The sequence below is a fragment of the Rothia sp. HMSC069C04 genome, from assembly GCF_001812895.1.
Classification (GTDB): Bacteria; Actinomycetota; Actinomycetes; order Actinomycetales; family Micrococcaceae; genus Rothia.
This window is the reverse complement of the sequence record NZ_KV810736.1, coordinates 382,644-440,314: the sequence shown is the minus strand read 5'-3', so window position 1 is coordinate 440,314 and position 57,671 is coordinate 382,644. Positions and strand designations below refer to the sequence as shown.

General features: G+C 59.0%; 46 protein-coding genes and 1 tRNA gene (1 of these 47 only partly in view). 26 read left to right on the top strand and 21 right to left on the bottom strand.

Annotation, left to right across the window (positions count from 1 at the left end; translation table 11 throughout):
- From topA to HMPREF2879_RS04465, 5 genes are all read left to right on the top strand, one after another.
- Nucleotides 1-1,613 carry the 3' portion of a type I DNA topoisomerase gene (topA, locus tag HMPREF2879_RS04485; RefSeq protein WP_049346902.1) on the top strand. The gene continues 1,204 nt to the left of window position 1, outside the view, so 1,613 of the gene's 2,817 nt are visible here — the last part of the coding sequence; the start codon falls outside the window, past its left edge; the stop codon is at nucleotides 1,611-1,613.
- Nucleotides 1,614-1,905: 292 nt separating this feature from the next.
- Nucleotides 1,906-2,877, top strand: coding sequence for a Ppx/GppA family phosphatase (locus tag HMPREF2879_RS04480; RefSeq protein ID WP_070634904.1), 972 nt, complete (start codon nucleotides 1,906-1,908; stop codon nucleotides 2,875-2,877).
- A 112-nt stretch (nucleotides 2,878-2,989) separates the two neighbouring features.
- Nucleotides 2,990-4,534, top strand: a complete 1,545-nt coding sequence (locus HMPREF2879_RS04475) for a hypothetical protein (protein WP_070634903.1) — start codon at nucleotides 2,990-2,992, stop codon at nucleotides 4,532-4,534.
- A gap of 179 nt (nucleotides 4,535-4,713) precedes the next feature.
- Nucleotides 4,714-5,781, top strand: coding sequence for a hypothetical protein (locus HMPREF2879_RS04470; protein ID WP_070634902.1), 1,068 nt, complete (start codon nucleotides 4,714-4,716; stop codon nucleotides 5,779-5,781).
- Nucleotides 5,782-6,310: 529 nt separating this feature from the next.
- Nucleotides 6,311-6,859 (top strand): DUF6609 family protein, encoded by a 549-nt coding sequence (locus tag HMPREF2879_RS04465; RefSeq protein WP_070634901.1) that lies wholly within the window; start codon nucleotides 6,311-6,313, stop codon nucleotides 6,857-6,859.
- Nucleotides 6,860-6,937: 78 nt separating this feature from the next.
- On the opposite strand, the gene HMPREF2879_RS04460 is transcribed toward HMPREF2879_RS04465, so the two are convergent.
- Entirely contained in the window at nucleotides 6,938-8,347 is a 1,410-nt protein-coding gene (locus HMPREF2879_RS04460) for a chloride channel protein (protein ID WP_070634900.1), read from the bottom strand.
- A 347-nt stretch (nucleotides 8,348-8,694) separates the two neighbouring features.
- Here HMPREF2879_RS04460 and proC point away from each other — a divergent pair, with 347 nt between their 5' ends.
- Nucleotides 8,695-9,540, top strand: coding sequence for a pyrroline-5-carboxylate reductase (proC, locus tag HMPREF2879_RS04455; protein WP_070634899.1), 846 nt, complete (start codon nucleotides 8,695-8,697; stop codon nucleotides 9,538-9,540).
- Between the two features lie 230 nt (nucleotides 9,541-9,770).
- Here the strand turns inward: proC and HMPREF2879_RS04450 are convergent, their stop codons facing one another.
- The gene (locus tag HMPREF2879_RS04450; protein WP_005504725.1) at nucleotides 9,771-10,433 is read right to left on the bottom strand and encodes a potassium channel family protein; all 663 of its coding nucleotides are present in this window, start codon (nucleotides 10,431-10,433) and stop codon (nucleotides 9,771-9,773) included.
- A complete protein-coding gene (locus HMPREF2879_RS04445; protein ID WP_070634898.1) occupies nucleotides 10,426-12,051 on the bottom strand; it encodes a TrkH family potassium uptake protein in 1,626 nt (541 codons plus the stop codon). The genes HMPREF2879_RS04450 and HMPREF2879_RS04445 overlap by 8 nt, the downstream gene beginning before the upstream one ends.
- Nucleotides 12,052-12,463: 412 nt before the next feature.
- On the opposite strand from HMPREF2879_RS04445, the gene HMPREF2879_RS04440 reads away from it, so the two are divergent.
- The 4 genes from HMPREF2879_RS04440 to HMPREF2879_RS04430 all read left to right on the top strand — a co-directional run bounded on the left by HMPREF2879_RS04440 (nucleotide 12,464) and on the right by HMPREF2879_RS04430 (nucleotide 17,186).
- Nucleotides 12,464-13,843 carry an ArsR/SmtB family transcription factor gene (locus tag HMPREF2879_RS04440; protein WP_070634897.1) on the top strand — a complete coding sequence of 460 codons (1,380 nt, stop codon included), beginning with the start codon at nucleotides 12,464-12,466 and terminating at the stop codon, nucleotides 13,841-13,843.
- A gap of 90 nt (nucleotides 13,844-13,933) precedes the next feature.
- Nucleotides 13,934-15,979: a GntR family transcriptional regulator gene (locus HMPREF2879_RS04435; protein WP_070634896.1), complete on the top strand. Its 2,046-nt coding sequence runs from the start codon at nucleotides 13,934-13,936 to the stop codon at nucleotides 15,977-15,979.
- Nucleotides 15,980-16,242: 263 nt separating this feature from the next.
- Nucleotides 16,243-16,341: a 30S ribosomal protein bS22 gene (locus HMPREF2879_RS09190; RefSeq protein ID WP_005504750.1), complete on the top strand. Its 99-nt coding sequence runs from the start codon at nucleotides 16,243-16,245 to the stop codon at nucleotides 16,339-16,341.
- A gap of 155 nt (nucleotides 16,342-16,496) precedes the next feature.
- The gene (locus HMPREF2879_RS04430) at nucleotides 16,497-17,186 is read left to right on the top strand and encodes a histidine phosphatase family protein (protein WP_012902953.1); all 690 of its coding nucleotides are present in this window, start codon (nucleotides 16,497-16,499) and stop codon (nucleotides 17,184-17,186) included.
- Between the two features lie 133 nt (nucleotides 17,187-17,319).
- Here the strand turns inward: HMPREF2879_RS04430 and HMPREF2879_RS04425 are convergent, their stop codons facing one another.
- The 6 genes from HMPREF2879_RS04425 to gluQRS all read right to left on the bottom strand — a co-directional run bounded on the left by HMPREF2879_RS04425 (nucleotide 17,320) and on the right by gluQRS (nucleotide 24,492).
- Nucleotides 17,320-17,745 carry a PLD nuclease N-terminal domain-containing protein gene (locus HMPREF2879_RS04425; protein ID WP_070634895.1) on the bottom strand — a complete coding sequence of 142 codons (426 nt, stop codon included), beginning with the start codon at nucleotides 17,743-17,745 and terminating at the stop codon, nucleotides 17,320-17,322.
- Nucleotides 17,746-17,847: 102 nt separating this feature from the next.
- Entirely contained in the window at nucleotides 17,848-18,762 is a 915-nt protein-coding gene (locus tag HMPREF2879_RS04420) for a 1,4-dihydroxy-2-naphthoate polyprenyltransferase (RefSeq protein WP_070634894.1), read from the bottom strand.
- Between the two features lie 125 nt (nucleotides 18,763-18,887).
- Nucleotides 18,888-20,246, bottom strand: coding sequence for an AMP-binding protein (locus tag HMPREF2879_RS04415; RefSeq protein WP_070634893.1), 1,359 nt, complete (start codon nucleotides 20,244-20,246; stop codon nucleotides 18,888-18,890).
- Nucleotides 20,247-20,434: 188 nt separating this feature from the next.
- Complete coding sequence (locus HMPREF2879_RS04410) at nucleotides 20,435-21,388, bottom strand: 1,4-dihydroxy-2-naphthoyl-CoA synthase (protein ID WP_049341035.1); 954 nt, start codon at nucleotides 21,386-21,388, stop codon at nucleotides 20,435-20,437.
- A 206-nt stretch (nucleotides 21,389-21,594) separates the two neighbouring features.
- Entirely contained in the window at nucleotides 21,595-23,082 is a 1,488-nt protein-coding gene (gene putP / locus HMPREF2879_RS04405; RefSeq protein ID WP_070634892.1) for a sodium/proline symporter PutP, read from the bottom strand.
- A gap of 381 nt (nucleotides 23,083-23,463) precedes the next feature.
- Nucleotides 23,464-24,492: a tRNA glutamyl-Q(34) synthetase GluQRS gene (gluQRS, locus tag HMPREF2879_RS04400; protein WP_070634891.1), complete on the bottom strand. Its 1,029-nt coding sequence runs from the start codon at nucleotides 24,490-24,492 to the stop codon at nucleotides 23,464-23,466.
- Nucleotides 24,493-24,747: 255 nt separating this feature from the next.
- Here gluQRS and HMPREF2879_RS04395 point away from each other — a divergent pair, with 255 nt between their 5' ends.
- On the top strand, nucleotides 24,748-25,656 hold the full coding sequence (locus HMPREF2879_RS04395; RefSeq protein ID WP_044150153.1) for an MBL fold metallo-hydrolase: 909 nt from the start codon (nucleotides 24,748-24,750) through the stop codon (nucleotides 25,654-25,656).
- A gap of 136 nt (nucleotides 25,657-25,792) precedes the next feature.
- Here HMPREF2879_RS04395 and HMPREF2879_RS04390 read toward each other — a convergent pair whose 3' ends face one another.
- From HMPREF2879_RS04390 to HMPREF2879_RS04380, 3 genes are all read right to left on the bottom strand, one after another.
- Entirely contained in the window at nucleotides 25,793-26,812 is a 1,020-nt protein-coding gene (locus tag HMPREF2879_RS04390; protein ID WP_070634890.1) for a glycosyltransferase, read from the bottom strand.
- A gap of 278 nt (nucleotides 26,813-27,090) precedes the next feature.
- Nucleotides 27,091-28,920 carry a 2-succinyl-5-enolpyruvyl-6-hydroxy-3-cyclohexene-1-carboxylic-acid synthase gene (menD, locus tag HMPREF2879_RS04385; protein WP_070634889.1) on the bottom strand — a complete coding sequence of 610 codons (1,830 nt, stop codon included), beginning with the start codon at nucleotides 28,918-28,920 and terminating at the stop codon, nucleotides 27,091-27,093.
- Between the two features lie 77 nt (nucleotides 28,921-28,997).
- The gene (locus tag HMPREF2879_RS04380; protein WP_049347103.1) at nucleotides 28,998-30,041 is read right to left on the bottom strand and encodes an o-succinylbenzoate synthase; all 1,044 of its coding nucleotides are present in this window, start codon (nucleotides 30,039-30,041) and stop codon (nucleotides 28,998-29,000) included.
- 293 nt (nucleotides 30,042-30,334) lie between these two features.
- On the opposite strand from HMPREF2879_RS04380, the gene HMPREF2879_RS04375 reads away from it, so the two are divergent.
- The 3 genes from HMPREF2879_RS04375 to HMPREF2879_RS04365 all read left to right on the top strand — a co-directional run bounded on the left by HMPREF2879_RS04375 (nucleotide 30,335) and on the right by HMPREF2879_RS04365 (nucleotide 33,631).
- Complete coding sequence (locus HMPREF2879_RS04375; protein WP_049347102.1) at nucleotides 30,335-31,987, top strand: phosphatase PAP2 family protein; 1,653 nt, start codon at nucleotides 30,335-30,337, stop codon at nucleotides 31,985-31,987.
- 167 nt (nucleotides 31,988-32,154) lie between these two features.
- Nucleotides 32,155-32,532: a cupin domain-containing protein gene (locus HMPREF2879_RS04370; protein ID WP_005504776.1), complete on the top strand. Its 378-nt coding sequence runs from the start codon at nucleotides 32,155-32,157 to the stop codon at nucleotides 32,530-32,532.
- Between the two features lie 265 nt (nucleotides 32,533-32,797).
- Nucleotides 32,798-33,631 carry an oxidoreductase gene (locus HMPREF2879_RS04365; RefSeq protein WP_070604049.1) on the top strand — a complete coding sequence of 278 codons (834 nt, stop codon included), beginning with the start codon at nucleotides 32,798-32,800 and terminating at the stop codon, nucleotides 33,629-33,631.
- A gap of 101 nt (nucleotides 33,632-33,732) precedes the next feature.
- On the opposite strand, the gene HMPREF2879_RS04360 is transcribed toward HMPREF2879_RS04365, so the two are convergent.
- The 3 genes from HMPREF2879_RS04360 to HMPREF2879_RS04350 all read right to left on the bottom strand — a co-directional run bounded on the left by HMPREF2879_RS04360 (nucleotide 33,733) and on the right by HMPREF2879_RS04350 (nucleotide 36,320).
- A complete protein-coding gene (locus tag HMPREF2879_RS04360) occupies nucleotides 33,733-34,512 on the bottom strand; it encodes an amino acid ABC transporter ATP-binding protein (protein ID WP_070634888.1) in 780 nt (259 codons plus the stop codon).
- A 33-nt stretch (nucleotides 34,513-34,545) separates the two neighbouring features.
- Complete coding sequence (locus tag HMPREF2879_RS04355) at nucleotides 34,546-35,349, bottom strand: amino acid ABC transporter permease (RefSeq protein ID WP_070634887.1); 804 nt, start codon at nucleotides 35,347-35,349, stop codon at nucleotides 34,546-34,548.
- 131 nt (nucleotides 35,350-35,480) lie between these two features.
- Nucleotides 35,481-36,320: an ABC transporter substrate-binding protein gene (locus HMPREF2879_RS04350; RefSeq protein WP_049349163.1), complete on the bottom strand. Its 840-nt coding sequence runs from the start codon at nucleotides 36,318-36,320 to the stop codon at nucleotides 35,481-35,483.
- A 255-nt stretch (nucleotides 36,321-36,575) separates the two neighbouring features.
- On the opposite strand from HMPREF2879_RS04350, the gene HMPREF2879_RS04345 reads away from it, so the two are divergent.
- The 4 genes from HMPREF2879_RS04345 to HMPREF2879_RS09185 all read left to right on the top strand — a co-directional run bounded on the left by HMPREF2879_RS04345 (nucleotide 36,576) and on the right by HMPREF2879_RS09185 (nucleotide 40,557).
- On the top strand, nucleotides 36,576-37,307 hold the full coding sequence (locus tag HMPREF2879_RS04345; protein WP_070634886.1) for a demethylmenaquinone methyltransferase: 732 nt from the start codon (nucleotides 36,576-36,578) through the stop codon (nucleotides 37,305-37,307).
- Nucleotides 37,308-37,379: 72 nt separating this feature from the next.
- Nucleotides 37,380-38,441: a polyprenyl synthetase family protein gene (locus HMPREF2879_RS04340; protein ID WP_070633751.1), complete on the top strand. Its 1,062-nt coding sequence runs from the start codon at nucleotides 37,380-37,382 to the stop codon at nucleotides 38,439-38,441.
- 380 nt (nucleotides 38,442-38,821) lie between these two features.
- Nucleotides 38,822-40,405: a sodium-dependent transporter gene (locus tag HMPREF2879_RS04335; RefSeq protein WP_070634885.1), complete on the top strand. Its 1,584-nt coding sequence runs from the start codon at nucleotides 38,822-38,824 to the stop codon at nucleotides 40,403-40,405.
- Between the two features lie 8 nt (nucleotides 40,406-40,413).
- Complete coding sequence (locus tag HMPREF2879_RS09185; protein ID WP_083309631.1) at nucleotides 40,414-40,557, top strand: methionine/alanine import family NSS transporter small subunit; 144 nt, start codon at nucleotides 40,414-40,416, stop codon at nucleotides 40,555-40,557.
- A gap of 104 nt (nucleotides 40,558-40,661) precedes the next feature.
- On the opposite strand, the gene rarD is transcribed toward HMPREF2879_RS09185, so the two are convergent.
- Both rarD and HMPREF2879_RS04325 read right to left on the bottom strand, forming a co-directional pair.
- Nucleotides 40,662-41,687 (bottom strand): EamA family transporter RarD, encoded by a 1,026-nt coding sequence (gene rarD, locus HMPREF2879_RS04330; protein WP_049360815.1) that lies wholly within the window; start codon nucleotides 41,685-41,687, stop codon nucleotides 40,662-40,664.
- A gap of 189 nt (nucleotides 41,688-41,876) precedes the next feature.
- Nucleotides 41,877-43,181, bottom strand: a complete 1,305-nt coding sequence (locus HMPREF2879_RS04325) for a DUF6882 domain-containing protein (protein ID WP_070634884.1) — start codon at nucleotides 43,179-43,181, stop codon at nucleotides 41,877-41,879.
- Nucleotides 43,182-43,461: 280 nt separating this feature from the next.
- Here HMPREF2879_RS04325 and HMPREF2879_RS04320 point away from each other — a divergent pair, with 280 nt between their 5' ends.
- Nucleotides 43,462-44,826, top strand: coding sequence for an SseB family protein (locus HMPREF2879_RS04320; RefSeq protein ID WP_070634883.1), 1,365 nt, complete (start codon nucleotides 43,462-43,464; stop codon nucleotides 44,824-44,826).
- A gap of 216 nt (nucleotides 44,827-45,042) precedes the next feature.
- On the opposite strand, the gene HMPREF2879_RS04315 is transcribed toward HMPREF2879_RS04320, so the two are convergent.
- Together HMPREF2879_RS04315 and HMPREF2879_RS04310 are read right to left on the bottom strand one after the other, a co-directional pair.
- On the bottom strand, nucleotides 45,043-46,533 hold the full coding sequence (locus HMPREF2879_RS04315; protein ID WP_049353375.1) for a catalase: 1,491 nt from the start codon (nucleotides 46,531-46,533) through the stop codon (nucleotides 45,043-45,045).
- 129 nt (nucleotides 46,534-46,662) lie between these two features.
- The gene (locus HMPREF2879_RS04310) at nucleotides 46,663-47,250 is read right to left on the bottom strand and encodes a Fur family transcriptional regulator (RefSeq protein WP_049353374.1); all 588 of its coding nucleotides are present in this window, start codon (nucleotides 47,248-47,250) and stop codon (nucleotides 46,663-46,665) included.
- A 194-nt stretch (nucleotides 47,251-47,444) separates the two neighbouring features.
- Here HMPREF2879_RS04310 and HMPREF2879_RS04305 point away from each other — a divergent pair, with 194 nt between their 5' ends.
- On the top strand, nucleotides 47,445-47,708 hold the full coding sequence (locus tag HMPREF2879_RS04305) for a hypothetical protein (RefSeq protein ID WP_005504804.1): 264 nt from the start codon (nucleotides 47,445-47,447) through the stop codon (nucleotides 47,706-47,708).
- 139 nt (nucleotides 47,709-47,847) lie between these two features.
- Nucleotides 47,848-48,732: a zinc metalloprotease HtpX gene (htpX, locus tag HMPREF2879_RS04300; protein ID WP_049341063.1), complete on the top strand. Its 885-nt coding sequence runs from the start codon at nucleotides 47,848-47,850 to the stop codon at nucleotides 48,730-48,732.
- Between the two features lie 201 nt (nucleotides 48,733-48,933).
- Here htpX and HMPREF2879_RS04295 read toward each other — a convergent pair whose 3' ends face one another.
- Complete coding sequence (locus tag HMPREF2879_RS04295; RefSeq protein WP_049341065.1) at nucleotides 48,934-49,425, bottom strand: YajQ family cyclic di-GMP-binding protein; 492 nt, start codon at nucleotides 49,423-49,425, stop codon at nucleotides 48,934-48,936.
- 141 nt (nucleotides 49,426-49,566) lie between these two features.
- Between HMPREF2879_RS04295 and HMPREF2879_RS04290 the strand changes: the two genes are divergently transcribed.
- The 3 genes from HMPREF2879_RS04290 to trxA all read left to right on the top strand — a co-directional run bounded on the left by HMPREF2879_RS04290 (nucleotide 49,567) and on the right by trxA (nucleotide 51,046).
- Nucleotides 49,567-49,953 carry a hypothetical protein gene (locus HMPREF2879_RS04290; protein ID WP_049341066.1) on the top strand — a complete coding sequence of 129 codons (387 nt, stop codon included), beginning with the start codon at nucleotides 49,567-49,569 and terminating at the stop codon, nucleotides 49,951-49,953.
- Between the two features lie 237 nt (nucleotides 49,954-50,190).
- Nucleotides 50,191-50,272, top strand: a tRNA-Tyr gene (locus HMPREF2879_RS04285).
- A gap of 396 nt (nucleotides 50,273-50,668) precedes the next feature.
- Nucleotides 50,669-51,046, top strand: a complete 378-nt coding sequence (gene trxA / locus HMPREF2879_RS04280; protein ID WP_012902990.1) for a thioredoxin — start codon at nucleotides 50,669-50,671, stop codon at nucleotides 51,044-51,046.
- A 96-nt stretch (nucleotides 51,047-51,142) separates the two neighbouring features.
- Here the strand turns inward: trxA and HMPREF2879_RS04275 are convergent, their stop codons facing one another.
- The gene (locus HMPREF2879_RS04275; RefSeq protein WP_246822902.1) at nucleotides 51,143-52,306 is read right to left on the bottom strand and encodes a DNA-3-methyladenine glycosylase family protein; all 1,164 of its coding nucleotides are present in this window, start codon (nucleotides 52,304-52,306) and stop codon (nucleotides 51,143-51,145) included.
- Nucleotides 52,307-52,643: 337 nt separating this feature from the next.
- Between HMPREF2879_RS04275 and HMPREF2879_RS04270 the strand changes: the two genes are divergently transcribed.
- The gene (locus tag HMPREF2879_RS04270; RefSeq protein ID WP_070634881.1) at nucleotides 52,644-54,488 is read left to right on the top strand and encodes a DUF2079 domain-containing protein; all 1,845 of its coding nucleotides are present in this window, start codon (nucleotides 52,644-52,646) and stop codon (nucleotides 54,486-54,488) included.
- Between the two features lie 647 nt (nucleotides 54,489-55,135).
- The gene (locus HMPREF2879_RS04265; protein ID WP_070634880.1) at nucleotides 55,136-57,352 is read left to right on the top strand and encodes a DEAD/DEAH box helicase; all 2,217 of its coding nucleotides are present in this window, start codon (nucleotides 55,136-55,138) and stop codon (nucleotides 57,350-57,352) included.
- Nucleotides 57,353-57,671: the final 319 nt, after the last annotated feature.

Below are 57,671 nucleotides of genomic sequence, written 5' to 3'. Positions count from 1 at the left end.
TGATCTGGAAGCGTACCGTCGCCTCCCAGATGGCCGACGCGACCGGTTCCACCGCCTCCGTGCGCCTGGGCGCCGTGGCCTCCAATGGTCAGGACGCCGAGTTCGCCGCATCCGGCACCGTCATCACCTTCCGCGGTTTCCTCGCCGCCTACGAGGAGGGCGTTGACGCGTCCCGCGTGGCCGAGCGTGAGGCGAAGGATGCCGAGAAACGCCTGCCGAACCTGACCGCCGGCGAGGCTCTGACCGCAGAGGCGATTGAGCCCGCCGGTCACGAGACCCTGCCGCCCCCGCGCTACACCGAAGCCTCCCTCGTGAAGACCCTGGACGAGCTGGGCATTGGCCGTCCGTCCACCTACGCGGCGGTTATTTCGACCATCATGGACCGCGGATACGTGAACGTTCGTTCTGGTTCGCTGATTCCCTCCTGGACCGCGTTCTCCGTGGTGCGCCTGCTCGAATCCAGCTTCGGCCCCTACGTGAACTACGAGTTCACCGCCCAGATGGAGGAAGACCTCGACCGCATCGCGCGCGGTGAGGAGTCCCGCGTCGAGTGGTTGGACGAGTTCTACTTCGGCGGCGACTCCAAGCGCGGCCTAAAGCCCATCGTTGACAACCTCGGCGAGATTGACGCCCGCAGCATCAACTCCATCCCGATTGCGGACGGCATTGTGCTGCGCGTGGGCAAGTTCGGCCCCTACCTGGAAGCCGAAGGCACCCTTGACACCGAGACTGGCGAGCTGACCGAACCGGTCCGCGCGAATGTACCTGCCGACCTGGCACCGGACGAACTGACCGAAGCGAAGGCACGCGAACTGCTCGAACAGGGCAAGTCCGACGGCCGTGTGCTCGGCGTTGACCCGGTTTCCGGCAACCAGATTGTGGCTCGCGACGGTCGCTACGGTCCCTACGTCACCGAGGTGATCGAGGAGATGACCGAGGAGCAGATTCAGGCGTACCTGGACGCGCAGCCGACCGAATACTACAAGAACGGCAAGCCCAAGCCGAAGAAGAAGCCGAAGCCCGCCAAGCCGCGCACCGCCTCCCTGTTCAAGTCCATGGACCTGGCGACCGTGACCCTGGAGCAGGCACTGCAGCTGATGAGCCTGCCGCGCGTGCTCGGTACCGACGCTGAGGGCGTGGAGATTACCGTGCAGAACGGCCGCTTTGGCCCGTACCTGAAGAAGGGCACGGACTCCCGCTCGATTGGCAGCGAGGACGAGATCTTCACGATTACGCTGGAGCAGGCGCTGGAGATTTACTCTCAGCCGAAGCAGCGCGGTCGTGCGGCGGCTAAGCCTCCGCTGGCTGAGCTGGGCGTGGACCCGGTCAGCGAGAAGAAGATCGTGGTGAAGGACGGCCGCTTTGGCCCGTACATCACCGACGGTATTACGAACATTACGGTTCCGCGTGCGGAGTCGGTCGAGTCGCTGACCCACGAGCGTGCGGTGCAGCTGCTTGCTGACAAGCGCGCGAAGGGCCCGGTCAAGCGTAAGACCGCTGCGAAGAAGACCACCACGGCTAAGAAGACTACTGCTAAGAAGACGACCGCAAAGTCTACTACCGCGAAGAAGACGACCACTCGTAAGACCGCGGCGAAGAAGACCGCCGAGTAGCTCTTCTACCTGAAGGCGCAGGATGCGTCCCGAACCCCTTAGCGGGGTGGGGCGCCTCCTGCGCCTTTTGCGTGCCCGGGCTTTTGGGTGTCCGGGGAACGTTTGTGCTCGGGATGTTCGGCGCGTTTTTGTGCCCGCGCTGTGTTTTTAGGCTTGCGCTGTGCTGATGCTGGGCATCCGCCCGGATTGTTTGCGGAGTGAGCCGCGCCTCTGACAGACTGGGAGAGGCGCCGCACCTGCGGTACCGCACACAGATACTATCCCGCCGCGGGGCGGGGGAGGGGAGCGCATTGTGCGCCTGGGAGTTCTGGATGTCGGGTCGAATACGGTCCACCTGCTACTGATTGACGGTAGCCCTGGAGCGCGCCCCGAACCGTACGCGTCCCATAAGATTCCGTTGCAGCTCGTGCAGTACCTCGACGCTGAGGGCAATATTTCGCAGAAGGGTGCGGACGCGCTGACCCGCTTCGTGACTAGCGCCCGGGACTTCGCGATCGAGAATGAGGCGGAGGACCTGCTGGCGTTCTCCACGAGCGCTATCCGTGAGGCGGGTAATGGTGCGGCGGTGCTGCATCAGGTACGTGAGCAGACCGGCGTGAGCCTGAACGGTATTTCGGGTGATCAGGAGGCGGCGATTACGTACTTTGCGGTGCGCCGCTGGCAGGGCTGGGGCGCGGGCCGCATCCTTGATTTTGATATTGGTGGCGGCTCGTTTGAGTTTTCGACGGGTACGAATGCGTTGCCGGATGCGGCGATGAGCGTGCCGTTGGGTGCGGGCCGTCTGACGCGTGAGTTCTTTGATGAGCAGCCGCCGAGCCCGAAGCAGGTGAAGCGTCTGCGTAAGTATGTGCGTGAGCAGATTGCCCCGGTGGCGGAGAATCTGTTGCGTTATGGTGCGCCGGATATGACGGTGGGTACGTCGAAGACGTTCCGTTCGTTGGCGCGTATTTGCGGTGCGGCGCCGTATTCGGCGGGCCCGCATGTGAAGCGTGAGATGCATCTGCAGGATTTGCGTCTGTGGACTCGTCGCATGGAGGCGATGACTGTGTCTGAGCGTAGCGATTTGCCGGGTGTTTCGAAGGCGCGTGCGGAGCAGATGCTGGCGGGCGCTATCGCGGCGGAGGCGGCGATGGAGGCGTTCGGGGTTGAGACAATGCGCGTGTGCCCGTGGGCGCTGCGTGAGGGCCTGATCTTGAAGCGTATTGAGCACCTGGCGGAGGGCACGGGTACTCCGGTCAACCCGAAGACCCTCCTGGGTGAGTAGAACATGATGATGAACCCCGCAGGCTGGTGCGTAACGGGCACCGGCCTGCGGGGGTCACCGCTTTTCTTGTATATAACCCACCGACAAAGACGTAGGAAAGGAACAATCACCGATGAAAATCCAAGAAGTTATTGACGAGGTCAACAACACCTGGGGCGAAGAACACGAAGAAAAACGGAAAAAGATGCTTACGAATAACGTATTTCTGATGCCGGGAGTACTAATTATTCTTGTCTCGATTGCTTATCTTTTCCCGTTAGTAATAATTGGGGCAACGTTTATTTTTTCATCTAATAGAACTTTTGATTTATCTTATGGGATAATTTCTGCGTATTTTAATATCCCATATTATGTATTTGATCTTCGTGTGGGTATTATTGTATCCATTGCAAGTATTCTTTTAAGCCTGTATGTAAGTGTTGGGAAATATGCAGACGGGGCTGAAGGTGTATACGCTGAAGCTCGGCGTGCCGCATATCGACAGTTTGTGAAAATTGTCGGATTTATTATTTTTGTGGCGTTTATAATCAGCTTTTGGCATGGTCTTCTTGCTGGGTATCTCAAAGGCGAATCATTTGCCCCAGAGTGGTTTTTTCTACCTAGAGAGTGCCCTGAATGGTGCAGGTTGATGGTGCCAGCAGATATGGATTTATCGAGATATGGAGAAATGCCTTTATGGATTCTTATATTCTTTGCATGGGTCACTATTTCTTCTGCTTTAATGTTGACATACAGCGAAACAGATATTTTGATTCATAATGTTTCTAAGATTCGTAAATATAACCAGGGTGTAGTTCGTGATAATCACTCCGCCTTAAAGGCTTACTGTTTAGCTGAAGAAGCTTTTAACTATCCGGAGAAAGGCTATTTCACAAAAAATCTTAAGGATAAGTTTATTGGTAACTCTCAGAGAAGAAATCCTCTCTTTCCATCGCGATATTCATACTCTGGGTTTAGATTTAAAACCAATCTCAGTGGATTTCTTTGGAATACATCCATTATTAAAATGGTTTATGGGTTGCTGTTCATCTTGTGTATTTCAGGGGCCGTTTCGTCAATTTTATCTTTCCAGTATATTGGGGCTGACTGGAATTTAGGTCTAATATTTATAATTTTTGCCTGGGAATCAATATTCTTATTCTTGGATGTTAATTACGTGTATAAAGGGGTATATAAGTCTAGGATGAAATACCTTCCGAGACAAGAGAAAGCTCGTGAGTGGGTCGATTTCTATGGATTTAGTGGTTTAAATGTGTGGGTACTAAGAATAATTCTGATCGTACCGGTGGCTTCTGTTTTTGGGTATCTTTTGTACATTGCTTTCACAGTGGACCCGCAGTACCATGTTTGGAGAAATGAAGTTATTACTATAGTTTTGATCGATTCTGTGCTTATATTTTTTCTATACATCTTTTTCTTTAAAATTAAGTGTATTCTGCAGATATCTATCGAGTGTGAAATTCGAGCTTGTATGATGCAAGAGTTTAAGGAATCTATCTGTAATTCGGGTGGTGAACCGAGTGAGGAGCCGAATTATTTGCTTATTCCATATTTTTATTATTTGATGTTAGACGTTGAAAAAATTTACTCTGATTATAAATCTGAACACGGGGATAAAGGATTGAATGAAGGAAGGAGTTTATCTTCATGTGATTAAATTTTATCTATTAATAGGTGTATATTGAGAATTTATATTTATTTGGGAAGTCTTAACATGGATAATCTATTGAAGTATATATAATTTTTCTTTGGGTAAAATTGTTGGAAGAATTCAGAGATAATAAATTTTCTCTGTGATAAGTGGGAAACAAAGGTGTAAGAAAGGAACAATCACTGATGACGAACCAACTACTGTTAGAGCAGGTGCTAGCTGAAGGATTCAGCTGGGATTATCTCTGGCATTGGACCCATGATCCGGATATTTGGAAGGCTATTATCCCCGCCTCCGCGACCGTTATTGCTTCGCTGATTGCTATTATCGGCGTTTGGCTGACAGCTCGTCGGACAACGCAACAGATTGAGCTTTCCAAACAAGGAACACCACCAGAGCTAACTCGTTATATAACATGGGTTGAAGCATCTGAGAAATATAAAAATCTCATGGAATTTGAGAGGGGCAATAGTTTCGAAGGTTCCGAAAAGGAATACAAAGAAATTAAAGCATCCCGAAAGGCTGCTCTTCAGCGAGCTATATGGGAACGGAAAGTAATTTCTGCCTGTCCTGATATTCATGTACAGAAGCGAATTCTGAACATCCCTTATGTAATTCTACTAGGTAAGAAAATCGATTTCTTCACATTGTGGCCCTGGCTTAAATCTAGGTCTGTGAAGACTCTTGAACATATTTTCTCTGTTCTTATTGCAATATGGCTAGCTGTGATACTTATTGAGTATTTTCAAGACGTAAAAAATAAGCAAGATTTTTTTGTTAATGTTTTTTCTTTTGTGGTTACTGCATATATCTTCGGTTATGTTTTGACCCTTCTTTCTGTAGAACATGGAGAAATGGATGCTGAATATCACTGTATTCAAATACGTATCGCAGAGACTAGCTCAAAGGGAGAAGAGCTAGCTGGTTCTTTTTCAAGATACGTCGCGAATAGGCGTCGAGTACGTTTCGCTTTCTCAAAGAGTGAGTATCGTGAATGGATATATTATCCAGGGTTTTCGCTTCGGGAAAGGCCGATTTGGCGATTTATTATTCCGGTAATTCTATTTGTTTATAACCTCTTTCCTGTTTATTGGGTTCTATGCCTCTTTAGTTGGAGTAAGTACGGGGAATGGAAAATGTATGGAACGTATCGCCTCAGTGCTTTTGGGCTTGATGAAGAGAAAAAACCGAAGCGAGAATTATGGACTAAGCTATCCAAATTATTAAAAGAAAAAATAAGGCGATTTAAGTAATATCCTTATTTTGGGATTGAGGCCTGAGAAGCCACATGTGTTTCGAGAAGCCACATCATATGTGGCTTCTCGCTATGGGGCTGTAACCCGTGCAGAATTTGTGCCATGGTTTAGTGTCTTCTGCCATAGTTTTTAACTACAACCAAAGACACTAACCTATGGCACAAATCCGTAACCCATGACCGAATCTCCGGCTGCGCCAGGTAGGTGAGAGCTGGTTATTGGGTTATGCCTTGCCTTTTCGTCGATAGGTTAGTGTCTTCACTGCGGGTTAAAGACTCGCGGCGAAGACACTAACCTATCGAAAACCTCGGTCTAAAAAGCAGGCAGCCCCGGACGCATACACGCATCCGGGCCCGCCTCTTTCGCTTTTTGACGAATTCCCTATTGCTATTTTGATATAATCATAGGAGATGTAATTAATAGTCAGAAGGACTGGGTAATATATGATATATTGCAGAATTTTTCATATTAAAATTTAGTGAAGTAACAAGAGAAGTGACTCTACGAAAGGCTATTGGAGGTATCGATGACTTTTCTAAACTATAACAAAGACGAAAAGTTAGAATTTAACTATAAGAGGGCATGCGGTCTGTGGCTAATCGTGGTAGCGGCAGTTATAGCAATAGCTACCTTGGTTGGAGGAAAACAAATAATAAATATGCAAGTATTCAGCATTGGGTACGTCGTCAGCTTTTTCTCAATCAACATGAACAAGAAGGTGCTGAATAGACTAGCCGATGGCCCTTCGAGCGAATTTCAAAAGAAAGTATCTTCACGTGCCGTTATTCTATTATTTGTCTTAATGGTTTTGCTGGGCGGCCCATTCTTCGCAACTGAAAATTGGAGACTGATTTGGCTAGGGGCACTGATGGCAACCGCGATGCATTTCTTCCCATACTATTATGTGCATGGAAAGTCAATGATATACCTGGGTCTCGCCTGTGCCATTAACGTGTTTGCGGGATATATTTTTACCAACATTCCGTTAGAGGTAATTGCGTATATCGACGCGGCAATTAAGCTCGTCTTCGGAATTTATCTGCTATTCCTTTCAAAGCCGTCAAAGCAAATTTAAGACAGTTCTTCGGCACCGCAAAACAGAACGGCCCCGGACGCACACACGCATCCGGGGCCGCCCGCCACCTGTCAGGACCTACTTCTTAGCGCCGAACGCCCGTGTCCACGCCCAGCGGGTCAGCACCGCCGTGCCCACCGCAACCGCCATCGGCAGCCACGCACTCGTACCCTGACCCGTCAAACCAATCAACAGAGTCAGCGCAGACAGCGGCGCATTCATCGAAATACCCAAAAACGCCGCCGTACCCGTCAACGCCGCCGCATACAACACCATCGACGCACCACCCGGCACCCCACCCAAACCCGGGAACGCCCACAGCACCAGCGCCGCAACGCTAAACGCGGCCGCCGCACCCAACGCCAAACCCGGTGTCAACGTACCGCCATAAGAACCGAAACGCAGACTCAACACCACCACCGCAGCCTTCGCAACAGCCAACGCCAACACATACACTGCAGCCGCCGCGGTCAGGCCGCCCGCCGCCGCATCCAACGACACATTAAACGTGTGCTGAGTCAGCAGACGACCATTACCCAGAATCTCCGGAAGCCACAGCGAAACCACCGCGACCAGCGCAAACGCCACAGGAATACGCCACAGAAGAGAACGATCCTTCGCCTTCAACTTCTCCGCACGCTGCGACAACGCCCTAAAACCCAACGCCAACGGAGCCAACACCACACCCGTCAGCGCCGCCACCGTCAGCGTCGTCGCATCCAACGGAAGCTGCGGCACCGGGTACGTCGGCTCATTGACAATCACCAGATTCGCCGTGGCCGTCGCCGTCCACACCGTCACCGCACCCACATACAGCGACCGCAGGCTCAGACCAACAGCCATCGCCTCCACAAGGTACACCACGCCACCAATCGGCACCTGATACACCGCCGCCAAACCAGACGCCGCACCCGCCGCCACCAGCAGACTACGCTCACGAACACCCAACAGCGCGGCACCATCAGCGCCCACAAAACCAAGACGCTCCAGCAGATTCGAGGTACGGCCAGCCGCCAAAGCACCCAGCTCACGAGGCGCGACCTCCTTACCCACAGGAGAGCCCGCACCCACCGCAACAATCTGAATCACCGAATGCGAAATCTGCCGCCACAGCGACGGGGTGCGGTCCTCCTCGGTAGCACCGGCAATCTGCGACTTCACGCCGACCACATGCCGCCCACCGGACTGCAGGTAGTACCAGACCAGCGCCACAAACGGGCCCAGCGCCGCCAAAACCAGGGCACGACGCGCCGGATCGGCGCCGTCAGTCACCATCGGGTGATGCCCCTCAGACTGACCGAAAGTTAGCTCCTGCATAAAATCCAGCACATAGTGCAGAGCAATCGCACCCAAACCGCTGAACACGCCCGTGACCAGCGCGGCAAGGGTCAGCCCCAGTAGGAGGCGAAACGAAAAAGAACGGAAACCCGCAGGGTTCTGCGGGCTATTCGAGGAAGAATTCGGGGAAGAACCAGTATGAGAAGACATAGAAAAATTTGCGTGTTGCGTGCTGTGTGGTGTTGGAGGCTTCATGCCCGGCACAAACTGCCGCGGGTGAAGCTGTTTTCATTCTACGCCCGCAGAATTACGCCCTCCCCGGCATGCCAGAACGTGAGAAGCGGAGCCCCGCCCATTGGGTCGCGGAGCATGAGGTGAAGCCGCCGCCCAGAAAACGCGGAAGAAACAGAGCCAGGTCACATGCCCGTAGCCACACCCGCTATGCTGGAAGGGTACGCCTCCACGCGCCCGCCGCGCACCGAACAGTAGCCCCCGGAACACACCGGCGGCACGCCTGCCGGCACCCGGCGCAGGCACCCCATTAGGAAGGATCAACGATGACCGCAACTATTGCTTTTCTCGGCACCGGCTCCATGAACGGCTCCATCGCCGCAGGTCTGCTCGCTGCAGGCCACGACCCCGCCCACATTCGCGCTACCGTACGTAGCGAAGAATCTCGTGCCGCCCTCGCCCAGCGCCTCGGCGACAAGGTAGAAATCATCACCACCGGCGGCGAAGCTGACGGCAACCACAAGGCAACCGCCCACGCGGACGTTGTGCTGCTCGGCGTGAAGCCCTACGGCATTGTCGAGCTCGCCCGTGATATCGCACCCGCCCTTGCCCCGAACGCTGTTGTGGTGTCCGTTGCTGCTGGCGTGACCCTCGAAACCCTCGCCGAGTGCCTTCCCGCAGGTCAGCCCATTGTTCGCTGTATGCCGAACACCCCCTCCTCCGTGGGCAAGGGCGTGCTTGCCATCTCCACCACCGACAGCGTGAAGGACGAACAGAAGAAGCTCGTCGAAGAGATCCTGGGCACCGTCGGCTTGGTTGTTGAGGTCCGCGAAGACCAGATGGATGCGGTCACCGCCGTCTCCGGTTCCGGCCCGGCATACGCGTTCCTGCTTGCGGAGGCGATGGCAACCGCCGGTGAGAAGCTCGGCCTGGACGCAGACACCGCCCTCAAACTTGCCAGCGCAACCGTTGCCGGTGCGGGCTTCCTGCTCGACACCAACCCGGATGCGCCCGCCCTGCGCCGCGCCGTGACCAGCCCGAACGGCACCACCGAGCGTGCACTGAACACCTTCGTGGACGGTGGCCTCTTCCAGCTGACCGAGGACGCGATGCGCGCCTGTGCGGCACGTTCGGCGGAAATGAGCCAGCTGTACACCGCTGACGAGGACTAATCAGCGGAAGCTAATCAGCGGGGACTAACCAGCGAGGACTAATACTGTCTGGTAGCATCTCCCTGACTAACTGAAACTACAGAAAAACAGCCTCCTCCCGGCAGAACGGGAAGAGGCTGTTTTTCTATGCCTATTTGCTTTTCTATGTCTAATCGCGGGCTCCTTAAACGCAGGTTCATCAAAACCAGCAGAGCTGGGGAAGATAACCGCCGCAACGAGGAAAAACGCGCTTAGGGTCGTGCCGCGAAGCGCTCGATCAAATCCACCTGACCGGACACAATCAGAATGTCGCGCGAATGAATACGGGTGGTTGCATCCGCGTAGGTGAAGTCCTCACCGGGGGACTTAATGCCGACCACGGACACGCCGTACTTGGAGCGGATATCTGACTCGGCGAGGGTAAAGCCGTGGGTTTCCTTCGGCGGGCGCATCTTCGCAATCGCGAAGTCGTCATCAAACTCAATGTAGTCCAGCAGTCGACCCGAGACGAGGTGCGCGGCGCGGCGGCCGGCGTCCGCCTCCGGGTAGACCACGTGGTGCGCGCCAATACGCTCCAGAATCTTGCCGTGCGCGGGGGTGATAGCCTTCGCCCAAATACGCTCCACACCAATGTCCACGAGGTTCGCGGTAATCAGCACGGACGCCTCCACGGAGGTACCCACACCCACCACGGCGGAACCGAAATCGTCCGCACCCAACTGGTGCAGGGTGTCGATATCGGTCGCGTCGGCGGAGACCACGTGCGTCAGCACGCCGGACCACTTCTGCACCAGCTCGGGGTCCTTCTCGATGGCGAGAACCTCTTTATTCTGCAGGCGCAGCTGGGCCGCCACCGCGGAGCCGAAGCGTCCCAGACCAATCACGAGGACGGGGGCGTTATGTGCACTAGCCAATGGTGGGCCTTTCTTCGGGGAACTTGTAGAGGCGGCGGCGTGAACGCAGCGCCAGGCCGGTCGCGGCGGTTGTGGTGCCCACACGGCCAATGAGCATCAGGCCGCTGAGCACGTAGATACCCGCCGGCGGCAGGCTGGAGGAGAGACCATTCGAGAGGCCGCAGGTCGCGAAGGCGGAGATGACCTCGAAAATGACTTCCTTGAGGTCCGCGCCGCTAATAATCAGAATCGACGCGGTGCCGACACCTACCACGGTAGCACCCATAACAATCACGGAGATAGCAATACGCAGGGAGGACTCGGGGATGGTGCGGTTGAACGCGACAACCTTCTGATCGCCTCGCGCCTCAGCAAGGATAGACAGGGCAATCACGGCGATGGTCGTGACCTTCACGCCACCCGCGGTCGAGCCGGAGCCACCGCCAATGAACATGAGCATGTCCGTCAGGAGCGTGGAGACGGGGGTAATGCTGCTCATGTCGACCAGATTGAAGCCGCCCGAACGCATCATTACAGAAGCAAAAATGGCGTTCAGAACCTTGTCGCCTGCGGAGTAGTCGCCGATGGTGGCGGGGTTGTTCCACTCGAAGAGACCCCAGAAGAAGGCACCAAAACCGAAGAAGAAGAGGGTGGTGACCATGGTCAGTTTTGCGGTGAGCTGCCAGTGTGAGGGGCGGAAGGGGTTGCGCTGAATCGCAATGAAAACAGGGAAACCAAGCGAGCCCAAGAACACGGCAATGCAGATGGGCACGAGCAGGAAAAGGTCATGACCGTAAGGCACGATGCCGTCGGAATGCGGGGTGAAGCCTGCATTGTTGAAGGCTGAGATGGAGTAGAAAATGCTGTGCCAGATCGCCTGGAACGGGTCTTCACCGAGGGTCAGGAAACGAGGAATCAGCACAAGCGCAATGATTGCCTCGATGGAGAATGAAGCATAGGAGACGCTCTTGATGATGCCACCGACCTCGCCAAGACGGCTGATGTTCAGGTCTTCCTGTGCGATGAGCTTGGTGCGCAGACCCATCTTACGGCCGATAGCCAGCGCCAGCAGGGAGGTAATGGTCAGAGTACCCAAACCACCGACCTGACAAGCCACAAGAATCATTGCCTGACCGAAGGTGGACCACTGCTCGGCGGTGGAGACGGTAGTCAGGCCAGTCACGGTCACCGCGCTGGTAGAGGTAAAAAATGCGTGGTGGAAAGGCGCGGGCTGCCCATCATTGGAGGAGATGGGCAGTAGCAAGGTGAGCGTAAAGAAGATGATGACCAGCAGAAACGCAGTGATTGCGGTGCGCGAAGGCGAGGCAAGAACGGTCACGTCAATAAAGTCACGGAACCGTTCGAGGGTCTGCAGATTGAACCCCATGGGGGCGCGCTTACGCTGAACCTCGGAGGTTTCGCTCACATGGTCGCGTAGGGCGAGCAGACGATCGAGGTCAATACCGGGCACGCTCGTGAGGATGCTAAGGTTTTCGGCCTCGAGGCGGTCGCGTCGGCTACGGTGAACCTGCTGCTTTTGAGGCACGGATGTGGTGCCGCTGAGGGTGTCCCAGCGGCGGTTGAGCTGACCCTGGGGATGGTGATGTCGGCGCCGGGTGCGGCGGAGTATGCGTCCCATGCGCCTCCTTCAGTGGGTGTCTGGGTGTTGGTGTGTTGGGCGGCGGATTTGTGCCTGTTTTGACGCCTTCTAGTGTATCGCGCCGGGTGCTTTGAAAGGGGGTAGTGTGTTGATAGCTGGACGCTCAATATGTGAGTTTGGCAAAGGCGTAGGGGCGGTTTTCTGTATGAGGCGCGGAAGAGTGTATATGCTCTTTACGGTATATATACTGTGGTGGGTTGAAATATCAGCATATGCCCAAGAAGAGATACAGATATGTACCCTTACAATGTGACGGACACTTCATGCTTTTATCCCCTTCAATCCTGCATTTTGAGCTAGTGCTCAGGCTTCTTTCAGAATTTTTGAAGGTAATTTCTGCATCACCCTCATTCTAAGCTTGAGGCGCCACTTTATATGTCATAATCGCTATATGCATTCTGATGTTTTTTCTGTCATCGCGGATCCGACTCGCCGCCGAATTGTGCGTATTCTCGCTGAGCAAACCCACACGGTGGGTGCAGTGGTTGAAAAGCTGGGCATGAGCCAGCCGACCATTTCGAAGCACCTGAAAGTCCTTCGCGATGCAGATGTGGTCTCCGTGACCGTGGAGGGGCAGCGTCGCCTCTACTCCCTGAACCCGGATGTATTCGCCACCGTGACCGAGTGGATCAACGAGACCGTTCAGATTGCACGCCAGTCCAATGAGGCGCACGCACCCGTGGCACTGCCCGGTGGCGTGACTGTATCTGCCTCCGATAAGGCGACGGCTGAGAAGCCGGTCGAGAAGACCTTCGAAAAGAGCGCTCCGAAGCCCGCAGTCGAAGAACCCGCTCAGAAGCTTGCACCCGCCGCAACTGCACCGGCTGCATCCGAGAAGAGCGCAACCGCGGAGAAGCCCGAGGCGACCGACTCTGAAACTCTCACCGTTGAGGCACCCACCCCCGAGGAAATCGAGCAGGCTCGCATTCAGCGCGCCCGCGCACAGCACCTGACCCCCAGCGCGCGCATCTACTCGCGCCCTGCGGAGCAGGCTGCTGATAGCACCGCTTCCGAACCTGTCGCTGAGAAGGCGGGAGCTGCTGAGCCCACCTCGCAGGAAGAGGCAGTGGATAGGACCCCGATGCGCCCCTTCACTCCCGCATCCTACGGTTACGATGCTGGGGTGACCCCCGCGGCGTCGGCAACCCCCGCTCAGCCCGCTACCCCTGCGGCACCTGCTGAGGCTAAGCCTGTCGTAGCGCAGAAGCCGGTGGTATTCCCTCAGCCTGCGGCTGTGGTGCCTTATGGCATCGACCCCGCTACGGTTGTGGGCGGCTCGATTCAGCCTATCGCTGTAATTCCCGAGGCTGTTGTGCTTGAAAAGGTCGCCGAGGAAAAGGCTACCGACGAAAAGGGCGCAGCTGAGAAGCCTGTTGCACCGGCTGAATCCGTCAAGGAAGAAGCAACTCGCAAGGAATCTGCAGCTGAGGATTCTGCAGCTGAAAAGTCTGTGATTGAGAAGAACGTAGTGGATGAAGCCGCGGCAGAAGAGCCCGTGAAGACTGAATCTATAAAGGCTGAATCTGCTGAGGAAGTAGCTTCGCCCGCAGAAGCTGCTGAGAAGGCTGAGCCCGGTGAGGGCGAACCTGCCAATGATGAGCCTGTCGAGGGTGAGCCTGCTAAGGCTGAAACCTCCGCTGAGGAGCCCGAGTATCAGACCATGCCCGCTTACGATTCGGTGTACCGCCCCAGCGCTGAGACGACCAGCGCCGAGGCGAAGGATAACCACCGCGGTGGTCTCTTCGGCTTCCTGCGTGGTCGCCGCCGCTAAAGCGCGCCCTGACGCCGTTCGACCTCCGGCATAACTCTGTATAAAGCACACACACTCTCACTCACCTTATTGACCGAAAGACGCATTCACGTGGCTATTCATCGTAAAATTCTGCGCTGGCTCGAGAACGAATTGTTCGAGGGCAACATTCAGCTGGGTCAGGACCTGCCCAACGATAGCGAAATTGCGCGCGCTATTGGTGTGAGTCGTTCCCGTACCCGCGAGGCTCTGCGCACCCTGGAAGATATGGACCTGGTGCAACTGTACAACGGTCGCGGCAAGGAGATTCTGGTGCACCTGAGCGATGAGCCTGCCGCTGCTGCGAGTGCCGCTCTGCGCCTGCACATGTCCAGCTCGCGTTACCCGACTCGTGACCTGGTGCAGACCCGTATTCTGCTGGAGAGCTGGGCGATTGCGCGTATTGACCCGAAGACGGCATCTTTCGCGGAGATGGACGAGGTCCTGGCGCAGATGGAAGACTTCGACCTGTCGATTCGTGATTTCCTGGAGCTTCTGCTGACGTTCCACCACCAGGTGATGCGTTGCGGTGGTAATGAGTTGCTGGTGGGTCTGCTCGCGTCGGTGCGTCAGCCGAGCTTTGAGTCGATGCTGTCTCTGGTGGGTCGTATGCCGCTGTGGAGTAGCGCTGTTGAGCGTCTGCGTGCTGAGAGCCGCGCTATTGCGGAGGCGCTGAAGGCCGGCGACGCTGCGACTGCGCGTGCCATGGTGATTGGTCAGCTGCGCGGCATGTATTCCGATGCCGGTATTGATTTGGAGCAGGAGGCGACCTCTGCGAACGGTCTGCCGGGTGAGCCGATTGCTTCTGAATTTGCGCCGGTTGATGTGGATGAGTTTGCCGCTGATGACTTTGATGATTTGATGCAGGATGACCCGTCCTTCGCCGATGTGGGGGCACTTCCTGCCGCGGATGCTCCTGTTGCGGCGCCGGATGAGCCGACTCAGGTTCCTGCTCCGGTTTCTGCTGCGGTGTCTGCGCAGTCTGAACCCGAGGTTGCCCACGGTGATGAGGCGGGGTCTGAGATTTCCTTCGGGCCGACTGATACCTCTGCTGATACTACAACTGGTGCGGATATTTCTGCTTCTGACAAGGCAGAACGTACGATTCCCGCTGCGTCTCAGCCCGCACCTGCTGCGGCTTCCGTAGCCACCGCACAGCCTGCCGCTCATTCGGTGAGCCCGGATGTGCCGCTGAGCTTCGGCACCCCGCGCCGTAGCACCGTCCCGGCCGCTTCTGCGGCTCCGGTATCTGGTGTCCAGGCGCCCGCCTCCCAGGCGCCCGCCTCGCAGACTCCCAGCGGTCAGCTGCCGAGCCTCCCTGCCGCGTACGCGCAGGAAGAGGCTGAGGGTCCCGCGAAGGTTCTGCGTGCTTCTACGGCGGCTCCGCGTCGTCGTAGCGGTCAGATTATTTCTCCGGTGCGTGCGACCATTATTAAGCCGGTGGATCGTAGCAAGGTGCTGACTGCGCCTGCCCGTACCGCGCGTTCTGCGGCTGTCGTGACTGCTGCGGCGCCCGCGGAGGCTGAGTCTTCTGAGAAGGTTCTGCGTGCTCCGGCGCGCCAGGAGGCGCCCGCCGTTCAGCCTGCTGAGCCTACTCGTCTTGAGGCGGCTGCGACCATCCACGACACCTATGAGAAGCTTCCGCATGAGGAGCCGGTTCAGGAGCGCCGCGGTATCTTCTCGAAGATGAAGCGTTTCTTTGGTGTGGATGTGTACGAGCCTGAGCACGATGAAGCCCAGGAGAGCGCTAAGAAGGAGCAAGCTGTGAAGGAGCAGGCTGCGAAGGCTGAAACGAAGCCTGAGCCCCAGCCCGAGCAGCCCGTCATTGACGAGGAGGCGCTGGCTCGTGCCGAGGCTGAGCGCGCTGAGCGTTTGAAGGCGTTGCACGCGGCAGCGGAGGAAGAATCCGCAGCGGAAAGCTCTGCTGAGAAGGCTTCTGTAGAAGAGCCGGTTGAAGAACCCGCTGAGGACCCCGCGCAGGAATCGGCTGAGGAGCCGGTTGAGACCGACTTCCAGACTGAGGAGAGCACTTCTGAGGGTGCTGTAGCTTCTTCCGGTTCGGTATTGTCTCATGGCCGCGCTAAGGGCTCGAAGAAGTCGAAGAAGAAGCGCCGTTAGGGCTGCCGAATCCCTGTTTTCGCCCCGAGATATCCTCGATAAGCCTGCGGGAAAAGCGGAAATTCAGGGGAAAACTCCTGAAAAGCCGCTCTCGAATGGTGAAAATGGGGGTAAACCTAGTACTCTAGGTAGGTAGCGCTCTAAAACGCAAGGGTATTTCTGTGCCTAAAATGCGTTTTGGATCGGTTATACCGGTATAAATATCCCCGGGTAGCTACCGAGTCGAATGGCTCGGCCGGGTACGAGTAAAGTGAGGAAATCCTATGGGTTCCGTTATCAAGAAGCGCCGCAAGCGTATGTCCAAGAAGAAGCACCGCAAGCTGCTTCGTAAGACCCGCCACCAGCGCCGCAACAAGAAGTAAATAGGCTTCTTTTGCCCCGCCTTCCGTATGGAGAGGCGGGGTTTTTGCGTTTCTGCAGTTTTGCGGGCTGGGTTTTATGCCGTGTTTTGTATTTGTAGAGGGTATATGCGGGTCACCTGTTTGGGGTGCGGCGCGCTATCTGAGAGACTGAGATTATGACTGAAACTTCCACCATTAAAGTTCACCTCATGCGTCACGGCGAGGTGCACAACCCCGAGCGTATCGTGTACGGCCGTCTGCCCGGCTACCGTCTGTCCGATAAGGGCCAGCAGATGGTGCGTCTGAGCGCTGAGGAGTTCGCGGCTCGTGCTGAGCGCGGTGCCCGTTTCGTGCATCTGGTCTGCTCGCCGTTGCAGCGTACCCGTGAGTCTGCCGCCCCGGTTGAGGAACTGCTGGGCCTGACCGCGCAGCCGGATGAGCGCGTCATTGAGGCGGATAACTACTTTGAGGGTCTGCACGTGAACGCGCAGGAGCTGCTGAGGAACCCGCGTCACTGGATGAAGCTGTACAACCCGGCGCGCCCCTCCTGGGGTGAGTCGTACCTGGACCAGATTCGCCGTATGGCGGCGGCTGTTCAGGATGCGGCGCGTACCGCCTATGAGCACGGCGGCGAGGGCGCGGAGGCGATTATTGTGTCGCACCAGCTGCCGATTTGGACTACTCGCCTGGGAGTTGAGGGCCGCATGCTGCAGCATGACCCGCGCGCTCGTGAGTGCAACCTGGCGTCGATTACGACTCTGGCGTTTAGCACCACTGATTTTGAGCATGAGATGCCGCGTTTTGTGGAGTATTCGGAGCCTGCCGCGCCGCTGTACGGTGGCGTGATTCAGCTGCCCGGCAGCTAACAAACCCGGTAGCTAGTTCCCCAAGCTGTTTTGAGCATAGAAAGAGGCTGTGAACCCATCCGTTACGGATGTGCTCACAGCCTCTTTCTGTACACCCTGAGGGGCGCACGAGCTGCAAGTCTAGCTGTCCTGACTAGTTATGCCCGTTACCCTGAGTCGGGGTGCCGTCGTCAGGATCCTTAAGATCAGAATCCTGCTTGTTGTTCGATTCTGCCTCGCGGCTGCGGCGTTCGCGTTCTGCTTTTGCTTTGAGCCAGCGCAGGTACTCTTCATCGTCGTCGGGGGAAGACACCGAGGGCGCCGGGGTGTTGCGTCGCTGACTGAAGCCGGGGCGAGGAGCGCCTGCTGCGGGCTGTGCTGCTAGCTGTTCCTTGGGGCGGCCCAGGATGAGCCACATGATGGGGCCCACCACGGGGAAGAGTAGGGTGACGAGAACCCACAACCACTTGGGCAGGGTTCGCGCCTCGTGTGCGGGGGTGCGGACGGCGTCCAAGAGGGTGTAGAGGGTCAGCCCCACGATGAGGGCGGCGCCGCCAATAATCAGCATGGCTCGAATCATAAGCACTACTATGACATACCGCCGCGTTATTGCGGAACTATGAACCGGGTGCCCGCTAGCGGCTTAACGGCGCGGTAACCCGGCGCAGATTCGTACGTCGGCTTAGTATCCGGTGAACACCTGAACCTCGTGGCTAATAATATCCAGCGAACCGAGCCATACGGCGAGGGCAAGAATCATGGAGTACACGAGCGCCACAATACCCGCCTGCTTGAGCACGGGAATCAGCTCGCGGCCGCCGCGCGTCCACACGGTCACGCAGGAGTGAATGGTCGGGCCGACCAGCAGGAAGATCAGCAGGAACCAGGGGTTCTCATCGAGCAGGAGCACGCCCAGACCCAGGGCCAGCGCCATCTCCACGATGTAGGTGATGCGCGACCAGCGCTCGCCCAGGCGGACCGCCATGGTCAGCTTGCCCGCCTCAATGTCGGTGGGAATGTCACGTACGTTATTCGCCATGAGTAGCGCACAGGAAATCAGACCGATGCCGATAGCGCCAACCCAGCCGAGCAGGGTTAGGGTGTGCGCCTGCGTGTAGAGGGTGCCCAGGGTCGCAACCAGACCGAAGTAGACGAAGACGAACACATCGCCCAGGCCCATGTAGCCGTAGGGGTGCTTGCCGCCGGTGTAGCCCCACGCCGCGAAGACGCTGGAGGCGCCAATCGCCAGGAACCACCACTGGTTCGCCAGAGCCACCAGGGCAAGACCGGCAAGCATCGCTAGACCGAAGCAGGCGAAGGCGGCGTACTTGACGGAGCGGGGGCTTGCCACGCCGGAACCGACGAGGCGCAGCGGACCCACACGGTCTTCGTCGGTGCCTTTGATGCCGTCGGAGTAGTCGTTGGCATAGTTCACGCCGACCTGCAGGAAGAACGCGACGAGGAACGCCAAGAACGCGTAGAGCGGCTTGAACTCGTTGACCTCGTAGGCGGCAGCTGAGCCGGCAATAATGGGGGCGACGGCGAGCGGCAGGGTGCGCAGGCGAGCGCCTTCAATCCATTGGGCGGCAGTTGCCACGGGGGTTCCTTCCGGGTCTAAATACGTATGATGCGTGGGTGTTGTGCGTGACGGGTTGTGATGATGACGGTCAGGGCATGCGGGCGGCTGCGTGTACGGGGTGAAAACCCGCGGAGGAGCCTGCTTTAGCCCTGACGATAGTCTCTGTCCAGGATACTGTATATTTCTGCGCGGTCCGGCTTGCCGGTGCTGGTGAGCGGGAAATCCGGCAGGATGCTCAGCTGCTTGGGTGCGGCGGGGGCACCGAGCTTTTCGGCGCAGCGGGCACGTAGCAGGGCGCAGAGTTCTTCGTTCAGGGTGGGGCTATTCTCGGTAGGCGCAGTCGCGGCACCGGCAGAGGGTACCAGCGTGACCGCGGCGGCAATGGCGGTGCCCCAGCGTGCATCGGGTAGGCCGAGTACGCAGGCTTCGCGTACGGCGGGGTGCTCTTCGAGGACGGTTGCCACGGCGCGGGCGGAGATTTTTACGCCTCCGCTGATGAGCACGTCGTCGCTACGACCGAGCACCTGCAGGTGCGGCTCAACACTGCTGAAGCTACTGGTCGCAGAGCTATTGGCAGAGTCCATGAGACCGTAGTCGTCGGTGCGGTACCAGCGGGTGCCGTTGGCGGCGGTGAAGAAGTGCTCGGCGGTGCGGGCGGCATCGCCAATGTAGCCGCTGGCAAGGTGCTCGCCGCTGATCCAAATACGACCCACCTGCGCCGGCTTCCCACCGGTATCCGGCACGGCGGGCATACCTTCTTCGGGTACGAGCTCCACCCGCGCGCCGGGCAGAACAGAGCCGGAGTAGACGCATCCACCGGCGGTTTCGGCACTACCGTAGGTGGTCACCGTGTTCAGCCCCAGGGCGGTGGCGGCAGCGAGCAGGTCGGCGCTGGCGGGGGCGCCTCCGAGCAGGATTCCGGTGAAGGAGCCAAGCGCCTCGTGAATCTCGGTACCCAGGGACGGGTCAGTGTCCGCGCTTTCAAGGAGCTTATGTAGCTGGGTGGGCACCAGGGAGATAAACCGGCGTGCCGAGCTCATTCGCTCAACCGCCTGCAGAAAAACCTCGGGGCTAAAGTGCACGGGCTCAATGACGGAGCGGGCGATGACCGGGGCGGTACCGGCGAGTACGGAGCGGGCGAGCACCTGCGCGCCGGCAATATAGTGCGCCGGAAGAGCCAGGAGCCACTGCGATGCTGCATCGGAGTTTGAGCCGAAGAAGCGCTCGGTGGCTACCGCGCTGGCGGCAAGGGCGCCTACGGTCAGTGCGGTGCGTTTGGGGGTTCCGGTGGATCCGGAGGTGCCCACCACCAGGGCAATAGGCTCCGCAGCCGCGCCCGCACCAGCATCCGCCGCGTACCTGCCCAGTAGCTGCTCAAAGGCGCCCAGCATGGTGTGCGGGTCGGCGGGCTGGTCGGCGCGCACCTGTACCGCCTGCGGGTGCAGGGCAGCCTCCTGCGGGGCGGGGGAGGGCATGAGCCCGGGTACGGGGGTGTTCATCATGGCTAAATCCTTAGCGGCTGTTGGTAGCGGCTGCGTGCTGTTATGCGCCGGTGTCATATGCCGGGGCGGGGAAAAAGAGAGGGGCGGCATCAAATGCGCCGGAGCCGGATTCTTAGCTGAGGTTCTCAGGGTTGAATCCGGCTCCGAGCCTATGCATCTGAAACTACTTCTGTAGAAGGGGCTGTCTCTTAGAAGTAGTAGGGGTAGTTGGACCAGTCCGGGTCACGCTTCTGCAAGAACGCGTCGCGGCCCTCCACAGCCTCGTCGGTCATGTATGCCATGCGGGTTGCCTCACCAGCGAAGACCTGCTGGCCGAGCATGCCGTCGTCGGGCAGGTTGAAGGCGTACTTGAGCATGCGGATTGCCTGCGGGGACTGGCGAGCAATGTGCGCCGCGTATTCCAGGCCCTTGTTCTCGAGCTCTGCGTGGGGAACGACGTCGTTGACTGCGCCCATTTCGTACATGCGCTGTGCGTCGTATTCCTTGGCGAGGAAGAAGATTTCGCGGGCGAACTTCTGACCCACCTGGCGTGCGAGCAGCGCCGAACCGTAGCCTGCGTCGAAGGAGCCGACGGTTGCGTCGGTCTGCTTGAACTTGCCGTACTCTTCGGAGGCGATGGTCAGGTCAGCAACTACGTGCAGGGAGTGGCCGCCGCCTGCAGCCCAGCCGGAGACGAGGGCGATAACGACCTTGGGCATGGTGCGGATGAGGCGCTGCACTTCCAGGATGTGCAGTCGGCCTGCGCGTGCCGGGTCGATGCTTTCTGCGGTGTCGCCGCTGGCGTAGTGGTAGCCGTCGCGACCGCGGATGCGCTGGTCGCCGCCGGAGCAGAATGCCCAGCCACCGTCCTTGGGGGAGGGGCCGTTGCCGGTGAGCAGTACGGTGCCCACGTTAGAGGTCATGCGGGCGTGGTCGAGGGCGCGGTAGAGCTCGTCCACGGTGTGCGGGCGGAATGCGTTGCGCACCTCGGGGCGGTCGAAGGCGATGCGCACGGTAGGCAGATCGCGCAGAATCTCACCGTTTTCGTCGCGCTCAACCTGGCGGTGGTAGGTGATGTCGGTGAAGTCCTCGAAGCCCTCAACGACGCGCCAGTCGGCGGGGTTGAAGATGTCCGAGATCTTTTCGGGAAGTTGTGCAGTCATAGACCCTATTTTACGGTGCCCGCGGTGCGGCTCGTCGAGGCCGGGGAACGAAGCACGCTCGGCATAATATTCCAATAACAGAATATGATGCGCGGGAAGGGCCTCTGTCCTTGCGCTCATACCTGTATCTTGGCAGGTTAAGACCCTATAAACAGACCAAGGCTCGGACCGCGTGTGTGCGGCCCGAGCCTTGGGGAAGAGACTCTTTACTTGACCTTGGCGAGCTCAACCGCGCGGTCGAACTCTTCGTCAATGGCGTCGTTCTTCTTGTAGGTCATGAGCGAAACCACGATGGCGACAAGCAGCGCCGAAGCGAAGCCGGGAACCATTTCGTAGAGCACAGACTTCATGGGGCTCTGGCCCCATGCGAATGCCACAACGGCGCCGGTAATCATGGAGGCCAGTGCACCCTGGGTGGTCAGCTTACGCCAGTAGAGGGAGAGCAGAACGGTCGGGCCGAATGCCGAACCGAAGCCAGCCCAAGCGAATGCGACCAGCTGCAGAATGGAGCTGTTGGGGTTCCATGCCAGGGCACCGGCGACCAGCGCCACGATTGCCACGCCTGCACGGCCGAGCCACAGGGACTTGCCGGCGCTGAGCTTCTTCGAGGAGAAGATGCCGTAGAGGTCCTCCACCAGAGCGGAGGAGCACACAATCAGCTGCGAGGAGAGGGTGGACATAATTGCCGCCAGAACCGCAGCCAGAATTAGGCCCGCAATGAGGGGGTGGAACAGAATCTGGGCGAGGTCCAGGAAGACCGACTCAGCGGTTTCCGGGTTGGTGAGGGACGCCTCGGGGTGGCGTGCAAAGTATGCGATACCCATGAACGCGCCGCTCAGTGCGCCGAACACGGTCAGGACCATCCAGCTGATGCCGATGCGGCGGCCGGACTTGGCGTCAGCGGGGGTGCGCATTGCCATGAATCGCACAATAATGTGCGGCTGACCGAAGTAGCCCAGACCCCATGCGAGGGATGAAACAATACCGGCGAAGGTGGTACCCGCGAAGATGCTCAGTGCGTCGGGGCGTACCTGGCTGATGGACTCAACCACGGGGCCCACGCCGCCGAGGTCAATGATGGTGATGACCGGAACGGCGATCAGCGCTGCGAGCATGAGCAGACCCTGAACCATGTCGGTGTAGGATGCGCCCATGAAGCCGCCGAAGAGCGTGTAGAACACGGTGATGCCTGCCAGCAGGAGCATGCCGGTGTGGTATTCCTGGCCGAATGAGGACTTGAAGAACAGGCCGCCGGACACCATGCCGGAGGAGACGTAGAAGGTGAAGAACACCAGAATCACGACACCGGAGACGATGCGCAGCACGCGCTTGGTGTCCTTGAGGCGGTTGCTCAGGAAGACAGGGACGGTCACGGAGTCGCCTGCTACTTCGGTGTAGCTACGCAGACGCGGCGCCACGAACTTCCAGTTGCACCACGCGCCGATGGTCAGGCCGACGGCGAGCCAAGCCTGGGAGAGGCCACTGAGGTAGACGGCGCCGGGCAGGCCCATGAGGAGCCAGCCGGACATATCGGAGGCGCCTGCTGAGAGAGCGGCGACGGTGGGGGAGAGCTGTCGCCCGCCCAGCACATAGTCGTCAAGACTGTTGTTTTTGCTATTTGCCCATAGGCCGATCGCGATCATGGCAACAAAATAAATCGCCAGCGCGATGACCTGGTATGTACTCGCGGCCATAATGTTCCTTCTCTCCTGGTGATAGTGTGCGCCTGTGTGTATTTATGCGCTACCCCATAACTTTATGAGTGGCATAGGATACAGTCTAGGTTCTGAAAGGCTGAAAATAAAGTCTATTTGACGTTAAAGAGTTTGAGTCTGTGGAATAAATATGTATTTGCTGTGTAAACTTTATGGTCGTACAGGTGGGGTGCTGTGGGAGTATGTGTGAAAAAGTGCCCGAAAAATCCCTGAATTTCAGGGTTTCGGGCACTTGAGTGAAAGATATGTAGTTGAAAAGCAACGCAAACGCTCAATGGCATATGCATCTAAAACGAATTAAACGAAAAATTTAAAAGCCGTTCGGAGTGTTGAACTGTTACAAAACAATGTCACAGAGGTTTAGAGGTCCCTCACGACCCACGGCTCAGAAGCCATACGAGCCGGGTCAAAACGCTCCAAAATCGCCGCCGCATTGGGCACCGGAACATCCGCCGAATGGGCAGAACCATCAACGTTATACACCGGAATGGAGGCGGCAATCCACCCCAAAATCGTCGGGATTTCAACGCCCGCCTCACGCAGCTGCGGCAGGGTCACCGCACCATCACGCTTCGCCAAGCGCTTACCCTCCTCGTTGAGCGCCAGCGGCACGTGAGCGTAACGTGGCTGTGCCAAACCCAAAAGCTGCGCCAAATACGACTGGCGAGGCGCCGAAGGGAGCAGATCGTCACCGCGCACAATCTGCTCAACCCCCACGAAGGCATCGTCCACCACGGAGGTTAGGTTATAGGCGTAGGTGCCGTCATTGCGCACCAGCACAAAATCATCCACCAGGCCGGTGTAGGTGCCGTAAAAATCATCCTGTACCGTGTAGTTCGTGCACTCGGCACGCAGACGCAGAGCCGGCGGACGCTGGGTGCGGCGCTCCTCCCGCTGGTCCTCGCTTAGGTCGCGGCAAGTACCCGGGTAGGCGCCCGGTGCACCGTGCGGGGCGCTCGACGCCTCCTGAATTTCGCGGCGGGTGCAGTAACACTCGTACACGAGGCCCGCCTCTCGTAGGTGCTGAACCGCCTGCTCATAGGCGGCAAGGCGCGTGCTCTGATACAGCACCCCTGCCTCCTTGCCCTCGGTGCTTTCGCTACCCTCAATACGCTCCGTCGAGGTGCCGGGGCTCGCATCCCAATCCAGGCCCAGAGTCGCCAAGTCAGCAATCTGGCGTTCCGCCGCGCCCGGGCGCACGCGATCCAAATCCTCCACGCGCAGGTAGAAGGGCTTGCCGCCGCGGCGCGCCATAGCCCATGCCAAAATGGCGGTACGCAAATTACCCAGGTGCAAATCACCCGAGGGGGAGGGGGCGTAGCGTCCGGTGCCGCTGGGGAACGGCTGAGTTACAGGCTGAGCAGAGGAAGGGCTAGAGGAAGAAGTCATACTCCTATCCTATAGGGCGCGAATTTCTGGTTCTTGCTCAGAGCCTAATCAGAGCTGGACTAGCTGGGAGAATGCGCTACCCGACTAATCAATCTGCAGAGGTTGTCAAGCATCACGTATCAGCTGTCCGTAGAGGCTGAATTATGCAGAATGATGCACTTTCATCCCCTTAGAAGCGTGCAATAGTGCAAAAATATGTTCTCCAGAAGCCCGAATAGCCCCTCAGTCGCCAAAAATTACAGTAGGGTTGTATCTATGGCTCGTACTATTGAACTCGCAGACGGCGTGTACCGTATTGCGACCGACAACTATCGACTGAACACCGGACTGGTCCTCGGACTGGAACGGGCACTTGTCGTGGATACCGGCGCAGGTCCCCGTCAGGCAACCGAAATCTATGATGAGGTTCGCCGTCTCACGCGCCTTCCTATCACCGTCGTAAACACTCACGGTCACTATGAGCGTTTCTTCGGTAACGATGTTTTCGCGGCAATGGGTGCCGAAGAATTCTGGGCGCATCCTCGCGCCGCGCGTGCAATTCGTAAATACGGTGAGGCGCAGCGTCCCTACGTCGAGACGCTCGAACCGGAAATGGCACACCACCAGGGTGCAGCCACCAATATTATTGTTCCCAACCGCCTGGTCGCCAATAGCGGTGACGGTATTACCTTCACCCCCATTGACCTGGGTGAGCGTAGCGCAACCCTCATGTACATGGGTCCCGGCCACACCGACGGTGACATTCTGGTCGGCATTGAAGATGTGCTCTTCATGGGCGGTCTGATTGAAGAGGGTACCGACCCCTACTTCGAGGATTCCTTCCCGGATCGCTGGATTGATACTCTCGGTGCCGTGCTCGAATTTGATCGCTACCGTGTGTTTGTGCCCGGTAATGGTGAGCCGGTGGACCGCACCTTTGTGGAGCGTGAGCGTAACACCATGGTGACCGCTATTGAGTCGATTCGTTCCTCCACTCTGGACCGTGAGGATGAAGCAACTACCGCGGCAATGTATAAGCTGCCGTATGCGCCGGGTGCGACTCGCTTCCTGCTGGATCGATTGGCTCAGCTGGAGAACGCACCGGTGGCGGCGTACCTCGATTCGGAGCACCCGGATACCAGTGGTTTCACGGGTCCGATTACTCTGGGTCAGGCATCGTACTAAACCCCGTATGCAATATGCCTCATGGGGTATAAATACAGGTGAGGGCTGGTTTCTGTGATAGAAACCAGCCCTCACCTTTTATATACCCTCAGCTGCTACATGTCTTCATCTGCATGTCTTCAGCGAGGTGACGTTTTTAGTGCTGAACGTACTGGGCGCGCATTGCCTCGCAATCAGCCTTCAGGGAGGCAGGGACCTCACCCATTGCCTCGCACAGCTGAACGAAACGGTGACGCCAATCCAGGCGCTGCAGCGCCTGACGAATCTGCTGCTCACCCTGTGCCGGAGTCCAGCGGGAGGCAGCCTCGGCAACCTGCGCGAGGCCCGCACGAGCATCCGCGTGGTCAATGTCGATGGTCGCGCCGTCCCAGAGAATCTCGCGTACGGTGGTCGTGTTCGGAACCTTGCCGACCACGGTCACGCCCGAAGCCAACGCATCGGTCCAACGACCGGTGATGTACTCCTTGGTCGGGTGAGTGTAGGGTGCCGGGCTGACCGAAGTAGAGAACGCCAGCAGGAACTTCGCGCGGTTCAGAGAATCCTGCAGGTGCTGAGCCGACTCGCGGTCATTTGCGCCGAAGGGTGGGCGGCCCTCAAAGCTCAGACCCAGCTCGCCGGCGAGGGCGGCGGTCGCCTCGTCATCTTCGTAGGCGGCGGGCTGACGGCCCACGCGCAGCAGGTCTGTGCTCTTCGACTCCAACGCCGCCAGACGGTCGCTGAACTTGCTCCACACATCCGCACCCCAGGGCAGAACGCCGGGGGTCTTCACGCCCGCGGTAGTCCAGGGCTGAACATCGTCAACGTCCGCAACGAAAATGCGGTCGTAGGTGGAGGACTTAGCAACCGCAGGAATACGGTCATCCCAGAAGCTATCAATCACCCAGCCGTAGATAGCGCCGTAGCGGCGGAACGCGAAGGAACGCTGCGAAATGGCGTACAGCTGACCGGGATCAGAAGCAATCACCAGGCAACGATTGGAACCGCCCTTGAGGCGGGGCAGACGCGCCAGAAGCTTCGTTTCCTTGCTGAGGGATGCGCCCACATCCACGGTGTGTACGGTACCGCCGGTGTAGCGGGCGAGAAGCTCCGCCATGGCGTGTACAGGAACCCAACCGGCTCCGGAGGGGACAGCAACAATAATATCGAGTGAGCTCATGAGAATCCTTGGGAGCAACGCCCGCCGCATGCACCGGACTCACCGGGGTAAAACCCCTGGTCGAGCGCGGTATGCGTTAGCGGTGAGAGCGTGAATGTTGATCAATGATAGATAGGGTGCCTTGAGTCAGCAGGTGCGCAGGAAAACGCGAAGGTAACGGCGAGTGAAACCGCTACGACCGGCTAACTTTTAGCCACGGAAGGCTACGGCACAGGTAGTTTTTAGTATATCGGTCAACCCTGCGCACGGGGCTTAGCCTGCCGCCTTTACGCGCGGCTTTAGGGTGTGTGAATGCGCACCTCAATGCCGGATTCGGTGCCGAAACCGGCGGCCATGCGTGCCAGGTCAGTGTTCGGTGCGGCAGCCACCGTGAAGAAGCGGTCTACCGCGGCGGTGAACTGCGCCTGACGAGCCATATCACCGTGTTCAAGGGTCGTGAAAATACCGCCGCCGGCATCGTCAAAGACCTCAACGCGCAGTTCGGGCAGAAGCTCAGTATTCGGCAGGTTCAGTGAGGAAACATCGTGCTGGAAGGTCAGGTCGCCGCACAGCAGGGTCACCGGCAGGGCGGCACCACCAACGACCGGGCGGGAGTTCTCATCCACGCCGGCGGGGTAGTAGCCCGACAGGGACACACCAATAGCGGTCGCAATCGTGCCGTCAATACCGGCAAGACCGCGATTAGCAAACACGCGCGCGGGGGCGGGCTCGCCCAGGGCGGGGGCTGCCGCATCCAAATCACGCACCAGGTTTGAAGAACCCAGCACCATGAGGCGGCGCTGAGCCACCGCATCCTGCCAGACGCGGCGGGCGTAGGAGCGGCCAGCGGTGCGGTTGCGGTAATCGGTGTAGTCAACCGTGCTCTCAGCACCGGGATGTTCGTAGGCGGCAATGGCGCGCAGGCACTCATCCTGCAGCTCGCGGGCGGGCTCAACCCACTGCTCTAGCCAGCTCAGCTCGTCCACCAGCTCATCAGCGGCAGCAGAGGATGCGCACGCAAACTCGGCGAGCTCGTGCGGGGTTGACAGCTCCACGAAGGAGCGAGCGCCCGGCTCGTACCAGCTGGCGCGGCGCGGGGCGTAGAACGCGCACTGAATATCTTCGCGTTCCAGCAGTGCGGTAATCGGGCGCGAAAGCGTCGGGTGGCCGAAGAGCACCACACGCTCAATCTGCGCGGCGGGGGCGAACGAACCATCAGCGAGCAGCTGCGGGTAGTGAGGAATGGAGGTTGCGCCGTGGCGCGCCTCGGAGGAAGGCTCCGCAAACAGCGGCAGGTTCAGCACGCGCGCGAACTCCGCCGCAAACTCGCCGGCACCGTCAGCGGCAACCACCACGGTACGGTGCGCCGGGGTGAACTCCGCAAGGTCCGCCTGCGCCTCCAAAGAATCCAGAAGCCAACGCTGCTCGGCGCTGGAGAGCCCGGAACCCTCGGCGCGGGCGGCGCGGGCGCGACCCTCAGCCTGCGGGTCGTAATCTTCCAGCAGGCTCTGCGCCCACTGCGGCAGCATCTGCGCAAAACGGCCAGAGGGGGTCAGCGGCGTATCAAAACAAATGTTCAGGTGCACCGGGCCAATCGGCTCCGTCGACTGCTTGCGCCAATGCTCGGCACTACGACCGGTCAGCGCATTCAGGCAGGCGGCAAAAGCCTGAGTCTGCTCACCCTCCACCTGCTCGGGGTAGGAGGTCAAATCAGCTTCAGCACGCACAAAAGGATGGAAGAAACTCGCCTGGCGGGTCGTCTGATTCACGCCGCTACCGCGCAGACGCTCCGGGCGGTCAGCGCTCAGCACCGCCAGGGGCACGCCGGCGTGGTACGCCTCCATGACAGCGGGCATGTACTCGCCCAGAGCCGTACCGGAGGTGCACACCAGACCCACCGGCTGACCGGACGCCTTCGCAATACCCAGGGCGGTGAAGGCTGCACTTCGCTCGTCCACACGCACGTGCGCAATCAGGGCGCCGGCTTCAGCGGCGGCGGCAATAGCGTACGCAAGAGGTGCGCTGCGGGATCCCGGAGACACGACAACATGCCGCATACCGGCACGAATCAGCGAATCGAGCACGGATACTGCGGTGAGCATGGCGGGGGTTGAGCGGTTTTCAGTCACCGTACCATTCTAATGCCGAGGGCATTTTCCTTCAGTTATGGTTACCCTTCACGACCTCATCATTACGGCACTAGCCGTTACAGATCAGCGGTGCGTTCCAGAACGCGGTAGCAGGCGGTAACTCGTTCCACCCACCACTGGCGGGTCTGCTCATCGGTGGCAAGACGCTCCAGGCGCTGCGGGCTGGGGGTGATGGTGCGCAGGTCCATGAACCCGTCGCGGGCGATGAGCGGCTCGTCGGTGACGTCCTCAGCCATGAGGGAGACCGTGCCCAGACCGCACCCGTACCTCAAGGTCGGTAGGGAGGCCGCCAGGGAGGCACCGGTGGCAATGCCCACCGAAGACTCCAGCGCAGAAGACACCACCGCCGGAAGCTGCGCCTGCTCCACCAGCGCGAGCGCACGGCGTACACCGCCCAGCGGCGCCGCCTTAATAACCATGAGGTCCGCGGCGTTCGCGCGAGCCACCTTCAGCGGGTCTTCCGCCTTACGAATCGACTCGTCGGCGGCAATGCGGGCGGGCAGCCCCTCCTTGGCAATGGCAAAGCGGAGCGCAGCCATGTCCTCAATGGATGCCACCGGCTGCTCGGCGTAAATAATGCCGTACTCGCAGAGCTTGCGCAGCGACTCAAGGGCACCGCCGAGGGTGTAGCCCATGTTCGCGTCCACCTTCAGACGAGCATTTGGGAGGGCATTTCGTGCCGCCGCCACACGCGCAATATCGTCGGCGAGGCTCTGACCCTTCTCAGCCACCTTGATTTTGAGTTCCTGAATCTCGCCCTCGTACTTGGCGAGCACCTGCGGAACACGCTCCGCCGGTACTGCTGGCAGGGTCGCGTTCAGCGGGATGCGCGTACGCACCGGCTCCGGGGTGGGCAGCCACGCCGCCTCCAGCGCGCAGGCAAGCCACGCCGCAGACTCCTGCGGACCGTACTCGAGGAAGGGCGCGAACTCGCCCCAGCCGTACGGGCCGCAAATCAGCGCGCTCTGGCGGCTATTGACCCCACGGAAGGTGACCGTCATCGGAATTTCGACCGTGAACAGGTTCTCCAGAACCTCCTGTAGCGGCGGCAGGGGAGTGTTCGTGAGGTGAAAACCGTAGCCGAGAGGCGGCACGCTCATACTGGTGTTCAAGGTATCTGCCCTTCTGTGATGCGCTATGAGCTCACCATAACATTCCGGGGGCGGGTGGGTGCGCTCGCACCCTGTCACGCATTCTCTGGAAACTCTCAGGTTGTGGTCGAAAAAACTTTAGTTTTTCATAGCTTAACCTGGGATAGTAGGTAGTTATTCGCCCGAGAACTCGGACGGTGCTTCGCATAAAACGGCAGCTTGGGGGCTACTGTTTTGAGGGGCTGGCATCGGCGGGCTCGGGTATGGCTAACAGACATGAGGGCGAGAAGGTACGAAGGGTTATGAAGAAGACACCGCAAGCGAATACATCAGGTTCGGGAAACTCCGGTTGGGAGAGCTCCGAAAACCTCGACGCTACCAGTGTGCTTCACCCCGATGACGTGCGTGCAGCCGCTGCCGATAACGCGCCCACTACGGTGTTTTCCTCTGATGAGACTGCGGTTCTCTCCGATTATCAGGACCCGACTGCGGTGCTTTCTGATTATCAGGACGCTACCCAGGTGCTCGCCTCCCACGAGACGGCTACCCCTGCTACTGCGCACAGTGATGACCGCACGAAAGTTTTGACGGATTACGGTTCCTCGCCGGCTAACAAAACTGCGCCTGCAGGTTCCATGAATACCGGTTCCGCGAACGCTGAATCGGCGAATACCGAAGTTATTTCTTCGCACCCCGACACCTCAGAGGTTATTGGTGCGACCCGTCCTTTGCCGCGCGTTTACCGTGCCCCCATTAAGATTCCTGAGACGATTCCCTCGCCGCAGGAACGCGCCTCTCAGGGGAACTACAGCGCGGATGAACCGATGCAGGCTACGCGCCGTCTGGATCCGCCGAAGCCTTCGGTGAGCGGTTTCCCGCTGAATAATCAGATGGGTACCCCCCAAATGGGTGCCTCCCCAATGGGCGCCCAGCAACCGCTTCCCACGCGTGCGATGCCTCCGCAGCCGGTGGCTTATCCTCCTGAGGCGTATCCTGCCGCCGCCTACCCGAACGGTGCGTATGTTCAGACCGGTCAGGTTCCCGTGGATGCTTCGGGCCGCCCGGTGAATCGTCCCGGCGAAGAGCAGGGGCACCATCTTCCGAGTACCGGTATTTTGATGCGTCACGTGATGGCGTTGCTGTTCTTGGGTCTGTCTCTCTACGGTGCGTTTGTGTTCTTCATTTACACGGCGACCGGCCAGCAGGTTGATGAGCAGGCGTACACCGAGTATGCGCATCAGTTCAAGAGTTACCGCGGTCCGACCCTGACTGCGCTGGATTCTTTGCCCACGATTGTCGGCGTGATTGCGGTGCTGGGTCTGATTGCGGTGCTGATTTGGAAGCACCGGTTCCTGCCCTCGCTGATTGGCGTGCTAGTTGGGGCTGCGGCGGTGACGAGTACATATCTGCTCAAGCACTACCTGATTGTGAAGCCCGACCTGGGTGTTCAGGAGGCGCTGAGCAACTCGGCGCCCAGTGGCCACACGACCTTCGCGGCGGCGGCTGGCGCGGCGCTCTTCCTAGCGGCGCCTCGTTTCTTGCGGCCCACGGTGGCTCTCTGCGCGGCGGTGGCGACCTGCCTGACGGGTGCCTCCACGATTATTAACGGTTGGCACCGCCCGGCGGATGTGGTGACCGCTATTCTGGTCACCGCCATCTGGACGGTCGTGGGTATGGGCGTGTTGCGTTATGTGCGTCCGGCAGATTTTGCGGTGCCGGCGCGTGGCGGTTTGGTGCTGGTGCCGTTGATGACGATTGCGACGCTGTTCCTGTCGTTCTGCGCGGTCATCCTGTATCTGATTGCGATTTTTGCGCCGATTCCCGGTGGTGCGTTTACCGCGGCGACCTGCATGATTATTGCGGTGAGCTTTGGTACGACGGCGTTGATGGTGAACCTGTTGCGTCCGCGTAATAGTAATCGCTCCGCCTATTCGAAGGTGTGGAGCTACCAGTAAGTATTGTTCCCCTCTCTGCGCGGGATGTTTCAGCTTGATGTGAGCTGAGATATTGTCCGGGTGCGGGGAGGGGAATACAATATAAGAAATTTAGTATTTTTAATACCAATATTAGAGAGGGGGTGTGTGCCCCCTTTCACTCACCCCTGAAGAGAAAGGTGCGTACCATGGCAGGTACCCATGAAGGCCGCGTCCTCGTATTCCCCCAGCTCACCGAAGCGCTGACCCCCTTTGAAGATAAGCCCCAGGCCCGCAAGATCGTTGATGCCGACGGCGGCAACCTGACCCTCATGGAACTGGCTGCAGGCCAGTCTTGGCACGAGCACCACAGCGTCCACCCCGTCTTCGTGCAGGTGCTCAAGGGTGAAGTTATCTTCCACGTGAAGGACCGCGATATTACCCTGGTACCCGGCAAGCCGATTCACGTGACCGCCAAGCTGCTGCACTCCCTGCGCGCCGTGAAGGACTCCACCCTGCTAGTGACCATGCTGACCGGCGAATCGCACCCCGAACCCAAGGTCAATATTGACGTCGAAGAGGTCTAATCCCCGACCTCTAAACCCCTGACCCCAAAACCCCCGACCTCAAAACATTAGCTCGCCGCCGCATCTGCACAGGATGCCGCGGCGAGCTTTTTCTCTGTCTTCCTGCCCTCACATATGCCGGTGAGAATACCCTCAGGCTACGCCCTGAGCTTTCTGCACGCCGGTTCACCCCGCGTGAGCGTACCCTGAAAGTACCCGCCCGCTAATATGCCCGCTACCACTGCAGGGAACAACCCGAAAGGGGAGCAACCCGAAAGGATACGCAATGCCCAAGTCACTGCAACGCCCCGTTGTTCTTCTCACCGGCGCCAGCTCCGGTATCGGCTACGACGTGGCGCCGCTACTGGTGCGCTACGGCTACACCGTCTACGGTGCTGCCCGCCGCGTTGAGAAGATTGAAGAGCTCGCCTCCGAGGGCGTGAAAGCGCTGAGCATGGACGTTACCGATGAGGCATCCATGGAAGCCGCCGTACAGCAGGTCATTGACGCAGAAGGCCGCATTGACGTGCTCATCAACAACGCTGGCTACGGATTCTACGGCGCTATTGAAGATGTCCCCATCGACGAGGCGCGCCGCCAGTTCGAGGTGAACCTTTTCGGCCTGGCACGCCTCACCCAGCTGGTGCTGCCGCATATGCGCGCACAGGGTCGCGGGCGCATCCTGAACATCTCCTCGATGGCGGGGCGCATTACCATGCCCCTGGGAGCCTGGTACCACGCCACCAAGTACGCCCTCGAGGCGTTCAGCGATGCTCTGCGCATGGAAGTTGAAGAGTTCGGCATTGACGTGGTCATTATCGAGCCCGGCGGCATTAAGACCCCCTGGGGACTCATCGCGGCAGACCACCTGGAGGAATCCTCCCGAAACGGTGTCTACGCTGAGCAGGCGCAGCGTGTTGCGGCAAATATGCGTAGGCTCTACTCGCCATCCTCCAACCTCTCAGAGCCCAAAGTAATCTCTAGGACCATTCTGCGAGCCCTGGAGGCGCGCCGCCCCAAGACCCGCTACCTGGTAGGTTTCGGTGCTAAGCCCTCCGTGTTCCTGCATACCGTGCTGCCCGACCGTCTCTTTGACAAGGTTGCGCGCCGTATCTTCTAGAACCGAAATAGCCGCGAACTAGAGCATTAAAAAGCGGGCGGTGCTGCGCGAAACAGAATGTTTCGTACAGCACCGCCCGCTACGTTTTTCAAGAGCTAGTACTAGTCTACTACGGCGTGGGTCGGATCGAGCACGCGCGCCAAGAAAGCCTGAGTACGTTCGTGCTGGGGGTTGCCAATCACCTGATCGGCGGGACCCTCCTCCACGACCACGCCATCGGCCATGAAGACGACCTTATCGGCGACCTCGCGGGCGAACGCCATCTCGTGAGTCACCACGATCATGGTCATGCCCTCGTCAGCAAGGTTGCGCATAATGCTCAGAACCTCGCCGACCATCTCCGGGTCGAGTGCACTGGTCGGCTCATCGAAGAGCATCAGGTCCGGGTTCATGGACAGCGCACGCGCAATAGCCACACGCTGCTGCTGACCACCGGACAGCTGAGCCGGGAAGCGGTCTTCCTTGCCCTCCAGACCAACCTTCGCCAGCTGCTCGCGGGCAACCGCCTCCGCCTCAGCCTTGGAACGGCCCAGAACCTTAATCTGAGCAATCGTGCAGTTATCCAGAATGTTCAGGTGGCCGAACAGGTTGAACTGCTGGAACACCATACCCATGTGGGTACGCACGCGGTTAATGTCTACGTCCGGGTCGGTGACCTCGGTATCGCCCACCATGATGGTGCCGTCGTTCGGCTCCTCCAGCAGGTTCACGCAACGCAGCAGGGTGGACTTACCGGAACCCGAAGGGCCAATAAGGCACACGACCTCGCCCGGCTCGACCTGCATGTCAATGCCCTTGAGAACCTGAACCTTGCCGTAGGACTTGTGCAGGTTAGAAATGCGCACCGAGGAGGCGGCCATGGATGAAGTTGAAGCAGTCATAGTATCTTCCGTAATCCGTATCTGTCGTTGCGCTTACTTGCGGCCCGCAAGCTGGGTGCGGCGCTCAAAGTATGCGGAGAGCTGGCCCAGCGGAACAGTGATAATCAGGTAGCACAGACCCGCAACCACCAGGGGAGTCAGGCCCGCGTTAGCGGCGGTCAGGCCCTCACGACCGAACTTCGCCAGCTCGTACTGCGAGACGGTCACGCCCAGCAGGTACACGAGGGAGGAGTCCTTGGTCAGCAAGATAACCTCGTTGGTCAGCGGGGGCAGAACCACGCGGAACGCCTGGGGAATAATGATCGAAATCATCGCGCGAGTGTGGGACATACCCAGGGAGCGTGCCGCCTCCATCTGGCCCTTCGGGATCGCCTGCAGGCCCGCGCGCAGAACCTCACTAATGTAAGCAGCCGAAACCATACCCAGGGACAGGGTCACCGGAATCAGGTTATCCACGAAGCGGATCTTGAACGCCAGAGGAATACCGTAACCGAACGCGAAGAAGACCAGCAGCGCCGGGATACCGCGGAAAAGCTCCACGTACAGGGTCGCAATCCAACGGTAGGGGGCGATGGAGGAAATACGCATGAGTGCCAGCAGCAAACCGCCGGAGAGGCCCACGATGAAGCCCAAGGTGGTGTACAGCAGGGTGTTCTTCAACGCCACGGTGATGACGTCGGGGAACTGCTGAGCCGCAACGTCCAGGTTGAATACCTGCTGGCTGAGGGTCTTCCAGTCAGCCAAAAGAATGGTTGCCAGAGCGATAACTGCCAGAAGGGCGTACTGTGCGTAGCGGAAGAGCTTCTGCTTCTGACGGGGTGAGAGTTTAGAGGACATGCGCTTTCTTATCCGTGTGCTGTTCGGTCAAGAGCGTTTTATACGCTCACAAGGGTAGAGGCCGGAGAATCCCCCAACCCAAAAGTAATAAGGTACTCCTGAATTGGGGGAGAGGCTAACCGGCTAGATGCTTAGGAAGCGGAGGAAGAGGCGCTCGCGGAGGTGGAGGAAGTGGCACCAACCCACTTGGCCTTCATCTTGTCGAGCTCGCCGTTTTCCTTGAGCTTGGCGATGGTGGCGTTTGCCTTGGTCAGTAGTGCCTTGTTGTTGGAGGAAACTGCTGCGGCAATCTGCTCGGTGTTCTCGGAATCCTGGTAGGCGATCTTGAAGGAGTCCGGATCATTGGTCAGTGCCTCGGATACCACGGAGAGGTTCGCTGCGACTGCCTTGACCTGACCGGTCTTCAGAGCGGAGAACATGAGGGAGGTGTCTTCGTACTGGATGACCTCTGCACCGTTTTCCTTGGCGTAGGTTTCACCGCTGGTTGCCTGCTGCGCACCAACGCTCACGCCCTTCAGGTCTGCGGCAGAGGTGATGGAGGAACCCTTGGGAACCAGGATTGCCAGGTTGTCGTCGAAGTAGACGGTGGTGAATTCCATCTTGCTCTTACGTTCATCGGTCACGCCGATACCCGCCAGGGCGATATCGCACTGACCGGTAGCCAGGCCGGTACCGGAGTCTAGGCCCTCGAAGCTAATGGAGGTCAGCTGAGCCTTCACGCCCAGGTCGGAGGCGATAGCGTTGGCGATGTCTGCATCCAGACCGACAATGGTGCCGTTTTCTTCGTATTCGAAGGGCTTGTAGGGGGTGTTGGTGCAGACGCTGAGGGTGCCGGACTTGACGAGGCTGACCTCGCCGTTGGCGTCAGAGTTCTCGTTGGCGGTGGAGACGCAGCCGGTCAGGGCCAGAGGTAGCACTGCCAGTAGTGCGAGGGGCTTAAGGGATGCCTTCTTGAGGATTGCGGTGTTCATTGGGATGCTCCTGTGTGGGGTGTGCTCTATGAAATCTATGGTCTATTGTGCGCGCCTATGTTAAAAAATGCAAGTATATACATAAATATTCATAAATTTTTGCTGAATATGAATAATTTACACCCCCAAAAACTGAATAAAACCCCGAATTAGCGACTCGAAAACCACTTCAGAACGCACCTTAACGCACCGTGCGACACTACTACGGTTTACCCAACTATCGAATCTAGTAACCTCCATGCCACAATTGAGAGCGTGAACGCAGAGAAGAACACCCGCGCAACCCGCGCAACCCTAGACAAGAAAACCGGCGATATTGCCGCCATGTTTGATACCGTCGCTGAACGCTACGACCTCATGAACGGCATCCTCTCCCTCGGCCAGCACATCTACTGGCGTAAGCAGGCAGTCGCCGCCGTAGACGCGCACCCCGGCCAGAAAGTACTGGACGTAGCCGCAGGTACCGGCGTCTCCTCCGAACCCTTCGCCGACGCCGGCGTGGACGTCATCGCAGCAGACCTCTCCGAAGGCATGCTCGACGTGGGTCGCCGCCGCCGCCCCGACATGACCTTCGTGCAGGCAGACGTCACCGCCCTACCCTTTGACGACGAAACCTTCGACGCAGTGACCATGTCCTACGGTCTGCGCAACGTCGCCAACTACCCCAAGGCACTGAGTGAAATCTACCGCGTACTCAAGCCCGGCGGACGCATCGTCGTCCTGGAGTTCTCCACCCCGACCTTCGCCCCCTTCGGCGCGGTCTACAAGAACTACATCATGAAGGCAATCCCGCCGATTGCCCGCGCAATCTCCTCCAACCCCGAATCCTACGAATACCTCGCCGAGTCCATCATCACCTGGCCTAACCAGCAGAAACTGGCGCAGAAGTTCAAGGAGGCGGGCTTCACCTCCGTGCAGTACCGCAACCTCACCGGCGGCATCGTAGCCATTCACCGCGGTTTCAAGCCTGAAGCACACAACGCATAGACACCGCGTTCACACACCACCGAAGACACTAACACCACTGAAGACACCAACACCAAGAAGATAGAAGACACCGTGAGCAACGCAGAGCAGCCCATTGCCGCAACCGACCTGCTGGGAGACCTCGACCTGAAACTGCCCGCAGGCTTTGAACTCATCGCCGCTGACCCCAAGCTGGGTCCGCAGATTCTCTCCTCGCTCGCACGTATTGAGGAGCGCCTGGCAGAAGCCATCGCACAGACTGACCACCTGGCGGATGTCGCCTCCCGCCACCTGCTCTCCGCTGGTGGTAAGCGCGTCCGCCCCCTGCTGGCGCTGCTCTGCGCAGCCGTAGACGGCGAAATCAACGATGACGTCATCGAAGCTGCCGTGGTCGTTGAGCTGACCCACCTGGCAACCCTCTACCACGACGACGTGATGGACGACGCCCCCAAGCGCCGCGGCGTGGACAGCGCCCAGATGATTTGGGGCAACTCCGTCGCAATTCTGACCGGCGACCTGATCTTCTCCCGCGCATCCCTGCTGGTGTCCGAGCTGGGCACCCGCCCCATGAAGATTCAGTCCCAGACCTTTGAGCGTCTGGTGCTCGGTCAGCTCTTTGAGACCACCGGCCCCCGCGAGGGTCAGGACCTGCTCGACCACTACATCGCGGTCATTGAGGGTAAGACCGGTTCCCTGATTGCCGCAGCTGGCGAGTACGGCTCCCTGCTTTCGGGCGCTTCCGAAGATGTTATCTCCATGGTCAAGGCGTACGGTGAGCTGGTGGGCGTGGCGTTCCAGCTGGCTGACGACGTGATTGACATTGTGAGCGACGGTAAGACCAGCGGTAAGACCCGCGGCACCGACCTGCGCGAGGGCGTGCCGACCCTGCCGACCATCCTGCTGGACCGTGCGGTAGCTGCCGGCGACGAATCTGCTATCAAGGTTCGTGCACTGCTGGATGCCGACCTCAGCTCCGACGAGGCTCTGGAGACCGCTGTGGAGGCGCTCGCCGCCCACCCGGTCACCCAGGAAGCATGGCAGATCGCCTACGATTGGGCGGACCGTGCAATCGCCGCGATTGCTCCGCTGCCCGAGTCCACCGCGAAGGCTGCGCTGGAGTCCTTCGCTCACGCTGTGGTTCACCGCGAAGGCTAAAACCCGCCGTGTAGCGTGTACCCGAGTCTAACGACTTCCGGGTGTCTCATACTTCAAAACCCCCGCTGAATCTGCCCGGATTCGGCGGGGGTTTTCTGCGTTATGACTAGTCGGCGCCGATTTTAGGGGTGCTTTGGGGCTCCTCTTACCCTCCGAAAGCTTCCGCATGCTGGGGTCTTCTTGACCGGCCCCTACCTTTAAGGTAAACCTTATAGGCATGTCCGAGGTGCACATCCACCCCTCCGGCGCTTGACGGCTCCCACACCCAACCCGTGTTGGAGAGCCATTTACTATTTCTGGACGCGAGCAGAGCCCAACCACTCCGACGGGTTATTCTCGCACCAACCATCCGCGTCCCCACACATTCGAGGTTTACAACTATGGGAGCATCTACCCCTAAGGCGCCCACGAAGCGCGAAGGCTTCTCCAGCCGTCGCGTCTTCATCTTTGCCGCCATCGGTTCTGCTGTTGGCCTGGGCAATATTTGGCGTTTCCCCTACATCGCATTTGATAACGGCGGCGGCGCCTTCATGATTCCCTACATTGTCGCCCTGCTGACCGCTGGTCTGACCTTCCTTTTCTTTGACTACGCTATCGGTCACCGTGCGCGTGCGTCTTCCCCGCTAGCTTTCCGCCGTCTGAACCGTAAGACCGAGTTCATCGGCTGGTGGCACATGGGTATTAACTTCGTCATCGCTATCTACTATGCCGCTATTGTGGCGTGGTCGCTGCGTTACATGGTTTTCTCCTTCACCAATGAGTGGGGCGATAACCCGAAGGCGTTCTTCAATGGCGAGTTCCTGAAGGTCGCAGAAACCCCCGGTGTCTCCCTGGACTTCAACATGAACGTCCTGATCCCCATGGTTCTCGTGTGGGGCGTCCTGCTTGCTGTGATGGCTCTGGGCGTTCAGAAGGGTGTGGGTGCAGCCAATATCATCTTTATCCCGCTGCTGCTGGTCATGTTTGTTGGTCTGGTGATTTACTCGCTGACCCTGCCCGGTGCGGCCGATGGTCTGAATGCTCTGTTCACCCCTAGCTGGGACTCCCTGGCTAACCCGGATGTGTGGGTTGCTGCCTACGGTCAGATTTTCTACTCCCTGTCCATTGGCTTCGGTATTATGATTACCTACTCCTCCTACCTGAAGCCTAAGACTGACCTGACCGGTTCCGGTGCTGTGGTTGGTTTCGCGAACTCCGGTTTTGAGCTTCTGGCGGGTATCGGTGTGTTCGCTGCTCTGGGCTTTATGGCTCAGGCTGCTGGCACCCAGGTGAGCGAGGTTGCAACCAGCGGTATTGGCCTGGCGTTCATTGCGTTCCCGACCATTATTTCTCAGGCTCCCGGCGGCGTGCTGATCGGTATCCTCTTCTTTGGCTCCCTGCTCTTTGCTGGTTTCACCTCCCTCATTTCGATTCTTGAGGTGATTATCGCTGGTATTCAGGATAAGTTCGCCACCTCGCGTCTTGCCTCCACCGCCCTGGTGATTATTCCGGTCGCCGTGATTTCGCTGCTGCTGATGCCGACCACCACCGGCCTGTACGTGCTCGATATTCTCGATAACTTCGTGAACCTCTTCGGTATTCTGGCCGCCGGCCTGTGCGCCATCATCGTCGTGGCGTACGTGGTGCGTGCGCTGCCCGCCCTGGCCGAGCACCTGAACCGTTACTCCTCCATCAAGGTTGGTAAGATCTGGATGGTTCTGCTGGCCGTCGTGACCCCGCTGATTCTGGGTTACTCTCTGATTCAGAGCGTTATCAAGCTGATTGCGACCCCGTATGAGGGTTACCCCGCGGATCTGCTGGCGATTTTCGGTTGGGGTATGAGCGCACTGCTTCTGGTTGGTGCGATCGTTGTTTCTCTTCTGCCCTGGTCGAAGAAGTCTCGTGCGGCTGAAGAGCCGCCGGCACCTCCGGTGATTTCCGGTCAGGTGGAGCACGGCCACGTCGATACGACCATTACCCGTTAGGAGCCCTCATGTCTATCTCTGCAATTGTGATGCTGATTGTGGCCATCCTGATTATCTGGGGTGGCCTGGGCCTGGCGATGCTGAACCTGCACCGTCATCCGGATCTGGATGCTCTCGATGATGCTGCTGAAGCTCAGGGTTCTGAGCTTTAGCGTGTGAACGCGACATAAAGTGATGCCCCACTGGCATTAGCCAGCGGGGCATCACTGTGTTTTATGCGGGTATTTGCTGAGCAGAACGAGCTAGCTTGAGAGAGCTACTTGTTCTTGGGTCGCTGGGTTTGTTCCTGCTCTTCGAGAATAATCTGCACGTCCTCGGCCTGCACATTGTCGGTGCTGACCAGCGGAATCATACCGGTTTCCGGATCGGACAGCGCGGAGGGGCGGTAGGAGCGGGAGGCGCGCAACGCATCCACGGTGAAGATGATGAGAGCAACCCAGATGAGGCTCAGGCCCAGCACCTTATCGGGGCTCATGTGCTCGTGCAACACGGTGATGGCAAGAATGAACTGGATGGTCGGACCCAGGTACTGCACCATACCGATAACCGAGAGCGGCAGCGCCTTGGTTGCCGCGGCGAAGAGCATAAGCGGCACAACGGTGACCACGCCGGTGGAAGCGAGAAGCCAGAAGTGACCGGCACCCTCGCTGAGGAGGGTCATCTGACCCTGCGCGTTGAGTACGAAGAGGGCGGCAACGCCGAAGGGTGCCAGGATCAGCGTTTCGAGGGAGAGCGAAACGATGGGGCTCACCTCGTGAGCGATACGTGCCTTGAGCAGGCCGTAGATGCCGAAGGAGAACGCCACGCCCAGACCGGTCCAGGGTACCTGACCGTAGATGAGGCTCATCATCAGCACGGCAAGGCACGAGATTGCCACGGACACCCACTGTGCGGCGCGCAGTCGCTCCTGCAGGAAAATCACGCCCAACACCACGGAGACCAGCGGGTTAATGAAGTAGCCCAGGGACACGTCAATCGTGTGGCCGGTCGTTGTCGCCACCACGTAGATGAGCCAATTCGCGCAGATAAGGAACGATGCCGCCGTCAGTACCAGCATGATGCGGCGGTCCTTGAGGGCGCGGCGGAAGTCCGCGGTTGCCCGCACAATCGGTAGTAGCAGGGCGCAGAAAATGAGAGAGAAGACCACTCGCGCCACCACAATCTCAATCGGTCCTGCTGGCGCCATCAGCACAAAATACAGGGGGAGCAGACCCCAAATGATGTAGGTGCCGATGATGGTGATAAACCCGTTGCGGGTGGTGTGCTTCTGCGTTTCTGACATGGTTTCGTCTGACCTGATTCTTCGGTTACGTTCTTCTAAGCTATTCATCGGGATGCGCCAGCTGGGTACCCACACAGGTTTCGATGCGCGCACACTACTGTACCCGATACGGGGTGCAGCATACGCTAGGGACGCCGCAGGCGCGGTACCACGAGGATACCGCGCCTGACGGAGTGTTGTGTATTCGGTTTAGAGGCCGAAGAAGCGGGAGAAGAATCCCTTCTTTTTGGGCTCGGGCTTCTGCTGCTCTTCCTCGCGGCGCTCCTCGAAGTGCTGACGCTCGTACTCTTCGTGAGCGGCTTCTTCGTGCTCGGCGGGCAGGTCGGGGGCGTCGCCGGCGTTGTGAATCGGCTCCACGTACTCGGCGATTTCTTCTTCGGTGTACTCGCCCTGTGCCTCGTAAGCTTCGGGCTCCTCGGCGTGCTGCTCTGCCGGTGCCTGCTCGGCGGGAGCCTCGTGAGTTTCAACGTGCTGCTCGTCCTCGGCACCAATCGAGGCGTCGGTGTAGACGCGGGCCTGCTCGGGCTCGTGCTCCTCGACGGGCTGTTCCGCCGGGGCGGGCTGAGCCTCGGCGGCAGGTGCCTCGTAAGCTTCGGCGGCAGGTGCCTCGTAGGTTTCAGCAACCGGTGCGTGCTCCGCAATCTCGACGGCGCGCTCGGCCTCGGCACGGGCGGCGGCGCGCTCGGCGGCCTCCTGCTCGCGCTGGGCGCTCTGAGCGGCGGCCTCGGCTGCGGCGATGCGCTCAATCTCGGTACGGGCGGCTGCGAGCGACTCGCGACGCTGGGCAGCGGCGGCGGCGCACTGCTCCAGAACCTCGGGGCCAACCTGCGGCTCGGCCTCCTCAATACCGCTGATGCGACCGTCGTCGAACCACAGGCGCAGTGCACCGTCGGTTGCGGTCAGCACGGCGGTTGCCTCGGTATCCCAGGCAATGTGGAAGCCGCGCTGCTGGGCGTAGGAATCCACCGCCAGAACCTGGTTGTGAATCTCTTCGCTCTGCAGGGTCTTGGCGATAACACGGCCGATGCCCTTGTAGGTGGGGGCCTCGAGGGTCAGCTCGTGACCCTCCAGCAGAGTCCACGCGCGCACACCGGCACCGGCGGGCAGCGGGTAGTGGGCGTAGAGACCGCTCAGGGTCTTGGCCGCCAGGGTGAGCCGGCGGGCCAGGGACTCCGAGAGGGGAAGCTCATCGGTGGTCAGCTCGACCAGGCCGTCGCGCTCGCCAGCTTCGCGGGCCTGAATGGCCGCGGAAACCACGGAGTCGGGGAAGTAGCCCAGCTGCTGCCAGGACCAAATCCAGGTGCCGCGGTTTTCGGATTCGGTGCCCAGCAGGTGCGGCTTGAGCGAGAGCGGGGGAACGGTCTCAAAGTCCAGGGACTGAGAAGTGAAGTCCACGTTCCACTCGGAGGTACCCACGAGCTCGGCGAGTCGAGCCTGGTACTCGGTGGAGATAAAAATCGATGCGTCGATAAGATCCTGCAGAGAATTCGTCATGCTTCAAGATTATCAACCTTTTAGCGTTCACTATGCCGTGTATCCCCGGTTTTAGTGTGTGCTTTAGGCGTATTGGGCTCTAAGGCGCCTGTTTGAGCCGTATCCAAGAGCTCTGAGGGAGAGGTAGAGCATATATCTTTCGGCGTAAACTATCTGCGTTGAGTGCCTGTGTTCGTTAGAATCGAAGGGACGGCTTCTTCCGGCACCCTGTAAGCCGACACTACGACCGAACACGGATGCCTCCAGCCGCGCCGTATTCACACTCAAGGATGTATGAACTATGACTGAACCCCGCCTTGCCGAGACGAGTAGCCGCGCCGCGCGCATCCAGGATGCGCTGAACAACATTGGAAGCTGGCTGCTGGATGTCGTTAGTGTTGACTCCGGCTGGAGCGAAATGGTGCTGGACGTCAAGCCTCTGGCAGGTCAGATTTTCGTGCGTGTGCGTGAATTCCGCGACGGCGAAGAGTTCATTGGCACCATCGGCCCGCTCAAGGACGGCTCGCCCATTATTGCTGAGGTCCGTAAGCTACAGCGCGCCGCCTACGACGGTAACCGCGGCACCTGGTTTACCGCCTCCATCGTGGTTGCGGCTACCGGCTGGCCCAACCCGCAGTTCAGCGTGGGTGCCTCCTACAACCGTGACGACGAGCCCGCTAGCTGGAAGAATGAGGGCACCCTGACCGCAACCGACGTGCGTGAGCACCTGGCTGAGTTCCCTCGCGATGCGTCGCGTATCCCGCAGTGGGCTCGTGAGCGTATGGAGGGTCGTGCCCGCCACTCCGCCGCCGCGGCACTGTCTTCGAGCGAGCATGAGATTCCGAACCCCTACTTGGTTGCTGCTCTGGAGACCTTCCGCAACGACGTGCAGGAGCGAACCCTCATTAACGTGGTTCGTACGATGCTTGGTGGAGACGTTCTACTTGATGCGACCGGCTCCCTGCTGATTCCCTCCGAGACTGACCCGATGGGCCCCGAGTCGGTACTGGCCCACCAGGTCATTCGCATGCCCGAGACCGGCATGCAGGCGCTGTGCGTGTTCTCCTCCTCCGAGCACATTGGCAAGAGCTACGTGCGCCAGGAATCCGAGGGCGACGAGCTGATTCTGCGCGAACCGGCGATGAAGGTCTTCATTGACTTCCTCAACAATGAGGCGCTGGACCTGATTGTGGTTGACCCCGGCACTGACCACGAGTGCTACATTGAGCGCGCTCAGGTGCACTGGATTGTCACTTCTCCCCGCAATGATGGCGCGAAAATGGCGCTGGTGCAGGACAACATGCAGATGCTGCTCGGCTCGCTGGTGTCCCCGGCGTCCGTGCTGCTGGTGGGCGTTGACCCTGCCGACCCGTCCGGTACCTCTTTCGTCTTTGACCCGGATGAGAACGGTAACCCGCAGAGCCTGCTGGTGTTCACTTCGCCCATTGAGATTGCGGCACTGGATCCGCATATTGAGGTGCGTTCGGCGAACGCCCTGGATATTCTGCGTTACGCCCTGGAGATTGGTGCTCCGAGCGTGAAGGTGAACGCGATTAACCCCTCCACGGTGTTGACCGCGGCGCAGATTCGCGAGCTGCTGGAGATTGTGGGTGAACAGGAAGCGGTCTTCGGCGCTTCTCCCGCTGGTGCTAGTGCATCCGCATAGTTCGTAAAACCCGTCACGTAAAATCGCCCGGAAGAAACACCCACACGGTGTTGTCTCTTTCGGGCGATTTTTGTGTTTGGAGAGGGTTGTAATCCTGCAAACGGGTTTAAAATATGGGGCCGGTGACTCCACCTTACTGAAAGTCACCGACCCCATAGTAGTAGCCAGCTGTGCGTCATGTTCTCGAATCTACAGGAGAACAGACGCTGCCGTATCTTATGAACCAGATGCGGCGGCTGCCACGGCCTCGCGAACGCGAGAACCGAGCTCAGGGTGAACGCTATCCCAGTATTGGAACGCGCGTTCACGAATCTCGTCGGAACGAACAGCGCCTACGTGACCGGAGATGTTGCTGATCAGGCGCTCGCGTTCTTCGTCGTTCATGGTTACCTCGTAGAGGGTGCGAGCCTGCGAGAAATCATCATCATCCGGGCGCAGGGTGTAGGCGGTGCGTACCAGCTCGCCATCAGACTCCCAGCTACCTTCGCCAGCGCGTTCCGCATCCGCATGCGGTCCACCCAGACTATTCGGCGCGTAGGTCGGAACGGAGGGGTCGTTGAAGTTATAACGCATCGAACCGTCATGCGAATAGTTGTTCACCGGCGCTGCGTGTGGTGCGTTCACGGGCAGCTGTGCGAAGTTGGTGCCGATGCGGTAGCGATGCGCATCCGGGTAGGAGAAGATACGACCGAGCAGCATCTTATCGGGCGAAGCCGCGATACCGGGCACAAAATTCGAGGGGGAGAAGGCTGCCTGCTCGATTTCGGCGAAGAAATTCTGCGGGTTGCGATCCAGCACCATGCGGCCCACCTTGATCAGCGGGTAATCCGAGTGCGGCCACACCTTCGTCAGATCGAAGGGGTTAATACGGTAGGTCTTCGCGTCCTCATAGGGCATGATCTGCACATAGAGCGTCCAGGCGGGGTAGTCGCCACGCTCGATAGCCTCGCGCAGGTCGCGGCGGTGGAAGTCAGCATCCTTACCCGCCATTTCATCGGCCTGAGCCTGGGTGAAGAACTCGTTGCCCTGCTCGGTCTTGAAGTGGTACTTAACCCAGAAGCGCTCGCCCGCGGCGTTAATCCACTGGTAGGTGTGAGAGCCGAAGCCGTCCATGTGGCGCAGGGTGCGGGGCAGGCCGCGGTCGCCCATCAGCCAGGTTACCTGGTGCGCCGATGCCGGATTGAGGGTCCAGAAATCCCACTGCATATCGTGATCGCGCAGACCCGAACCGGGCATACGCTTCTGCGAGTGGATGAAGTCGGGGAACTTAATGGCATCGCGAATGAAGAAGATAGGAGTGTTGTTGCCTACCAGGTCGTAGTTGCCTTCGGTGGTGTAGAATTTCACCGCGAAACCGCGTGGGTCACGCCAGGTATCGGGGGAACCGGATTCGCCCGCCACGGTTGAGAAACGAATCAGCAGCTCGGTTTTAACGCCGGGCTGAAAGAGCGCCGCACGGGTGTACTGCGAAACGTCTTCGGTGGTTTCAAAGTAGCCGTATGCGCCGGTTCCCTTCGCGTGCACCACACGCTCGGGCACACGCTCACGGTTGAACTGAGCGAGCTTTTCAACAGTGTAAGCATCGTGCAGAACGATGGGACCATCGGCGCCCACGGTGAGCGAATGATCATCTGAAGCCACCGGCGTGCCAGTGCTCGTGGTGGTGTAAGAACCGGGCTGAATGGGGTTCTGCGGGGTCTGATACATATTTGCTTCTCCTTGTGTTTTTGGTGATGCTATGTGGTTTTCGACGAGCATTCTTCCTGTTTTAGGGTGCAGCTAACGAACACTGAGGCGCTGTTTCACGCCCGGAGTAAGGTGTGGGAATGTGGTTCGTTAGTGCTGAACGCTCGCTGCGGCTTGCACCTGGCTCTTCGCCAGTTCTGCTTCTGCCTCAGTTTGACAGTCTACGCACACGCCCTGATAGAGCACGTCTGCGCTGAAGAGTGCCATGCCGTGAAAATCGCTGGGGGTCAGGCAGGGTGCGGAGCCGACCGCGCAGTCCACGTCTTCGACCTTGCCGCAACGTACGCAGAAGGCGTGGTGGTGGTTGTCGCCCGTGCGGGTTTCGTAGAGGGCGGGGGTTCCCGGCGGCTCAAACTTACGCAGCAGGTCGATGTCGGTCAGGTCGGCAAGAATCACGTAGACCGACTGAACCGTAATGGCGGGGATACGCTCGCGGACTGCCTGCACGATGGTGTCGGCGGTGGAGTGCGGGTGTTCCTGCACTGCGTGGAGTACGGCGAGGCGCTGCTTGGTGACGCGGCGGCCCCTGGCGCGCAGTCCGGTGGTCCATGCTTCTTCGAGCTGTTCGGGGCTCATTGCGGAGAGCAGGGGTAGGCCGGTGGTGTGGGCGCAACCGGTGTTGTGATGGTCTGGGCTTTGAGCCTTCTTCGTGTCGGAGGTTGTCTTTGCGTCGGTCATAGGTTTAAGTCTACACGTTATTATGAGAAATTCATCATTATTTTATGAAAAGCTCATAATAAGCCGGCAAGGCGTCCCTTTCATCCACTCTGTGGCGCCCCTCCTCGCCCCGGCCTCGGGTGTGAAGAGATGCCGTACAATCAAAGAACCTAGAGTAACCCGTACCGGCGATCACCATCAAGGAGGATAGGGTCATGGTGTACGACTTCACAAACCCCATCTACATTCTGCTGATGATTCTGCTCTTCGGTGTGCCCATCGTGACCCCGGTGATTTACGGCCAGTACCGCAGTACTACCACTGGTTTTGATCTGGAGGGTCAGCTGATGCTCGGTCTGCTCTTCATCCTTTTTCTGGGCGCGTACGGCACGATTCTGCTGCTGGGTATTTTCCCCACTGCTACGGCGCAGGTGCTGGAGCAGGTGCCCCTGGTGAATATTCCGGGCGCTATTCCCTAATCCCTTTTGAGCTTTCGGCGCATGGGTGACGCTCTGGGTGAATCCGCGTGCCATAAGGTGCGCCCGCGGGTGCTTGCACGTATTCTATAGAGTCAAGTACACGCTGTACGCACTGACCTAATTGTTCAGGAGGATACCCATGCACAGCCATAACAACGGACTGAAAACTGCCCTGTTGATGGGCTCCATGGTGGGCATGATGTTGCTCATCGGTGGCCTGCTTTCGGCGACTTTCCGCACCTCCATTTTCATCTGGGTTATGGGCCTGTTTAGCTTGGGTTCGGTCGTGTACACCTACTGGAACTCCGATAAGCTCGCCCTACGTTCCATGAATGCTTACCCGGTCAGCCGTGAAGAGGTTCCGGTACTTTACGACATAGTGGAGGAGCTGTCCTCCCGCGCGGGTCAGCCCATGCCCGCCCTCTACGTGGCACCGACTATGACCCCGAACGCGTTTGCGACCGGCCGTAACCCGCAGAATGCGGCGGTGTGTTGCACTGAGGGTATTTTGCAGTTGCTGGATGAGCGCGAGATGCGCGGCGTGCTCGGCCACGAGCTGATGCACGTGTACAACCGCGATATCCTCACCTCTTCGGTGGCGGCGGGTATCGCCTCCATCATCGGTACGATTGCGCAGATTCTTTCGTTTGGCGCGATGTTCGGTGGATCCAACCGCGATGGTGAACGTTCCAACCCCCTCGCCATGTTCGTGGTTGCTATGCTGGCTCCCATTGCTACTCAGGTCATCCAGATGGCTATTAGCCGCACCCGTGAATTTGATGCCGACGAGGACGGCGCACGTCTGACCGGCGACCCGCTGGCTCTGGCTTCGGCACTGCACAAGCTGGAGAGCGGCGTGTCCATGTACCCGATGGACCCGAACAACCGTAGCACTGAGGCGGCGAGCGCCATGATGATTGCGAATCCCTTCGGTTCGCTGAAGAGCATGCTCTCTACTCACCCGCCGATGGATCAGCGTATTGCGCGTCTGCAGCAGCAGGCTCGTGAGATGGGTCAGTACTAAGTCTTTTTGTCGCCCTCATCTCTGGGCGTGAATATGACCCGGGGTGACGATTGTGACCCGCGATGACGGGTTGGCAGACAAAAAATCCTCGGGGTGGCTACTGTGGAAGTAGCCACCCCGAGGATTTTTACGTTTCGGCTTCTAGTCCTCTATCCTCACCCATCGCTGGGCGGGGATAGAGGGTGAGAGCCTCGCCTGAGCTTAGCGGTAGTTGACGAACTGCAGGTCAATCTCAAGATCAGCGGACTTGAGCATTGCAATGACTTCCTGCAGGTCATCGCGGGACTTGGAGGAGACGCGCAGCTCGTCGCCCTGGATGTTCGCCTTTACGCCCTTGGGGCCCTCTTCGCGGATCATCTTGGAGATCTTCTTTGCCTGATCCTGCGCGATGCCTTCCTTGATGGAGCATTCGATGCGGATTTCCTTGCCGGATGCGTAGGGCTTGCCGGAGTCCAGGGACTTCAGGGAGATGCCGCGCTTGACCAGCTTGGACTGGAAAACGTCCAGCACTGCCAGTGCGCGCTCTTCGGCGTTTGCCTTGATGAGGATCTTGTCGCCGGAGTAGTCGATTTCTGCGCCAACGCCACGGAAGTCGTAACGCTGGGAGATTTCCTTCTGCGCCTGGTGCAGTGCGTTAGAAACTTCCTGCTTGTCCACCTTGGACACAATGTCGAATGAGGATTCGCTAGCCATGGGTTTTCCTTTCGTGAATGAGGTGCTACTGGCACCGGTTAGTACTAGCCTACCGGGTTGGGGCTCTTGTTCACAGCTAACTAACAGAAATACGGGCCTGTTTTACAGGCGTTACCAACCTAAAAAGAGGACAATAGAGATATGACCATTCATAACCTGTCTGCAACGGACGCACACACGAGCGAGGAAGCTCACGACCTGCAAACCCTGCTCTTCATTGACTTGCATACCTCTCTGGGCGCTGAGCCCGAAGATATTCCTGAGGCTGAGCGCCTCAGCGAGTCTGACCACCACGATATTCACCTTGACCTGCACGAGGAAGATGCTGAGCCTTCTCTCTTTGACGGTATCGGTATCACCCTGACGGAACCTTCGCTGGTGGCACGTTTCCGTGGCGTTCGCCGTGACCTGGAGCGTGAGATTGCCGGTGACATGTGCACCGTGGAGCAGGCGCGCCGCTATCTGGAGCACCTGGAGATTGTGCTTCTGCTTGAGCAGGATGGCGATACTCCTTCCCGCTCCTTCTAAAACTGCTGTAGGCGGTGGCTTTATTCGCGGCTTTATTCATAAGGTGAGAGCGTGGGCGCTGCGATAGATATGGGCGCGCGGTGAGCGTGCGCTGACGCTCTTGTGTGACGAAAAGACGATAAATACAACCAGATATATAACCTTCGTCACAAAACTCTATGTGAAGTGTACAAGTCCCTAAAACTGCTGTAGAGTAGTCTCTGTTCGCTTGAGCGAGCAACTAGCACCTAGCTAGGCGGCAGGTTACCCGAGCGGCCAAAGGGGGCTGACTGTAAATCAGCTGGCACTGCCTACGGGGGTTCGAATCCCTCACCTGCCACAAATAGCCCGGTTACGAAAGTAACCGGGCTTTTGTGTATCTAAAACCAGTTTTATAGCGGATTCCGCAGCCGCTTTCCAACCCAGCGGCTTTCCACCGCGGTGATCTTCCACAGCAACGGTCTTTCATGGTTGCGCCCGTATTTTCTTGGTGCCCGCATTGGGGGCTTTCCTCAGGATGCTGTAGGGGACGACCAAGGGGCTTTGCCCGCCGGGTCGGGCGCGTCCATCATTCGGCTACGAGGGCATTCGCCAGAGTATTCGCGACACGCCCGTGAACCGGCTGAAACAGCCGCAAAAAGTATTTACTATGACCGCAATTTGTCATATCTTTCACATGTTTGAATCCCAGAGCGAACAATTAGCGATTGGGGTCTTGAGGGTGTAGCTTTATCTCATGGCTACTAATGAAATTACTCAGCAGAACCTGACTGCTACCGTCGAGAGCAACGACATCGTCTTCCTGGACTTCTGGGCAGATTGGTGCGGTCCCTGCAAGCAGTTCTCCCCCGTCTACGAGGCGGCTTCGGAGAAGCACAGCGACATTGTTTTCGGCAAGGTCGACACCGAGGACCAGGGCCAGCTCGCTCAGGCAGCAGGCATCACCTCCATCCCCACCATCATGGGCTTCCGTGACGGTATCCTGGTTTACCAGCAGGCTGGCGCACTGCGCGAAGACCAGCTGGAGACCGTAATCGGTTCGATTCGCGAGCTCGACATGGATAAGGTCCGTGCAGAGATTGCAGCAGCAGAGGGCTCTGCAGAGAAGAAGTAAGCTCACCACCACAAAAGAGCTTGAACGGGGCGCACCCGCCGGCACAACCGGCTGGGGCGCCCCGTCCCCTTTTAACCTCGTGAGGGTGCAGGAACGTTAGCGGTCGCGGTGATCCTCAATGCACATGCGCGCCCCGTAGCGCTGCTTTGAGAAGCCCGAAGCGTGCATGAGCCGCACCAGACGTTGCCGATGCGGGCTAAAGGGCGCAAGTAGGGCGAGCATTCCCGCATCATCGGTGCGCTGACCTATGAACAGCTCACCGACCGCGTGCGCCAGATGGTAGTCGCCCACGCTGATGGCATCCGGGTGCCCGCACACACGCTGCAGAACCTCGGAAATACTCCACGGGCCCACGCCGCGCACAGTGTGCAGGCTCCGCGCCAGAAGCGCCACGTCGCCTTCTGCCGCAATGTTTTTCAGAGACTCGGCGGAACGAGCGTAAGCGTACACGGCATCGTAGCGGCTTTTATCAACGCCCGCCCGATGCCAATCCCAGGTGGGAATCGTCGCCAGGGTCCGGGCGCTTGGGTAGACGCGCATGCCTTCGGGCTGATGCCCCAACCCGGTCGATGGGGCGGGGGAGCCGTACTTTCGCAGAACCCAGCCTAAGGTTCTGAACGCTTCGGTCTGGGTGATGCGCTGCTCCACAATGGCGTTGAGCATCTGCCGGTCCAACTGCCCCGAGGCGCTGAGGCGGAGCCCCGGATTCTGCCGCCACGCCTGCTGAATACGCGGCGGAAGAGCCTCAAAAGACGACAGCGCGCCAAACTGTTCGGCGGGGTCGTGCAACCCCAGCCAGTACGTCATTTCCTGCGCCAGCGCCTGAAGATCGGCTCGCGCCTGCATCTGCTGATCAGCGGCACTATAAGAAACCCAGATACGAATACGCACCGGGCGCATCAGCAGGCGATGCAGGGAGGGGAGAGTCTCGGGAAGCGTGGCTGTCTCCGCAACTCGTTCAACGTACAGCACCGCTGGGAACTCGTGAAACGGCGTGCGAGCCGTCAACCAGATTCTCTCAGCACCATCCGCGCGGCTCAGCGCACGATACGAAAAATCCTGAGCGCCGCGACGTAGCGACCCCAACGTCTGCGCCAACTGCACCGGAACATGCGGCTCAATCACAACCTCGCACACCTCAGGAGCCAGGACACCCGGAAGGGGCGAAGCGGCGGAGGAGAGAGTACGAACCTGAACGCGCGGCTGGTGAAGAACGGTAGGCTCCTGAAGAACATCCGCAAGCGCTGGCGCATAGGGCACACCAGCTGCCGCCAAAGGATGCCGGATGCGCCGAGCACCCGCTACCGGGTGGCTGTCAAGGGCCGCACAGTTAGGGGTGACACCGCCGGGGGTTGAGGAAGGAAACGTACTCACCACACCAGTCTATGCGCCCAAACCGGGCCCTAGCATCCGGGGCAGATATTTGAGGGACAAGATACAAAAAGTGCAGGAAGGGCAGGCACACCGCTAATGCGATACCCTAAAAGGTAGAGCGAGAACGAACGCAAACTCCGCCACCGGCACGACGTAGGCAACGCGTTCCACCCGCTCTGTGGGCGCCTGTAGCCCGGACACACACCCCGAGAGAAGGACGCCTATGGCAGCGGAAGCACACGAAGCATCCTCGAATACTGACGCACCTGAACAGAAGAACAGCACCGCCACCAGCGCGGACCGTACTCAGCGCGCCAAAAAACAGCCGCGTCAGTCCCTCACCGAGCGCGTCAAAAGCATCCGCCCCCTCGAACTACTACCCGGCCTGCTGCTTGCCGCCGCCGTCATGGCGTTGTACACCTACTACTCGCTGCAACAGATGAAGCACTGGATTACCCCCTCCTGGGACCTGGCGATTTTCACCCAGATGGCGCAGGCGTACTCGCACTTCTCCGTGCCCATCGTGCCCATTAAGGGGCCCGACTTTAACCTCTGGGGTGACCACTTCCACCCGATTCTGGTGCTCCTGGGACCCGTCTACGCGCTGTTCCCTTCGCCGACCACGCTACTGGTCGTGCAGAACGCCCTGGTCGCCTTCGCAAGCTTTGCCATTGTGCGCTTCACTCAGCGTGCCTTCGCGCTCGCCCAAAAAACTGAAGATGCGCAGAAGAGTGAACCTGCGCAGACTGCTCAGTCCGCAAAACTTCAGGGCGTTATCCCGACCATCACCGGTCTGCTGCTCGGCGCCGGATTCGCCCTCAGCTTCGGCGTTCAGCAAGCTATCGCCGCCCAATTCCACGAAGTAGCCTTCGCCGTGCCGCTACTGGCCATGAGCCTCGGCTACCTGGTGCTCGCCTCGCGAGTGAGTGGCACCGAACGTGCCCGCTACCTCGCCTACGCCTGCTGGTGGGCTCTACCCATTGCCTTCGTTAAAGAAGATATGGGCATTACTGTCGCAGCCATCGGCCTCATCATCTTTATCCGCACCGGCTGGCTGAGCACCGCCGTAGACATTCTGATGCCGCGCCTCTCCGCGGGCACCCCCGCCCCCATGCGAATCCGCGTGCATCAGCTCTACTCCTCCTGGGCGCGCACCCCCGCCGTCGCCGAATCCACCATGGTCATGATTTGGGGCGTATTCTGGTCCGCCGTCGCCATCTACGTGATTCTGCCCTACTTCAATAGCGGCGGAAACTTCGACTATGCCGACAAGGTGAACTTATCTGCGGCTCTGGGCGACCCCTTCGGCTCGGCACTGCAGATGCTCAGCAACAACACCAAGCTGGCAACCCTCGGCCTGCTGCTCATTACCGGAGCAGTCCTCTGGGTGATTTCTCCGCTCGCGGCAATTGCCCTGCCGACCCTTGCCTGGCGTCTACTCTCCACCATGGAATCCTACTGGGCAAGCACCTGGCACTACTCGCTCGTGCTCATGCCCGTCGTCTTCTTCGCCCTGCTCGACGCTGTCATGCGGATACGCTACGGAGTGGTTCCCGCTGCGATTCCGGCGCGTTTGGGCGCGCGCGCAGCCGATAGCGCCTCCGCGCAGGAACCTCAGACCAATACCGAGCCCGGCCGCCTGACCGCCACGGCGCGCCGCATGCCCGTGTGGGTTCTGCCTGCCGTGGCGCTCTTTCTAGCCGCGTCCCCGATTTTCGTGCCCGGATCCCAGCAGCCCCTCGCGTCCCTGGGTAATGCGCAGTTCACCGCCTCCGCGCTGACTACGACTGACCAGATGAAGCAGGACGCCGTCCAGAAGGTACCTGAAGGGGTATCGGTCGCATCTGACCTGTCGATTCTGACCCAGCTGATTCCCGGTCGTACCGTCTACTGGATTGGACACACCGGTAAGCCAGCGCCCGACTACGTGGTCATCGACCGCATGAGCAACTCCTGGGGCGGCAACCCGCCAACCAACGCCGCACAGTATGCGGCTGACCGCTACGGCAGCTCCTACGCTAAGTATGCGACCGTCGGCACGATTGATATTGTGCGACGCGTCGACTAGCCCCTCGGCTCAGCAACTGAAAGAGCGTCCACCCCGCACGCAGCGGGGTGGGCGCTCGCGTTTAAGAGATGAGGTTTTAAGCACCTTTTTATAGCCCGGGAGGGGACCCTGCGGTACACTAGGTAGAACACGGGAACCCCCGATGAAGGTCTTGTGCGCACCCGGCACCCAAGGTGGTGCTGGAATTGTAGGTGCGCCGTACTCACCATCACCGATTGATACGCCCCATAAATTTGCGGTTTACACCGTACACGCGGGCTTCTCTTAACGATCTCTGGTCCAGCGTCTTTGCTGCGTCTGCTGTAACAGACACACCACCGCCGTAGAGCGGGAAGGCGAACCACCAGGAATACGTGACATTGCATGTGAGCATTACCCACCCTGTACACCCTGATTCACAGGAACTACTGTGCGTCGAGCGTAGAGTACGAACAAGCGTGCGGATAATGTGCCGAGAAATTCAAGACCACCCCCAGCAAAGAGCCGCTACCCGTAGCATCCGCAGAACACCTCTGCAGAATGTGCCGGTAACGGAGGACCCCTGGACGCTCTACTCCCCAGGGGATGATGTGTGGCTGGGCCGTGAAGGGGACACCCGGTAAGCGCCGAAAAGCGTGCGCTTCCACCCCTACCGTATAGAGGAAAAATTGACTGAGAATACTGCTACCCCGGCCGAACTGAACGCCGAGGCAGAGACCGTTGTGACCACTGAGAACATCGCCGAGAACATCGTTGAGAGCCCTGCTGTAGAAGCAGAAGAAACCACCGCAGAAGCTACTGCAGAAGCACCCGCCGCAGAAGAAACCACCGAAAAGGCTGAAGAAGAAGGCGTACGCTTCACCGACCTGGGCCTGGACCCCCGCGTCCTGGCAGCCCTGGAAGAGGTAGGCTACGAGAAGCCGTCCCCCATCCAGGAACAGACCATCCCCCTGCTGCTTGAGGGCCACGACGTGGTTGGTCTGGCACAGACCGGTACCGGTAAGACCGCAGCATTCGCGCTGCCGGCACTGTCCCGCATGGCTGAACTCGCCGACATCAACGGCGTCTCCCGCGACACCCAGGTTCTGGTCCTGGCACCCACCCGCGAGCTGGCTCTGCAGGTTGCAGAAGCCTTCTCCTCCTACGCAACCCACATGGAGGACTTCACCGTCCTGCCCATCTACGGTGGCTCCCCCTACGGCCCGCAGCTGGCTGGTCTGCGCCGCGGTGCGCAGGTCGTCGTCGGTACCCCCGGCCGCGTGATTGACCACCTGGAAAAGGGGTCCCTGGACCTGTCCAACCTGCAGTACCTGGTACTCGATGAAGCAGACGAAATGCTGCGCATGGGCTTCGCCGAAGACGTGGAAAAGATCCTCGAAGGCACCCCCGACAGCAAGCAGGTTGCCCTCTTCTCCGCAACCATGCCCAACTCGATCCGCAAGATTGCTCAGCAGTACCTGAACGACCCCCGCGAGGTTCGCGTCAAGGCTAAGACCACCACCAGCTCAAACATCTCCCAGCGCTACATGCAGGTCATGCACTCCCACAAGCTGGACGCAATGACCCGCGTGCTCGAGGTTGAAAACTACGACGGCATCATTGTCTTCGTGCGCACCAAGAAGGAAACCGAGGAAGTTGCCGACAAGTTGAAGGCACGCGGTTTCGCGGCAGCAGCTATTAACGGTGACATCCCCCAGCAGTTGCGTGAGCGCACCGTTGACGCCCTGCGTGATGGCCGCATCGACATCCTCGTGGCAACCGACGTGGCGGCACGTGGCCTGGACGTTGAGCGTATCTCCCTGGTCGTCAACTACGACATCCCCCACGACACCGAATCCTACGTGCACCGCATCGGCCGTACCGGCCGTGCAGGTCGTGAAGGTGCCGCAATCCTCTTCGTCACCCCGCGTGAGAAGTACATGCTGCGTCAGATCGAGAAGGCAACCCGCCAGAAGGTCGAGCCGATGCACATGCCCACCGCAGAGGCAGTGAACGAGACCCGTAAGCAGCGCTTCGCACAGCAGATTACCGAGACCATCGAGTCTGAGGACCTGAGCTTCTTCCGCGAGATTATCGAGGACTACGAGAACGAGCACGACACCACCGCTGAGGACATCGCAGCCGCACTGGCTGTTATCGCCCAGCAGGGTCGCCCGTTCTTCCTGGATGAGGAAGAGGACATCGCGCGCAACTCCCGCCCCTTCTCCGACGACGATTCGGACCGCGGCGGCCGCAAGGCTAAGCGCGCGCACAACGACGAGGGCATGGTCAACTACAAGCTGAACGTTGGCCGTTCCTCCCGCGTGACCGCAGGTGCTATCGTGGGTGCCCTGGCTAACGAGGGTGGCATTAAGGGCTCCCAGATTGGCTCCATCGACATTCGCCAGCACTTCACCATTGTTGGCCTGCCTGAGGACCTGCCCCGCGACTTCTTCGATCGCCTGCGCGACACCAAGATCGCTGGCGAGTTCATCAACATCCGCAAGGACAACGGTCCCAAGGGTGGCGGCGGTGGCCGTAGCTTCGGTGGTGGTCGTCGTGAGGGCGGCTACCGTGGCAACCGTGAGGGTGGCCGCGATTTTGGCGGTCGCGATAACCGTCGCGAGGGCGGCTACCGCGGTAACCGTGACGGTGGCCGCGACTTCGGTGGCGACCGCGACTTCAAGCGTCGTGACTTCGGTGGCAAGCGCAATGACCGCGACTTCGGTGGTCGCGACTTCGGCGGCCGTGATAACCGCCGCGATGGTGGCTACCGTGGCAACCGTGATGGCGGCCGCGACTTCGGCGGCCGCGACTTCGGCGGCCGTGATAACCGTCGCGATGGAGGCTACCGCGGTAACCGTGAGGGCGGCCGTGACTTTGGCGGCCGCGGCAAGCGCTACTAAAATTTCGGCTAAGCCTGGATTTGCGGTACGAGGGGCTTGCTGAGGCTATCGGCTAGCAGCCTTGTCATCCGCATATGATTCAAAGACCGGCAGGGGAGTGATGAGCTCTCCTGCCGGTCTTTATGTATTTGTGTGTTGATGTGTTTGCATCAGCTGTTGTGGTGATACCTGGTCAATGCTGGGCTCTCATGCGGCAGTGTGGAGAGCGGATAAGCATAAATGTGGCGTATGCCATAGCTTCTCCGCTTGCGAGCATTCGTGAAGACCTGTATAGTTTTACCTGTTGCCCCGATAGCTCAGTGGTAGAGCGCCATCTTGG

Coding starts and splice junctions, on each gene's coding strand:
- HMPREF2879_RS04310 (WP_049353374.1), bottom strand. CDS start 47,250: ATGACCGACGCAAAGACAACCTCCGACACGAAGAAGGCTCAAAGCCCA.
- HMPREF2879_RS04475 (WP_070634903.1), top strand. CDS start 2,990: ATGAAAATCCAAGAAGTTATTGACGAGGTCAACAACACCTGGGGCGAA.
- HMPREF2879_RS04365 (WP_070604049.1), top strand. CDS start 32,798: ATGCCCAAGTCACTGCAACGCCCCGTTGTTCTTCTCACCGGCGCCAGC.
- HMPREF2879_RS04370 (WP_005504776.1), top strand. CDS start 32,155: ATGGCAGGTACCCATGAAGGCCGCGTCCTCGTATTCCCCCAGCTCACC.
- HMPREF2879_RS09185 (WP_083309631.1), top strand. CDS start 40,414: ATGTCTATCTCTGCAATTGTGATGCTGATTGTGGCCATCCTGATTATC.
- HMPREF2879_RS04380 (WP_049347103.1), bottom strand. CDS start 30,041: ATGAGCGTGCCGCCTCTCGGCTACGGTTTTCACCTCACGAACACTCCC.
- HMPREF2879_RS04290 (WP_049341066.1), top strand. CDS start 49,567: ATGACCATTCATAACCTGTCTGCAACGGACGCACACACGAGCGAGGAA.
- HMPREF2879_RS04315 (WP_049353375.1), bottom strand. CDS start 46,533: ATGTATCAGACCCCGCAGAACCCCATTCAGCCCGGTTCTTACACCACC.
- HMPREF2879_RS04470 (WP_070634902.1), top strand. CDS start 4,714: ATGACGAACCAACTACTGTTAGAGCAGGTGCTAGCTGAAGGATTCAGC.
- rarD (WP_049360815.1), bottom strand. CDS start 41,687: ATGTCAGAAACGCAGAAGCACACCACCCGCAACGGGTTTATCACCATC.
- HMPREF2879_RS04320 (WP_070634883.1), top strand. CDS start 43,462: ATGACTGAACCCCGCCTTGCCGAGACGAGTAGCCGCGCCGCGCGCATC.
- HMPREF2879_RS04415 (WP_070634893.1), bottom strand. CDS start 20,246: ATGATGAACACCCCCGTACCCGGGCTCATGCCCTCCCCCGCCCCGCAG.
- gluQRS (WP_070634891.1), bottom strand. CDS start 24,492: ATGACTTCTTCCTCTAGCCCTTCCTCTGCTCAGCCTGTAACTCAGCCG.
- HMPREF2879_RS04325 (WP_070634884.1), bottom strand. CDS start 43,181: ATGACGAATTCTCTGCAGGATCTTATCGACGCATCGATTTTTATCTCC.
- HMPREF2879_RS04270 (WP_070634881.1), top strand. CDS start 52,644: ATGGCAGCGGAAGCACACGAAGCATCCTCGAATACTGACGCACCTGAA.
- HMPREF2879_RS04430 (WP_012902953.1), top strand. CDS start 16,497: ATGACTGAAACTTCCACCATTAAAGTTCACCTCATGCGTCACGGCGAG.
- HMPREF2879_RS04355 (WP_070634887.1), bottom strand. CDS start 35,349: ATGTCCTCTAAACTCTCACCCCGTCAGAAGCAGAAGCTCTTCCGCTAC.
- HMPREF2879_RS04305 (WP_005504804.1), top strand. CDS start 47,445: ATGGTGTACGACTTCACAAACCCCATCTACATTCTGCTGATGATTCTG.
- HMPREF2879_RS04360 (WP_070634888.1), bottom strand. CDS start 34,512: ATGACTGCTTCAACTTCATCCATGGCCGCCTCCTCGGTGCGCATTTCT.
- HMPREF2879_RS04460 (WP_070634900.1), bottom strand. CDS start 8,347: ATGTCTTCTCATACTGGTTCTTCCCCGAATTCTTCCTCGAATAGCCCG.
- HMPREF2879_RS04395 (WP_044150153.1), top strand. CDS start 24,748: ATGGCTCGTACTATTGAACTCGCAGACGGCGTGTACCGTATTGCGACC.
- proC (WP_070634899.1), top strand. CDS start 8,695: ATGACCGCAACTATTGCTTTTCTCGGCACCGGCTCCATGAACGGCTCC.
- HMPREF2879_RS04425 (WP_070634895.1), bottom strand. CDS start 17,745: ATGATTCGAGCCATGCTGATTATTGGCGGCGCCGCCCTCATCGTGGGG.
- HMPREF2879_RS04390 (WP_070634890.1), bottom strand. CDS start 26,812: ATGAGCTCACTCGATATTATTGTTGCTGTCCCCTCCGGAGCCGGTTGG.
- HMPREF2879_RS04440 (WP_070634897.1), top strand. CDS start 12,464: ATGCATTCTGATGTTTTTTCTGTCATCGCGGATCCGACTCGCCGCCGA.
- htpX (WP_049341063.1), top strand. CDS start 47,848: ATGCACAGCCATAACAACGGACTGAAAACTGCCCTGTTGATGGGCTCC.
- HMPREF2879_RS04375 (WP_049347102.1), top strand. CDS start 30,335: ATGAAGAAGACACCGCAAGCGAATACATCAGGTTCGGGAAACTCCGGT.
- HMPREF2879_RS04350 (WP_049349163.1), bottom strand. CDS start 36,320: ATGAACACCGCAATCCTCAAGAAGGCATCCCTTAAGCCCCTCGCACTA.
- HMPREF2879_RS09190 (WP_005504750.1), top strand. CDS start 16,243: ATGGGTTCCGTTATCAAGAAGCGCCGCAAGCGTATGTCCAAGAAGAAG.
- HMPREF2879_RS04445 (WP_070634898.1), bottom strand. CDS start 12,051: ATGGGACGCATACTCCGCCGCACCCGGCGCCGACATCACCATCCCCAG.
- putP (WP_070634892.1), bottom strand. CDS start 23,082: ATGGCCGCGAGTACATACCAGGTCATCGCGCTGGCGATTTATTTTGTT.
- trxA (WP_012902990.1), top strand. CDS start 50,669: ATGGCTACTAATGAAATTACTCAGCAGAACCTGACTGCTACCGTCGAG.
- HMPREF2879_RS04295 (WP_049341065.1), bottom strand. CDS start 49,425: ATGGCTAGCGAATCCTCATTCGACATTGTGTCCAAGGTGGACAAGCAG.
- HMPREF2879_RS04465 (WP_070634901.1), top strand. CDS start 6,311: ATGACTTTTCTAAACTATAACAAAGACGAAAAGTTAGAATTTAACTAT.
- HMPREF2879_RS04410 (WP_049341035.1), bottom strand. CDS start 21,388: ATGACTGCACAACTTCCCGAAAAGATCTCGGACATCTTCAACCCCGCC.
- HMPREF2879_RS04335 (WP_070634885.1), top strand. CDS start 38,822: ATGGGAGCATCTACCCCTAAGGCGCCCACGAAGCGCGAAGGCTTCTCC.